The sequence below is a fragment of the Sphingopyxis sp. Geo25 genome (genome assembly GCF_949769135.1).
Classification (GTDB): domain Bacteria; phylum Pseudomonadota; class Alphaproteobacteria; order Sphingomonadales; family Sphingomonadaceae; genus Sphingopyxis.
On sequence record NZ_CATKOZ010000001.1, the window covers coordinates 1177542 to 1233774 of the forward strand.

Here is a 56233-nt window from a genome sequence, read left to right on the forward strand (position 1 = left end):
GGGCTTGATGGGCGGCTATTACGCCCGCGCCGAAGGCCTGCCCGATGCCGTCGCCGACGCGATCCGCGACCATTACAAGCCGGTCGGGCAGGGCGATGATGTGCCGACCGCGCCGGTGACGGTGGCCGTGGCGCTGGCTGATAGGATTGACACGCTAGTCGGTTTTTATTCGAACCGGTTGCGGCCCACCGGCTCAAAAGACCCGTTCGCACTACGTCGCGCGGCAATTTCCGCGATTCATATTATCATTTCGTCTGGAGTTCGGGCGAGCCTTGCTCGACTGTTTAGTTTGAGCTTCGATACCCATTACGCTCAATACGCCGAAGTTCTTTCTGCATATCAGACTGTTTTCGAAGGCGAAAAAGTAAAATTCGAGCCAGCTTGCGCTGATGGACGTCATGCCGATACATTCTTCATTTCAACGTTGATTTCGTCCGATGACGATGCGGAGAAGTACGCCGAGCGAACATTGCGATCGGGCATAGAAGTTGAGGAGCAGCTCCTCGAATTCTTCGCCGACCGCCTCAAGGTCCAGCAGCGCGAGGCCGGCGTCCGTCACGACCTGATCGACGCGGTGTTCGCGCTCGGCGGCGAGGACGATCTCGTTCGCCTGCTCGCCCGCGTGAAGGCGCTGCAGGCGTTCATGGCGACCGAGGACGGCGCCAACCTGCTCGCGGGCTACAAGCGCGCGGCGAATATCCTGAAGCAGGCGGATATCTCCGTCGCCCCCGCGCAGGCGGGGGCCGCTGGGGATCGTGCGCCTAACACGACGGCCCCCGCCTTCGCGGGGGCGACGGATGTGGATCGGGCATTGCTCGCCGCGCTGGACACCGCCGAACCCGCCGCTTCCGCCGCCGTCGCCGAAGAACGCTTCACCGACGCGATGGCGGCGCTCGCCTCGCTCCGCGCGCCGATCGACGCTTTCTTCGACGGCGTGATGGTCAACGATCCGGACGAAGCGGTCCGCGCCTATCGCCTCGGCCTGCTGTCGCGCTTTACCGGCGCGGTGCATGGCGTCGCGGATTTCTCGAAGATCGAGGGCTGACGGCGGGCTATGCGCCGCAGCTTATAACGAACGAAGTAAAACTGAATCGACGAAGTGCGATTGCATACCTACCCAGCCGCAACCTCCTCCCCGGGGCAGCAGGAGCAAGACATGACGAAGTTGGTGCATTTGTTCGGCGGCGACGCGACGACGCGCGAGCGGTCGAAGGAATTGCTGGGCGGCAAGGGGTCGAACCTCGCCGAAATGGCCTCGATCGGCCTGCCGGTGCCCCCGGGCTTTACGATCACCACCGACGTCTGCACCCAATATTATGCCAATGGCGAACAATTCCCGGCGGGTCTCGCCGCGGAAGTCGCCTCGGGCATCGCGCATATCGAGGGGATCACGGGCAAGAGGTTCGGCGACGCCGCCGATCCTCTGCTCGTCTCGGTGCGCTCGGGCGCGCGCGTGTCGATGCCGGGGATGATGGACACCGTCCTCAATCTCGGGCTCAACGACCGCACCGTCGTCGGCCTGTCGCAAGCGTCGGGCGATCCGCGCTTCGCATGGGACAGCTATCGCCGCTTCGTCCAGATGTACGCCGACGTCGTCATGGGCCTCGACCATGCCGAGTTCGAGGAAGCGCTGGAAATCGCCAAGGAAGACCGCGGCTTCTATCTCGACACCGAAATGGCGGCCGAGGACTGGCAGGCGCTGGTCAAGGACTATCAGGCGATCGTCGAGCGCGAGACCGGCGCGCCGTTCCCGCAGGAACCCAGCGACCAGCTGTGGGGCGCCGTCGGCGCCGTGTTCGCGAGCTGGGAAAGCGACCGCGCGAAAGTCTATCGCCGCCTGAACTCGATCCCCGGCGAATGGGGGACCGCGGTCAATGTGCAGGCGATGGTGTTCGGCAATATGGGCGACACTTCGGCGACCGGCGTTGCCTTCACCCGTGACCCCGCGACCGGCGAGCGCGCCTGGTACGGCGAATGGCTGATCAATGCCCAAGGCGAAGATGTCGTCGCCGGCATCCGCACGCCGCAATATCTGACCCTCGCCGCGCGCGAAAAGGCTGGCGCCAAACCGCTGTCGATGGAAGAGGCGATGCCCGAGACCTTCGCCGAGCTCGGCCGCGTCTTCGACACGCTCGAAACCCATTATCGCGACATGCAAGACATCGAGTTCACCGTCGAACGCGGGACGCTGTGGATGCTCCAGACGCGTTCGGGCAAGCGCACCGCGAAGGCCGCGCTTCGCATCGCGGTCGACATGGCGGCCGAGGGGCTGATCTCGGAAGAGGAGGCCGTCGGTCGCGTCGATCCCGGCGCGCTCGACCAGCTGCTCCACCCGACGCTCGACCCCAAGGCTCCGCGCGACGTGCTGACCAAGGGTCTCCCCGCGAGCCCCGGCGCCGCGTCGGGCAAGATCATGTTCGACGCCGACAGCGCGGAGAAAGCCGCGGCGATGGGCGAGGCCGTTATCCTCGTTCGGGTCGAAACCTCGCCCGAGGACATTCATGGGATGCACGCCGCGAAGGGCATATTGACCGCACGCGGCGGGATGACCAGCCACGCGGCGGTCGTTGCGCGCGGCATGGGACGCCCCTGCGTCTCGGGCGCGGGCGGACTTTCGATCGACGGCAACGCACGCGTGCTTCGCGTCGCGGGCCGAGAACTGCGCGAAGGCGATATCCTGACCCTCGACGGCTCGACCGGCGAAGTGATGGCGGGCGAGGTGCCGACGCTTTTGCCCGAACTGGTCGGCGATTTCGGTACTTTGATGGGATGGGCCGACAAGGTGCGCCGCATGAAGGTGCGCACCAACGCCGAAACGCCGCAGGATGCCCAGGTTGCGCGTGATTTCGGCGCCGAGGGCATCGGGCTTTGCCGCACCGAGCATATGTTCTTCGACGCCGCGCGCATCACCGCGGTGCGTGAGATGATCCTCGCCGACAGCGAGGATGGCCGCCGCGCCGCGCTCGCCAAGCTGCTTCCCGAACAGCGCGGCGACTTTGCCGCGATCTTCCGCGTCATGGCGGGACTGCCGGTCACCATCCGCCTGCTCGATCCGCCGCTGCATGAATTCCTGCCGACGCGCGAAGAGGATTTCGCCGACGTTGCCGAGGCCGCGGGCGTCGGGATCGAGGCGCTGAAGGCGCGCGCGAACGAGCTGCACGAATTCAACCCGATGCTCGGCCATCGCGGCTGCCGCCTCGGCGTGACTTATCCCGAAATCTACGAGATGCAGGCGCGCGCGATCTTCGAGGCGGCGTGCGACGTCGCCGCCGAAACCGGCGCCGCGCCGATCCCCGAGGTGATGATACCCTTGGTGGCGACGCGCCGCGAGTTCGACCTGATGAAGGCGGTGGTCGACTTGGCTGCGAAGGCGGTTTTCGACGAGAAGGGCCGCGAGATCGCCTATCTGGTCGGCACGATGATCGAGCTGCCGCGCGCCGCGCTGATGGCGGGCGAGATTGCCGAAACGGCCGAATTTTTCTCGTTCGGAACCAACGATCTCACCCAGACGACGATCGGCATCAGCCGTGACGATGCAGGGCGCTTCCTGACGCAATATGTCGACAAGGGCATCTTCGTCACCGACCCGTTCGTCAGCCTCGACGTCGAGGGCGTCGGCCAGCTGATCGAACTCGCCGCCGAACGCGGCCGCGCGACGCGCAACGGCATCAAGCTCGGCATCTGCGGTGAGCATGGCGGCGACGCGCCGAGCATCCATTTCTGTGAGAAAACCGGCCTCGATTATGTCAGCGCCTCGCCGTACCGTGTGCCGATCGCACGGCTGGCGGCAGCCCAGGCGGCGCTGAAGAGGGGGTAGGGCGCGATGAAGAGCTGGCACCGCTACGCGATCGCCTTGGTGGGCGGATTGGCGGTGGGGCTCGGCGCGGCGTGGGCACTCACCAGTGGCGGGCTCGGCGACGGCGGTATTCACAACGGGCCGTGGACGACCTCGCTCGGCTACGGTACCAAGGCGACCGATCCGCTGACGCGTGCGATGGTCGCGCGCGGCGGACTGCTTGCGCTTCCGGCAAAGGAAACCGTCTATTGGCTCGCGAAGGCCGATGCCAGTGGTGCGCCGCTCGACGGCAATTGCCGCTACAGCCTTTCGGGCAAGCCGCCCGACGCCCGCTGGTGGAGCGTCACCGTCTATGACGACAAGGGCTATCTGGTCGATAATCCGGCGCGTCTCTGGTCCGTCAATGGTGCCAATGTGGCGCTCGATGCGAAGGGCGATTGGCGCGTGACCATTTCGCCCGACAAGTCCCGGGATTCGGCATGGCTGCCGGGGATCAAGGGACAAAGGTTCCAGTTGACCTTGCGCATGTACAATCCCGGCAAGGCGTTCCGCGACGATCCGGCCAAGGCGACGCTGCCCCGCCTCGTGAAGGAGGGCTGCTGAGATGCGGAGCTGGTTCGGCCCGATCCTGTTCGGCCTGATCGTCGCCGCGGCAACCGCATGGGCGGCGATCCTCTACATCCCCTATGGCTTGATGTCGGTGGCGATCGACCGGTTGGGGCAGGGCGGGATTAATCAAATGTCCTATGGCAATCTCGCGACGCCCGAGCGCCAGCCGGTCGTGCGGCCCAGCCCCGATCTCGCCTATTCCAGCTGCCCCTACGACCTGTCGAAGGGGCCGTTGCAGATTGACGTGACCCCGGTGGCGGGGCGCTACAGTTCACTCAGCGTCTTTGACGCCGCGACCGATGTCATCTTCGTGCGCAACGATATCGAGGCGGGTGGCAGGCCTTATCGAATCATCGTCGCTCGCGCGGGGCAAAAGGTGCCTCGAGGAGCCGAAATCGTTCGCACCAATCATGACAAGGGCATTGCGCTGATCCGCCTCTTGCTGAAAGATCCTTTGGAAATCGGAGGCCTCGACGCAATCCGCCGGCAATCGTCCTGCAGGGTGGTCACAAATCCGAAATAGGGGGTTGCGCGCTTCCGCGACTGCTCCTAAAGGCTCCCCTCCACGCACCCGTAGCTCAGCTGGATAGAGCATCAGACTACGAATCTGAGGGTCGGACGTTCGAATCGTTCCGGGTGCGCCATTTTCCCGAACATCGCCCGCGTTGCCGCCGTTCGCCGGACGCTGCGCATAGCTATGCCCTGTTGCTTCGGCCCCGCCTATGCGACATTCGGGCCGTCGAACCGGCCCCCGCACGCCGGCAAGGGAGAGTCATGAGCGAACAGATCGTCACGGTCGATATCGGCGGCACGCACGCGCGATTTGCGATCGCCGAAGTGGCGGATGGCCGCGTCGTCGCGTTGGGCGCGGAAACGACGCTCCATACGAAGGATCATGCGAGCTTCCAGACGGCTTGGCAGGATTTCGAACGCCGGCAGGGCGGAACGCTGCCGCGCGCGGTCGCGATTGCGATCGCCGGCCCGACGCGCGGCGAGATCATCCGTTTTACCAACAATCCCTGGATCATCCGTCCGGCGCTGATCGGCGAGAAGCTGAACGTCGATCGCCATGTGCTGGTCAATGACTTCGAGGCGGTGGGCCATGCGGTCGCGCAGGCCGGGCCCGAATATTTCGCCCATCTGACGGGCCCCGACGCGCCGTTGCCGGATGACGGCACGATCAGCATTATCGGCCCCGGCACGGGGCTCGGTGTCGCCCACATCTGGCGTGGGAACGGCAGTTACCGGGTGCAGGCGACCGAGGGTGGGCATCTGGATTTCGCGCCGCTCGACAGCATCGAGGATGCGATCCTCGCGCGTCTGCGCAAGCGGCATCGCCGTGTGTCGACCGAGCGTATCGTGTCCGGCCCGGGCATTGTCGATATCTACGAAACGCTCGCGAGCCTGGAAGGGCGAGCGATCACACCGCTCGACGATCGCGAAATCTGGTCGCGCGGCATGGCTGGCGAAGACAGCCTCGCTGCGGCGGCGATCGACCGTTTCTGCCTGTCGCTCGGCAGCGTCGCGGGCGACCTCGCGCTGGCTCAGGGGGCGAGCGGGGTCGTGGTAGCAGGCGGGCTCGGTCTCCGCATACGCGACCAGCTTCTCCGTTCGGGCTTTCCCGAACGCTTCGTCGCCAAGGGACGGTTCGAGAATTTCATGGCGGCGATCCCGGTCAAGCTGATCACGCATCCGCAGCCGGGCCTGTTCGGTGCGGCAGCGGCGTTCGCGCGCCAGTATGCGTGAAATTTCGCTGGCGCACGGCGGCTAAAATCGGCAGCAAGGGGCATGTCCTCGCGCCCCGTCCTCGGCATCATTGCCTGCAACCGCACGGTCGGGACCGAGATCGCGCAGGCGGTGATGAACCGCTATGCGATCGCAGCGATGCGCCACGCCGATTGCGCCGCGCTGATCATTCCGTCGCTGCCCGAATATATGCGCGCGGACGAGATTGTCGGGCGGCTCGACGGGGTTCTGCTGACCGGTACGCCCTCGAACGTCGAACCGGCGCGCTATGGCGACGAACGCGAGGGGGAGGGGCCGTTCGATCCCGAACGCGACCGGATGATGCTCGACCTCGTCGACGCGGTGATTGCGGCGCAGCGGCCACTTTTCGGCATCTGCCGCGGCTTCCAGGAGATCAATGTCGCGCTCGGCGGGACGCTGCGGCGCGACACTTCGGCGAGCGAGGCGCTGCTCGCGCATCATGCGCCTGACGGGGCGGCGTTCGATGCGATGTTCGACCATCATCACAAGGTCGATCTGGTTGCGGGCGGCTTGCTCGCCGCCGCCTATGACACGCCGTCGCTCGACGTCAATTCGGTCCACTATCAGGGTATCGGCGAGCTCGCCGACGGCCTGACGGTCGAGGCGCGTGCGCCCGACGGGCTGGTCGAGGCCTATAGTGCGCGGCCGAACGGCGTGCCCTTACTCGCGGTGCAGTGGCACCCCGAATGGTCGACCGATGGAAACGCCCAGAGCCAGACCTATTTCCACCTTCTCGGACGCGCGCTAAGGGGCGAATTATGAACTGCCGCGTCACCCGATACGATCGCTATCTCGCGCGGATCAGCTTTTCGCCCTGATTTTCCGGAAGCCGGTTTCTTTCCGTTTCCCGACAATCAGGAGTTTTGACATGCCCCGCAATCACGACATCGCCGAACTGCGCCGCCTCGACGTCGCGCACCATCTCCCCGCACAGGCCGACTGGGCCGAAATCGAACGGCTGGGCGGCAGCCGGATCATCACCCATGCCGAGGGATGTTATATTACCGACGGCGACGGCCACCGCATTCTCGACGGCATGGCGGGCCTGTGGTGCGTCAACGTCGGCTATGGCCGCGAGGAGCTGGTCGAGGCGGCGGCGGCGCAAATGCGCGAGTTGCCCTTCTACAACACCTTCTTCAAGACCGCGACGCCGCCGACGGTGACGCTGGCGGCAAAGATCGCCAGCCTGACGCAGAACCGCCTGCCGCATGTCTTCTTCAACGCCTCGGGCAGCGAAGCGAACGACACCGTGTTTCGCATGGTGCGCCACTATTGGAAGCTCAAGGGCGAGCCCAAGCGCACCGTCTTCATTAGCCGCTGGAACGCTTATCATGGCTCGACCGTCGCGGGCGTCTCGCTCGGCGGCATGAAGGCGATGCATGCGCAGGGCGACCTGCCGATTCCCGGGGTCGCGCATGTTCGCCAACCCTATGCTTTCAATGAAGGCCAAGGGATGACCGAGGAAGAGTTCTGCGACGCCTGCGTGCAGGCGATCGAGGACAAGATCCTCGAGGTCGGCCCCGAAAATTGCGCCGCCTTCATCGGCGAGCCGGTGCAGGGCGCGGGCGGCGTGATCATCCCGCCCAAGGGCTATTGGCCGAAGGTCGAAGCCGTGGTGCGCAAATATGGCCTGTTGCTCGTCGCCGACGAAGTCATCTGCGGCTTCGGCCGCACGGGCAAGATGTGGGGGCATGAAACGATGGGTTTCTCGCCCGACCTGATGCCGATGGCAAAGGGGCTGTCGTCGGGTTACCTGCCGATCTCGGCGACCGCGGTCGCGAGCCATGTCGTCGATGTCCTTAAGACCGGCGGCGATTTCGTTCACGGCTTCACCTACTCGGGCCACCCGGTCGCAGCGGCGGTCGCGCTCAAGAATATCGAGATCATCGAGCGCGAAGGCCTCGTCGAACGCACGGGCAGCGTCACGGGGCCGCATCTGGCGAAGGCGCTCGCGACGCTGAACGACCACCCGCTTGTCGGCGAGACGCGCTCGGTCGGCCTGCTCGGCGCGGTCGAGATCGTTGCGGACAAGGAAACCCGTGGGCGCTTTGGTGGCGCGGAAGGGACGGCGGGACCGATGGCGCGCGACGCGTGCATCGCCAATGGCCTGATGGTGCGCGGCATCCGCGACAGCCTGGTCATGTGCCCGCCGCTGATCATCACCACCGAACAGATCGACGAGATGGTTGCCATCATCCGCAAATCACTCGATGAGGTGATGCTGAAGCTCCGCGCGCTTTAACAAAGGAAGAAATCTCTCCTATGCCTTCCGGCCTATTTGCCCTGCTCGACGACGTCGCCACCATCGCAAAGGTGGCGGCCGCGAGCATCGACGACGTTGGCGCCGCGGCGTCGAAGGCGGGGGTCAAGGCGGCGGGGGTCGTGGTCGACGATACCGCGGTGACGCCGCGTTATGTCACCGGTTTCACCCCCGACCGTGAACTGCCGATCATCTGGCGGATCACGAAAGGGTCGATCTTCAACAAGCTGGTGCTGATCCTGCCGGCGCTGTTGCTGCTGTCGACTTTCGTGCCGTGGGCGATCACGCCGCTGCTGATGATCGGCGGCGCCTATCTCTGCTTCGAGGGTGCCGAGAAGGTGCTCCACTCGTTGCAGGAGGACAAGACGAGCCTGGCCGAAGACGCCGAGATCGTCGCCGACAAGGATCATGAGGAGACGATGGTGAAGGGCGCGGTGCGCACCGATTTCATCCTCTCGGCCGAGATCATGGTGATCGCCTTGAACGAAGTGCTCGACGAGCATCTGGCGATGCGTGCCGCGACCTTGGCGTTGGTCGCGGTGGCGATCACCGTCGCGGTCTATGGCGTCGTCGGGCTGATCGTCAAGATGGACGACATCGGGCTGCACATGGCGAAGGAAGGCAACAAGGCGCGCCGCGCGATCGGGCGTGGTCTTGTCGACTTCATGCCGAGGCTGCTGTCGGCTCTGGCACTTGTCGGGACCGCTGCGATGCTGTGGGTCGGCGGGCAGATCGTCCTGCACGGGCTCGACGAATATCATATCGGCGGGATCGGCCATTGGCTGCACGATGCGGCGCATGCGATCGGCGGCGGTCTCCCGCTCGCGGGGCTGTGGGAGTGGCTGATCAACGCCGGCGGCGCGGGCGTGTTCGGGTTGTTGCTCGGCGGGCTGATCGTCGGCGGGCTGCACTTCATTCCAGGCAAGAAGGCGGCTCATTAATCTCGTCATCCCGGACTTGATCCGGGATCCACAGCAGCGCCGAAGTCATGGAACCCGGATCAAGTCCGGGATGACGAAGATTGGGAGGGGGCGGGAGGTCTAACCCAGCAGCACCACCGGGCTATCGGCCCGCCAGTGCATCGAGACCTTGTCGTCCCAGGTGAAATCCTCCTGATCATGGCGCGACAGGTTGGGCCGCGAGACACGCAGGCGCGCGCCCGATTCGAGCAATATGTCGTACAGGGTGATGTCGCCGAGATAGGACATGCCCTTGATGCAGCCGCGCGCGAAATTATGCTCGTCGGGGGCGTCTTCCGCAGCAGCGCGAACGGCTTTGCCTTCGCCGGGGACGTGAAGATAGATTTTCTCGGGGCGCAGCGCGACCCACACATCGGCGCCGTGCGGACCGGTGACGCCGTGGTTGAGGTAAACCTTGCCGAGCCCCGGGCAATCGACCGCTGCGCGGTCGGGCTCGTCCAATGTCAGCTTGCCCTCGAAGATGTTCACCGACCCGACGAAATCGGCGACGAAGCGGTTCGCGGGATATTCGTAAAGATCGGACGGTCCCGCAAGCTGCGACACCTCGCCCTTGTTGATCACTGCGATCCGGCTCGCCATCGACAGCGCCTCGTCCTGATCGTGCGTTACCGTGACGAAGGTGATGCCGACCTGGTCCTGCAGCTCCGCGAGCTCGAACTGCATCTGCGCGCGCAGCTTGGCGTCGAGCGCCGACAGCGGCTCGTCGAGCAGCAAGACTTTGGGCCGCATGATCAGACTGCGCGCGAGCGCGACGCGCTGGCGCTGGCCGCCCGACATCTGGTCGGGCATGCGATCCTCGAACCCGCCGAGTTTGACGAGGTCGAGCGCCTCGGCGACGCGGTCCCTGACCTCGCCGCCCTTCACGCCCGCAATCTTCAGGCCATAGGCGACATTATCCGAAACGCTCATGTGCGGAAACACGGCATAGCTCTGGAACACCATGTTTACCGGCCGCTTGTTCGGCGGGATGCCCGCCATGTCCTGCCCGTCGATCAGGATGGTGCCTTCGGTCGGCAGCTCGAACCCGGCGATCATGCGCAGCAGGGTCGTCTTGCCGCAGCCCGAGGGGCCGAGCAGGACGAAGAATTCGCCGGCCAGGATATCGAGACTGACATTATCGACCGCGGCGACCCGGCCGAAGCGCTTGGTGACATTCTGGATCTGGATGATCGGCTTTTTCGGCGCGTCGGTCATGGTCAGTGGGTTTCCGCGATGGCCTTTACGCCCTGAAGCTTCAGGGCGACGGCGGTCAGAACGATGGTGAGAAGAATGAGCAGGGTCGAGGCTGCGTTGACCTCGGGCGTTACCGAAAAGCGCACCATCGAATAAACCTTCACCGGGAAGGTGATCGTGTCGGGCCCGCTGGTGAAATAGGTGATGACGAAATCGTCGAGGCTCAGGGTGAAGGACAGCAGCGCCCCCGCGACGAGTGCCGGCTTCATGTGCGGGATCAGCACATCGCGGAACACCGCCCATTCGCCGGCACCGAGGTCTTTCGCTGCTTCTTCCTGCTCGCGGTTGAAGCTCGCGAGGCGCGAGCGCACGACCATCGTCACGAAGGGGAAGCAGAAGGTGATGTGCGCGATCGTGATCGCGCCGAGATTGAACGGCCAGATGAGGTCGGTCGGCCATTCGAGCCACTTCGCGAAGAAGATCAGGAAGGCGACCCCCATGCAGATTTCGGGAACGATGATCGGCAGCGAGATCGTTCCGTCGACCGCGCCTTTCAGCGGGAAGCGAAATCGCCAGAGCATGACCGCGGCCACCGCGCCCAGGATCAGGCTGGCGATCGTCGCGAGCGCTGCGATCGTCAGCGAATTGACCAGCGCCTCGACCAGCACGTCGTTGCCGAGTGCCTTCTCGTAATATTTGGTCGTGAAGCCGCGCCACACGACGTTGCGCTTGCTGTCGTTGAAGCTGAAGATCATCAGCACGATCAGCGGGGCATAGAGGAACAGCATCACCAGCCCGACCCAGGTGCGCATCCACAGGGTGCGGCTATATTCGAGCGGCGCGCGCGGCGTGCGGGCGAACAGGGCCATCAGCGAACCTCCGGCACTTTCCTGCGCATCGCCTGCAGCGCAATCAGGATGAACATGGCGTAGATGAGGATGAAGGAGAGCGCGGCGCCGAAGGGCCAGTCATTCGCCTTCTTGAACTGGCGCTCGATGACGTTGGCGATCATCTGGCTGTCGGTCCCGCCCATCAGGTCGGGGGTGAGGTAGGCGCCGAGCGCGGGGATCAGCGTGATCATGACGCCGGCGACGATCCCGGGCGCGGCGAGCGGCACGACGATGCGCATGATCGTGCGGAAATGTCCGGCGCCGAGGTCGAGGCTCGCCTCGATCAGGCTACGGTCCAGCCGGTCGAGCGCCGCGTAAAGCGGCAGGACCATGAAGGGCAGGTGGACATAGACGAGCCCGAAGACGACGGCGAAATTGTTGAAGAGAAGCTGCACCGGCTCCCACGTCGGCAGCGGCTGCAACCCGACGAGCGTCCTGAACCAGCTCGCGCCGCCCCAGAGCGTCTCGAGCCCCTTGTTCGCGAAGCCCTGGCTGCCGAGCAGCATCATCAACGCATAGGTGCGGATCAGCAAATTGGTCCAGAAGGGCAGCATGATGCCGAGGAGCAGCCACGGCCGCCATTTCTCGCTGGCGAAGGTGATCGCCATCGCGACCGGAAAGCCGATGATCAGGCAGATCAGCGTGACCAGTGCCGCGACCGCGAAGCTCTTCCCGAAGATGCTGAGATAGAGGAACTCGGTCGCGCGCTTGTAATTTTCGAGCGTTCCCGAAAATTCGATTTCGGTCAGTCCCTTGTTCTCGCCGAAGCTGTAGAACCAGACAATCGCCATCGGGACGACGAAGAAGATCAATGTCCAGAGCAGCGTCGGCAGAGAAACCGCCGCGAAGACCCGCTTGTTCGCTTTCCAGTCCTGCTCCGCCATCCCCCATGCCCCCCTTTCAGGATGTTACGACGCGCGAACCTTCGTGAACGCTTCCTCGTAGAGCGGCTGAAGCTTTTCGTTGAACTTCGCATATTCGCATTTCGCGAGGATATCTGCGGGCGGGAAGATGACCGGGTTGTTCTTGTACGTGTCGGGCATCAGCGCCTTCGCCGCGAGGTTCGGGGTCGGATAGAGGATCGTCTCGGTGATCTTCTTGCCCACCTCGGCATCGAGCATATAGTTGATGAAAGCGTGCGCATTCTTCGGATGCGGCGCGCCCTTGGGAATACAGAGCGTATCCGAATTGAGCTGGCTGCCCTCCTTGGGCACGACGAAGTCGATGTCGTCGTCCTCGACCATCGCCTGCGCAATATCGCCATTATATTCGAGCACGACGTCGACGTCGCCCTTGAGCAACAGGTCCTGTCCGTCGTCTTCGTGGAATTTTTTCACATTCGGCTTCTGCTTGATCATCATCGCCGAGATTGTTTCGATGTCGGCGGGGGTCAGCGCGTTGACCGACTTGCCGAGATATTTGCCGTAGAGGCGGAACATGTCGCCCGCTTCCGACAGCCAGGCGATGCGGCCGGCATATTCGGGGCTGTCGAACAGCACTTTCCAGCTGTCGGGCTTCGCCTTCACTTTCGATTTGCGATAGCCGATGCCGAGGACAAGCCAGGTATAGGGAAGCGAGAATTTGCGGCCCGGGTCGTAATCGACATTGATGAAGCTCGGGTCGACATTCTTGATGTTCGGAATCTGCGCGTGATCGAGCGGCTGCAGCATGTCGGCGCGGACCATGCGCTCGACGAAGTCGTTCGAAGGCACGATCACATCGTATCCGGGGTTGCCCGCCTTGAACTTCGCGAACAGCGTATCGTTGCTGTCGAAGAGGTCCATCGTGACCTCGACACCCGTCGATTTCTTGAAATCGTCGAGCGTCGTCTCGCCGATATAGGTGTCCCAGTTATAGAAGTTGAGCTTGGCTTCCTCGCCGTTCGAGAGCTTTTTGCCTTCGCCCTTGCTGCACGCCGCAAGGCCGCCAAAGCTGATCCCGATGGCGGCCACCCCCATGGCCTGAAGCAGCGAGCGACGGTTGCGGCCCTGCGCGAGCAGTTCGTTCAAATCCATTGACGGCCTCCCTGTTTGTGACGTCAAGCTGACTCAATAATGTCACCTTGGGAAGAGGCTTTTTTGCGCTGCACCAATAAATTCTGGAACATTCATGCGTTGCGCAGGTACCAGTCGTAATCGAGTGTCGGAACGACGCTGAAATAATTGTTCTGTTCGACGCGCTTCACGATGCTGAACATCTCGACGAACCGTGTCCCGAGATAATCGCGCATCAGGCTCGACGCCTCGAAGCGGTCGACCGCGGCGAACCAGTTCGAGGGCGGCTTGTCGTCGCCGCTGTTGTCGCGGTCGTAGCCGTTGCCGACCACCGCCGCGCCCGGATCGGTACGGGTCGTCATACCATGATGCATCCCGGCAAGGACAGCCGCGACCGCCAGATAAGGGTTGGCGTCGGCGCCGCACGCGCGATGCTCGACGTGGCGGCTGGGCGGCGGACCGGCAGGGATGCGGAACGAGACGGTGCGATTGTTGACGCCCCACGTTGGCGCGACCGGGGCATAGCTGTTCGCCTTGAACCGGCGATAGCTGTTCGCGTGCGGCGCGAAGAGCGCAAAGGCATCGCCGACGGTGCCGATCATCCCGCCGATCGCGTGGCGGAGCGCGGGGGTGCCTTCCGGCTCGTCGCTCGCGAAGATGTTGTTGCCCGCGTTGTCGTTGACCGAGACGTGGATGTGCATGCCGCTGCCCGCCTGCTCGGCGAAGGGTTTGGCCATGAAGGTCGCCTCGAGCCCGTGTTGCTGCGCGATCGCCTTGACGAGGCGTTTATACATGATCGCATCGTCGCAGGCGCGCAGCGCGTCGGGCTTGTGGCGCAATGTGAGCTCGAACTGGCCGGGCGCGAATTCGGAGATCGCGCTTTCGAGCGGCAGGCCCTGCACATCGGTCGCGGCGTAAAGCGCATCGAAGAAGGGACGGAAATCGTCGAGCTCGCGCAGGCCATAGACCTCGACATTGCGCGGCGTGTCGCGGCTGTAGGCGGGGCGGGCGGGGCGGACTTTGCCGTCGCGCGCGCGGCGCGGATCGAGCAGGTAGAATTCGAGCTCGACCGCCAGCACCGGCGTCAGACCATCGGCGGTGAATCGGTCGATGACGCGGCCGAGGACGTGGCGCGGGTCGAGGTCGTGCGGCGTGCCGTCGAGCTCGTAGAAATCGACGAGGAACTGTGCGGCCGTGTCACCGCCCCACGGGGTGCGGACGAGGGTGCCGGGGATCGGCTTCATCGAGCGGTCGGCGTCGCCGTCCTCCCATACCAGGCCCGTTTCGACCGTGTCCTGTCCGGTGATGTCGACGACGGTGATCGAGCCGGGGAACATGCGGCCGCTATCGTAAACCGCCATCACTTCATGCTGGCGCAGGCGCTTGCCGCGCGGAACGCCGCCGAAGTCGGTATAGATCATCTCGATCGAATCGACGTCGGGGTTCGCCTTGAAAAAGGCCTCGGCCTCCGACCGCGGCGCGATCACGCCCGATGACTTCGACATCGCCCCTCTACTCCTTCAATGCACGCACGCAGTCGGCGAAGGCGCCGACCAGCCGGTCGATCTGATCGTCGCCGGTAACCGGGCTCACCAACATCATATTGTGGAACGGCGCCAGCAAAATCCCGCGATTGGCGAGGAAGAGGTGGATCGCCGCCTCGAGTTCGGGGTGCATCGCCGCCTTGGCTTCGCCGCCATTTCGCGGCGGGGTAGGGCAGGTCAGGAATTCGACGCGGGCGCCAACCTGCGTGACGTGCCAGTCGAGCCCGGCGCCCGCGATTTCCTGCTCAAGCCCCGCGACGAGGCGCGCCGCGCCGCGCAGCATATGGTCATATGCGGCGGGCGTGACGACCTCGCCCAGCATCGTGTCCATCGCGGTGATCGCCAGCGCATTGGCCGAGAGCGTCGTCCCGATGCCGCTGTGGCCGGTCTGTCGCGTCCGGTTGAGTGCGGCCATGCGCCCGGCCACATCGGCCGAGAAACCATAGACGGCGCACGGCACCCCGCCGCCGATCGATTTGCCGATCACCATCAGGTCGGGCTTCGGGCCTTGCGTGAGGCTGTGGCCGCCATAGCCTGACGAAATCGTGTGCGTCTCGTCAAAGACCAGCAGCGTCCCGGTCTCGTCGCAAAGCGTGCGTAGCGTCTGCAGAAAACCCGGTGCATCGCGCACCATGCCGACGTTCGTCATTACCGGCTCGGCGAGGACGCAGGCAATGTCGCCGCCACGCAGCGCAGCCGCCAGCGCCGCTTCGTCGTTGAACTCGACCACCGCCGTGGTGCCGCGCAGATCGTGGACCTGTCCGACCAGGCTGGCGCGCATCGCCGGCGCACCGCCTTTCAGATCGACGAAGGCATCGTCGACCGCGCCGTGATAAGCGCCGTCGAAGATCAGGATCTTGCGCCGCCCGCTGATCCCGCGGCACCAGCGGATCACGGCACGATTGGCCTCGCTGGCGGTCGTCGTGACCTGCCATTGCGGCAGGCTGAACATCGCCGCGAGCCGTTCGGACAAAGCCGCGCCGCGGTCCGTCGGGAGCATATAGCTCAATCCTTCGCCTACCTGCCTCGCCAGTGCGGCGGCAAGAGCGGGCGGCGAATGGCCGAACAGGCTCGCGGTGTCGCCGAGGCAGAAGTCGTCGTAGGTCTGGCCGTCGATGCTGGTCAGCATCGCGTCCTTCGCCGAGGCGGCGACGATCGGCACCGGGCTAGGCCAGTCCTTCATCCAGTGAAAGGGCACCGACTGGAACCAGCCGGTTGCGGAAGCATGGTGGGCGAAAGCAAGCGGGTTGGCACGCCGAAACCGCTCGGCCTCGCGTTCGGCGATGCGCGCGATGGCGGCGTCGGCGATCACCCGAGCCTGTCCTTCAGCGCATAGTAGAGCAGGCCCAAGGTCGCGAGCGGCCGGCGCAACCATTTGCCGCCGGGGAAGGGCTTCGCGGGGAGGTTCGCGAGCACATCGAAGCGTTCGGCCGTGCCTGCCAGCGCCTCGGCGATCAGCTCGCCGGCAGTTGTAGTGACCAGCGCGCCGTGCCCCGAGAAGCCGTGCGCGAAAAACACATTCCCGCGCCGCCCGATGTGCGGCAGCCGGTTCATCGTCACCGCGACCGCACCGCCCCAGCCATAGTCGATCGTCGCGTCGGCGATTTGGGGGAAGACCTCGGCCATGAACGGTCGCACGAATGCGGCGATGTCGTGCGGCGGCGTCTGCGAATAGCGCTCGCCCCCGCCGAAGATCAGGCGTTTGTCGGCCGAGAGGCGGAAATAGTTGAGCACGAAGCGGCTGTCGGCGACCGCGGCGTCAGTCGGGAGTAGTTCGTCGGCGCTCGCGAGCGGCGCGGTCGCGATGTTGTAGTTCATGATCGCCACGGTGTAGCGGCCGAGGTCGGGCTCCACCTCGCCGATCCAGCCGTCGGTCGCATCGATGACGTAGCGCGCAGCGATATGCGCGCGGTCGGTCATCACGCCCGGCCCCTCTCTATTCTCGGTGATGCGATGGGCGCGCTCGCCCTCCCAGATCCGCACGCCGGCCGCTTCGGCCGCCTGCGCAAGCCCGATCGCATAGTTCAACGGGTGGAAATGCCCGCCCTGCGGGTCATGGACCCCGCCATGATAGAGCGGGCTCGCGATATGTGCGGACATATCGGCCTTCGCGACGATATCGGTCCGATAATCGAAGCGGTTTGCAAGATAGTCGGCCTCGCGCCGCATCGCATCGAAATCCTTCGGCGTCCACGCCGCTTCAAGATGGCCCGCTTTCAGGTCGCAGGAGATGCCATGCTTCTCGATCCGCGCCTTCGCGCGATTGTCGCGCCAGCAAAGATCGAACAGCGCGTCGGCGCGCTCGTGACCGAATTCCGCTTCCAGTTCGGAGGCCGTCCAGCGCAGGCCCGGAATCAGCTGCCCGCCGTTTCGCCCCGAGGCGCCGAAACCCACGCGCTCGGCCTCGATCAGGATGACCGAGAGGCCGCGCTCGGCGCAGGCGAGGGCGGCGCTGAGGCCCGTGAACCCGCCGCCGATCACCGCGACGTCGCAGCTGCAATCGTCGCCGTCGAAGGTCTGCGGCCGCCATGCGTGCGCGGTCGCGGTATAATAGCTGTGGTTCAGCCGATCGGTCATTCAGACACCAGCCCTAATTCCGTTCGTGTCGAGCGAAGTCGAGACACCCCTCATGCCAGCACGGCGTCTCGACTTCGCTCGACGCGAACGGGGAGCGGTGGGGGGTGTTCATGGTCAGACCCGCATCAGCAGATGTTCGCGCTCCCAGCTCGACACCACCGACTGATAGTTGAACAGCTCGTAATCCTTCACCGCGAAGAAGATTTCGAAGAAATCGTCGCCCAGCAGATTGCGGACCTTCTTGCACGAGCTGAACCGGTCGAGCGCCGCCTCCAGCGTACGCGGCAGGGTGCGCGCGCGGTTGTACGCGCTGCCGGTGATCGGCTTGGGTGGCACCATGCGGTCGACCATCCCGATATAGCCGCACACCAGCGACGAAGCGATCGCGAGATAGGGGTTGCTGTCGGCGCCCGGCAGGCGGTTTTCGACCCGGCGGTTGTTCTTGTCCGACACCGGCACGCGAAAGCCGCACGAGCGGTTGTCGACGCCCCATTGCACGTTGATGGGCGCCGCGCTGTCGGGTCGCATCCGCCGGAAACTGTTCACATTGGGCGCCCACATCGGCGAGATTTGCGGCATGAAGCGGATCAGGCCGGCGACATAGGAACGGAAAGCCGCGCTGTCGCGGCCGTTGGCGGTCGAGAACAGGTTGCGTCCGGTGTCGGCGTCGACGACCGACTGGTGGATGTGCATCGCGCTGCCCGGCTGGCCCGCCATCGGGTTCGCCATGAAGGTCGCATAGACATTATGCTGCTTCGCGACGTTGCGCACGGCGCGCTTGAACAGAAACACCTCGTCGGCGAGGCGCAGCGGGTCGCCGTGGATGAAGTTCACCTCGAGCTGCGCGGCGCCCATTTCGTGGATCATCGTGTCGATATCGAGCCCCATAAGCTCGCAATCGTCGTAGATGTGATCGATGATCTCCTCATATTCGTTCATCGCCTCCAGCCCATAAGGCTGGCTCGCGGTTTCGCTGCGGCCCGACTGGCCGACGGGTGGTGTCAGCGGGAAATCGGGGTCGGCGTTCTGCGAGACGAGATAGAATTCGACCTCGGGCGCGATGATCGGCTTCCAGCCCTTGTCCTCGTACAGGCCGAGAACCTTTTTCAGGATCGTGCGCGGCGCGATGTCGACTTCGGTCCCGTCGCCGTTGAAGGCGTCGGCGATCACAAAGGCGGTCGGCGAGGTGAAACCTGGCGCGACGCAGATCGTAGTCGGGTCGGCGATCAATATCTTGTCGGGGTCCTTGTCCCAGATATCGTCGATATCCTCAGGGTAGTGGCCGTCGATCGTGCAGATGAAGACACTGCCCGGAATACGGAGCGACTTGTCCTTGACCGAGGAGAGGAATTTCTTGGCCGGCAGAACCTTGCCGCGCTGGACCCCGTTGATGTCGGGGACGATACATTCGACTTCGTCGATATTATGGTCGCTGATCCATTGTTCCAGATTGACTGACATGTGCCCCCGATTGGGCCGAGGAGCCGGCCCGTTTGTGGAAGGCCAGCCTATCGCGAAGTTCGGCGAAGCGCCAGAGGGGCCGGTATCGGCCATTTTTCTCCGGCCATGCAGTGGGCGACTGTCTGGAGACGACCGGAGCACGACATTTCTAGTATCGTCATCCTGAACTTGTTTCAGGATCCATGGTCCGCCATTTCCTTAGGCGCCGCGCCGGACGAACGCTCAGTCCATGGATGCTGAAACAAGTTCAGCATGACGAGGTTTAAGGACGGCTCCCCACCCCAGAGCCGCCATCCTGCCGCGCGATTTTTCACTGTCCTACATCGTTGGCGCGCGATAGCTTCCCCCAATGTCGGTGTCCTGCCCTTGCGCCGTGATCGCGCTGTCTGCCGCACCTCTTGTTTCGCGGCGAGAGCGGACGGCAAAAGTTGGTCGCACAAGGCTGAACTTTGGTGAACTTTGGGGCGGACAAGCCAATGTCCTGCCACCGCATGGAGACGATCGATGAGGGGTGACAATGACCAGCTGGCGTCTTTCTGGATGCCGTTCACCGCCAACCGCGCTTATAAGGCGAACCCGCGCCAGCTCGTCTCCGCGAGCGGCATGTATTACCGGTCGAGCGACGGGCGCGAAATTCTCGACGGCACCGCGGGCCTCTGGTGCAGCAACGCAGGTCATTGCCGGCCCGAGATTGCCGAGGCGATCGCGAAGGCCGCATCGACGCTCGATTTCGCGCCGACCTTTCAGCTCGGCCATCCATTGCCGTTCGAACTCGCCCAGCGTGTCGCGGCGCTGATGCCCGACGGTCTCGACCGCATCTTCTTCACCAACAGCGGGTCGGAGTCGGTCGACACCGCGCTCAAGATCGCGCTCGCGATCCAGCGCGCGAAGGGGCAGGGGACGCGCACCCGGCTGATCGGGCGCGAGCGCGGCTATCACGGCACCGGATTTGGCGGGGTCACGGTGGGCGGGCTCGTCAACAACCGGCGCGTCTTTTCGACGCTGCCCGGCGCCGACCATCTGCGTCATACGCACGATATCGGACGCAACGCCTTCACGCGCGGCTTCCCCCAACATGGCGCCGAGCTGGCTGACGATCTGCAGCGCCTCGTCGACCTGCACGGCGCAGAGACGATCGCGGCGGTAATCGTCGAGCCGATGGCGGGCTCGACCGGGGTGCTCATCCCGCCGGTCGGCTATCTCCAGCGGCTGCGCGAGATTTGCGACCGCACCGGCATCATCCTGATCTTCGACGAGGTCATCACCGCTTTCGGCCGCGTCGGCGCACCGACGGCGTCGGAGGCATGGGGCGTCACGCCCGATATCATCACGATGGCGAAGGGGCTGACCAACGCGGCGGTTCCGATGGGCGCGGTCGCGGTGAAGCGCGAGTTGCACGACGCGGTGCTGGACAGCGTCGCGGGCGGCATCGAGCTGTTCCACGGCTACACCTATTCGGGCCATCCGCTCGCCAGCGCAGCGGGTCTTGCGACGCTCGACCTCTATGCGCGCGACGGCCTGTTCGACCGCGCGAACGACCTCGCCGCCTATTGGGAAGATGCGGCGCACGGCCTGAAGGGGCGCCGCCATGTCATCGACATCCGCACCATCGGTCTTGTCGCAGGGATCGAACTCGAACCGCGCCCCGGCGCCCCGACCGCGCGCGCGATGGAGCTGTTCCACGCCGCCTTCGACGATGGCCTGCTTGTCCGCGCGACCGGCGACATCATCGCGCTGTCGCCGCCGCTGATCGTCGAGAAGGTGCAGATCGACGAGATGTTCGGCCGTATTGCCGACCTGCTCGATACGATCGACTAGGTGCTTGCCAGCGGGAAGGTCACCGAAACCTTTGTGCCCTTTCCGAGCTCGCTTTCGATGTCGAGCTGCCCCTGGTGGCGCTCGCTGATATGTTTGACGATCGCAAGGCCAAGCCCGGTGCCGCCGACCGAGCGGCTGCGCGCTTCGTCGACGCGGTAGAAGCGTTCGGTCAGGCGCGGCAGATGATCGGGGGCGATGCCTTCGCCCTCGTCGCTGACGGAGAAGCGGACGCGCTGTCCCTCGCGCGCCAGTTCGACCGTCACCGGCGTTCCGGGGCGGCCATATTTCATCGCGTTGGAAATGATGTTGTGGGCCAGTTGTCCGAGCTGCGCCTCGTCGCCGAGGACGGGCTGCGCGCCGCGGCCGAGCCGCGCGATGATGTCCTTCGGACGCGAGGCCTCGCTGTCCTGCAGTTGGGCGATCGTCGTCTTGACGATCGCGGCCAGATTGACCGGACGGGTGGGGCGGCGGAAGCGGTCCGCCTCGACGCGCGAGATCGAGAGGAGGTCGATCACCAGTTGCTGCATCCGCCGCGCCTCGCGCTCGATGATCGACAGGAAACGGTGGCGTATCGGTGCGTCACCTTCGCCGTTCATGTCCTGCAGCGTTTCGACATAGCCGAGGATCGCCGCAAGCGGCGTGCGCAGCTCGTGACTGGCGTTGGCGACGAAATCGGATCGCATCCGGTCCGCCGCGTCGATCGCCGAGCGGTCGGAGAGGAAGATGATCCGCTCGCTTCCCGACAGCGTGGCGATGCGCATCGTCCAGCGCTGGCCGGGGCGGGGGAAGTCGACGAGATTGAGCGTTTCCAGCGGTGCGTCGCCCCCGATGCGCGCCAGCCATTCGGTTGCGGCAGGATGGCGAATCGCGGTGCGGATGTCGGCGCCGACGATGTGGCGGCCGAGCAGGCGCACCGCGGCGTCGTTGACGATCGTGACGACGTTGTCGGCGACGCCGATCAACGGTTCGTCCTCCTGGTCGACCCACAGCGCAAAATCGGGATGGCGGAGCAGCGAAACCGGCGGCTCTTCGATCGTGGCGGGCCCTTGCGGGTCGGGAAGCGGTGAGGGCAGGGCGCCGTAGACGATCGCGACGCCGGCGACTCCGGCCACGGCGATAATCGCGATCGAAAGCGCGTCGCCGCCCGCCAACGCCGCGAAGATGGCCGCGATGGCGACCAGGGTGAGGGCAGCAACCAGGCTCGAGAGGCGGTCGAACATCGCTCGCGCGCCCTCGCACGAAGCCGGGCGTGCCGCAAGGATGTTCACGGTAATTAACCCCCGCCGCGCGAATGTCCCAAAGAGGGAAGCGGACGGGGCGAGGCGGTCTTTTGCTTTTCCGCGGCGCTTCATTGGTTTATGCGCTGCGCGATGGAAGACAGCTCGATCCCCGCCGAAAATGCCGCCGATCCAGCCGATGCCGCCCCGTCGCGGCGCAGGATGCTGGCGCTCGGTGCCGTCGGCGTCTCGGCGGCGCTGACGATCCGTCCCGCCTTTGCCCAGACCGCCGTGTCGGTGATGAACTGCCAGATTCCGGTTCCCGGCCCGACCGCGGCGGGGAAATATATCGACGCGCAAGGCAAGCTCGTGCCGCCGGGCACCAAGGGCGCCTTCCCGGGCTCGCCGCGCCCGTTCACCGGCGAGGAAGTGAAGCGCGCCTTTCGCGGCCAGACGCTGCCGGGCACAAGCTACAATCAGTCGCAGGCCTATCTGCAATATATCCGGCGCTTGCAGGCGGGGCAGAGCGGCTTTACCTGTTTCGCATCCATCCAGATGCCGCGCTGATCATCGCTCCCCCGATCATGCGATGCGTGGCGTCGCAGACAAAGGGACAGATGTGAAACTCGCTTCGCTCAAGCACGGCCGCGACGGCCGGCTCGTTGTCGTCTCCGACGACCTCGCCTGGTACGCCGACGCCGGCGCGATCGCCCCGACGCTGCAGGCCGCGCTCGACGATTGGGAGGATGCGGCACCGCGGCTCGCGGCGCTGGCGGTGGACGTCAACCACGAAGCCATCCCGCGCGAACGCTTCCACGAACGCGACGCCGCTTCGCCGCTGCCGCGCGCATATCAGTGGGCCGACGGCAGTGCCTATGTGAACCACGTCGCGCTCGTCCGGCAGGCGCGCAATGCGGAGATGCCCGAAAGCTTCTGGCACGATCCGCTGATGTACCAGGGCGGCAGCGATGCCTTCCTTGGCCCGCGCGATCCCATTCCGCTGGGCGATCCGGCGTGGGGATGCGATATGGAGGCGGAGGTCGTGGTGGTGACGGGCGATGTTCCTGCCGGGATCGATGCGGTCGCGGCGCGCGGCAGGATCCTGCTCGTCGGCCTCACCAACGACGTGTCGCTGCGCGGCCTGATCCCGGCCGAACTCGCCAAGGGTTTCGGTTTCTTCCAGTCGAAGCCGTCGAGCGCGATGTCGCCGGTTTTCGTCACCCCCGACGCGTTGGGCGCGCGGTGGAAGGACGGCAAGCTGCACGGCGTGCTGTCGGTCGATCTCAACGGCAAGCCGCTCGGCCGCGCCGACGCGGGCGTCGATATGACGTTCGATTTCGGCGCGCTGATCGCCCATGCAGCCAAGACGCGCAACCTCGGCGCCGGCACGATCATCGGGTCGGGTACCGTTTCCAATCGCGACGTCGACGGCGGTCCCGGCAGGCCGATCGCGGAGGGCGGGCTCGGCTATAGCTGCCTCGCGGAAGTCCGCACGGTCGAGACGATCCTGCAGGGCGAACCGAAGACGCCGTTCATGCAAAAGGGCGACACCGTCCGCATCTGGATGGACGACGACCATCATCACAGCATTTTCGGGGCGATCGAGCAGACCGTCGCCTGATACGAAAAGGGGCGGGATTGCTCCCGCCCCTCGATCATTCGTGCTGGCGAACAGGGGTCAGCCGCCCCCGCGACCGAAGCCGCCGCCCGACATCGCATCGCTGAGCGCGCAGGCCGCGGGCCCCAGGATGACGATGAACAGCACCGGCAGGATGAACAGGATCAGCGGCACCGTCATGATCGCCGGCAGGCGCGCGGCCTTTTCTTCGGCGCGCATCATGCGTTCGTTGCGGAATTCGGCCGACAGGACGCGCAGCGCACTGGCCAGCGGCGTACCATATTTTTCGGTCTGGATCATGGTCGTCACGACGCCCTTCACCGAATCGAGATTGACGCGATAGGCGAGGTTCTCGAACGCCTGACGGCGCTCGGTCAGGAAGCCGAGCTCGATCGAAGTGAGCGCGAACTCCTCACCCAGCTCGGGATAGGCGCGGCCGAGTTCCTTCGACACGCGCGAGAAGGCGGCGTCGACGGTAAGGCCGGCTTCGGCGCAGATGACGAGCAGGTCGAGCGCGTCGGGGAGTCCCTTGCGGATCGCATCGGTACGCTTCTGACGCTTGTTGTCGACGAACAGATCGGGCGCCTTGTAGCCGAGGATCAGCGCGCCCATCGTGAAGCCCGCGCGCTTGACCGTCGTCAGGTCGGGCCACATGTCCATGCCATAGATCAGCGTCGCGGCGATGCCGCCGAACAGGATCGGCAGCACGAGGCGACCGAAGATGACGGCAACGGCCAGGTCTTTCGACCGGATGCCCGCCTGCGCCAGCTTCTGCTGAACGTCCTTGATCTGCTCTTCCTGGAGCACCTGCAGCTTGCCGAGGAAGGTACGCATCCGGTCGGCGGTCTGGTTTTTGCGGACCAGCTTGGCGCGGCGCTTTGTGGTCGACGCCGTGATGCCCGCCTTGAGCTGCTCGCGGCGCTCGTTGAGCGCCTTGACGCGCTTGGTCATCGGATTGCGCACGGTCAGCGCGCCATAAATGGCGAAGAGCACCGCGCCGACACCGACCGCGGCCAACATCGTCGCAGCCCAGACGACATCGACCCCCATCAGCTTGGGGCCGCTCTGGGCTCCGGAGAAGGCGGCGGTAAGAAGGAAATTGCTGTTCATCGGTCCGCGCCCCTCAGATCTCGAAGCTGATCATTTTTTTCATGATGAGGGCACCGATGCTCATCCAGACGAGCCCGCCGACGCCCGCGATGATCAGCCGTTGCTCGGTAAAGAAGCCGGCGAGATATTGGGGGTTCATCGACCAGACGATGCCAAAGACGAAAAAGGGCAGCGCGCCGACGATGTAGGCCGAGGCTTTGGCTTCCGAAGACATCGCGCGGATCTTCAGCTTCATCTGCGCGCGCTTGCGCAGAACGTCGGACAGATTCGCGAGCGTTTCTGCAAGGTTGCCACCCGTCTCGCGCTGGATCTGGATGGTGATGCAGAAAAACTGGAACTCGGGCGTGCCAAGCATTTCGGCCGATTCCTGCAGCGCTGCTTCCATCGTGTTGCCGATGCGGATGCGTTCGACGACGCCCTTGAATTCGTCGCCGACAGGGCCGGGCAGTTCCTGGCTCACAACCTGGAAGGTTTCGGTCACGGGAAGACCCGATTTCAGGCCGCGGACGAGCAGGTCGATCGCGTCGGGAAAGCGGGTATTGAAGGCGTTGACGCGCTTCTTGATCAGGTGCCCCACGACCATGTGCGGCAGGCCGACGCCGCCCATCAGCCCGACGAGCGCGGCGAGCAGGAACGGGGTCCGCAACACGAGCAGCGCGCCCGTCACGACAACGAACAGCCCCATGCACCAGAACATATACTGGCTGAGATTCCAGCCCTTGCCAGTACGGCGCAGACGTTTTTCCATCAGCTCGCGCCGCGGCATCAGGTTGGAGATGCTCGCGGCGCCGCCGCTCCGGGCCTGGATCGTCTTGCGCATCTGCGCGGCGACGACGGCTTCGGTCGAGGCGGCGTGACGGTCGCGCACCGACGACAGTCGGCGCTTCTTCACGCCGCTGACCGACGGACCGGCAAGCGCCATGACCAGCATTCCGACCGCGACGAGGGCGGCAACAACGACGAGGATCAATTGCAGGTTCATGTTTGCCCTTTGCCCGCCTTATCCCTGGGTGGCCGGAGCAACCTGCCACCCGGCAAGCCGCTCTGGCCGGTTCACTTGGCCTTTTTCGTCACCAGCGTGCCGAGCCCGCCGATCTTGTCGAACAGCGAGCCACCCGACTTGGCCTTTGCCTTTGCCGGCGCAACCGGCGCCTCTTCGGCGCTTTCGTCGGCACCGTCGATGACGAGGCGCATCAGGCTGGTCCAGACCTGACCGGCCTTTGTGCCCTTGCAGATTTCGGCATAGGATTTGCCGAGTTTCGCAGACTGGCTGACCAGCTTGGGATCGAACGGAATGGTGAAGTCGATCGGACGTTCGATCGACGATTCGAATTCCTTGCGCGACAGCTCGCCAACGGCATTCTGGAACTTGTTGGCGACCAGGATCACCCGCGCACCCGGAACATTCTGCTTGAACCAGGACAGCAGACGGATCGTGTCGCGCGCCGAGGCGAGCGTCACGTCGCTGACCAGCAGGATCGTTCCGACTTCCTGCACCAGGTGCGGAAAGGGGATCAGAACGTGCCGGGGGATGTCGACGATCGTCATCTCGAACGCGTTGCGCAGCTCTTCCTCCAGCTGGAAGAAGGCCGAGCCGTCGGTCATCACCGGCTGGTGGATCGGCGCTTCGGCCGAGAGCAGGCTGAGCTTGTCCGACGCGCGCACCATGGCGCGCTCGATGAACAGGCCGTCGATCCGGCTGGGATTGTCGATCGCGTCGATCAGGCCGCGGCCGGGCTCGAGGTCGAGCGTCAGCGCGCCGGTGCCGAAATGCACATCGAGATCGAGCAGCGCGGTCTGGCGGTCGGCCTGTTCGCTGATCGCCCATGCGAGCGAGGTCGAAACGAGCGACGCGCCCACGCCGCCGCGCACGCCGACCACCGCCATCATGTGATGCGGCTTGTCGTCGTGCATGTCGGCATGTTTCGGCGCGGACAGCATCGCCTGCGCCATCGTCAGCGATTCCCGCACCTGATCGAGCGACAACGGTTTCAGCAGATAGTCCTGGATACCGCTCGACAGAAGGTCGCGGTACAGGCGGACGTCGTTCACCTGACCCGCCGCGATCACGACGGTGCCGGGTTCGCAAACCTCGGCCAGCGCGTTGATGTCGTTGATCGGGTCACCCGATTCGGACATGTCGACGAACAGGATGTTCGGGCTCGCCGAGACCGACAGCGACTGGACGGCGTTGCGCAGCCCGCCCTTGTTGCACTTCTCGGTCGGCCAGCCCATGTCGGCGGCCGCGACGCGGATCAGCTCCAGCGTATCGTCGTCGCAGACGAACGCGTTGAAGGGGTCACGCAGCCCTGCTGCTTTGAAAGGAGCGTTCACTGGCTGCCTCCGCTTGAGTTGGTGGTCGACTGACCCTTGAGATCGCCGGCGCCCGTCGGGGGCTTCTCGCGATAGGTCTTGATAGCGCGCGTGGCGGTACTCGGGTCGGTACTGTTGGCGGCCGAACCCTTGATCAGATCATTGGGGTCGGCGACCATCGAGGCGAGGTTGCCGTTCGTCGCGCAGCCATAGTTCGACGAGGTCGCATTGGTGAAGTTGATCGCCGACTTGCTCGACCAGTCGGGGCATCCTGGGACATGCGCAGTCGCGCGCGTCACGACGACGCGGATCGATCCAGGGGGAACGGCACCGGTGGTCACGGGCACGTCGTTGCTGAGTAGCAGCCCGCGGCGCTCCACCATCGCGCGGACGGTCGCCTGCGCCTCGCTGGCGCCATAGACCGACGGATCCTCGATGGCGATGCGGTCGCCGTAGCGCACGCCCAGAGCGTCGAGCCAGCCCTGGAGCCGGCCCTGCTCGCTCGGCGCGATGTCGCCCGATCCGGCAGCAACATCGAACTGATAGATGGTGTTCCGGACCACCGGCTGGTGGACCGATTCAAGGCCGCGATTGCCATTTGCCGCGCCCGTACATCCGGCGAGCGTGGTTGCCAGTGCCAGGGCGGTCCATGTTGCGATCTTCTTCATCACTTTGCTCCTGAAAACCGGCGTGTCACTTGCCGACGCTGAAACCCGGCGCGGCCGTGCCGGCAGCGCGCGGACGGTCGGCATCGCCCACCGTTGTATCGAGCTTCGGTTTCGGCCGGTCGCCGCCCGTCACGCCGTCGCTCGTCTGGTTGAGGAGCAGGCGCTGCAGGTCGTTCGAGTCCTGATAGGCATCGGTCGGCAGCTTGATCTCGTTCGCCGTGACCGGCTGGACGAGATAGGGCGTCACCACGATTACCAGCTCGGTCTCGCCACGGCGGAAGCTGTCCGATTTGAACAGCGTACCGAGAAGCGGAACGTCGCCGAGGCCGGGAACCTTGTCGATCGCGCCGATCGAACGGTTGTTCATCAGGCCCGCGATCATGAAGCTTTCGCCCGAACCGAGTTCGACCGTCGTCTCGGCGCGGCGGATAGTCAGCGCCGGGACCTGGAAGCCGTCCATTTCGATGGCGCCTTCGGTCGACAGTTCCGACACTTCCGGGCGCACGCGCAGGCTGATGCGGCCGTTCGAAAGAACGGTCGGCGTATAGGCCAGGCTGACGCCATATTTGCGATACTCGATCGTGGTGCTTGCGAAATTGCCCGGGATCGGAACCGGGAATTCACCGCCCGCGAGGAAGTCGGCGGTTTCGCCCGAAATCGCGGTCAGGTTCGGCTGCGCGAGCGTGACGACCATGCCCGACCGTTCGCCGATGTCGAGCGAGGCCATGACATCGAGGCCGAAGAGGCGGCCGGCGGCGCCGAAGCTGTTGACGCCGGCAGGCGTAGTGAACTGATAGGTGGTCCCGGTCGCGCCCGAGGAACCCTCGCCCGGGTACGTGATCGTACCCGCCGTGCGGCCCCGTACCACGCTGCCGAGGAAGCCGTTGCCGAACTGGCCGTCGCGGTCGCGGGTCAGCAGGTTTCCGCTGATTTCCTTGAGAAGCGTGCGGTTCACTTCGGCGATGCGGACCTGCAGGTTGACCTGCAGCGGGGTTGCGGTGCGAAGGCGCGACAGCACCTTGGTCTGGTCGCCTACGAACGCTTGGACGAGGCGCTCGGCCTCCGCCGCATCGTCGGGCGACGGCACGGTGCCGGTCAGCAGGATGAAGCCGTTCATCGTGTTCGACGCGATCTTTGCATCGGGCATTGCGAGCGACAGCATCTGGTCGATCGTCTCGATGTTGTTGCCGACACGGGCGACGGTCGAATAGACGACCCGGCCGCTGGCATCGGTCGCATAGATGCTCGTTTCGCCGGGCGCTTTGCCGAAGACATAGAGCTGGCGGCTGGAGCGGACCTGGACGTCGGCGACCTTGTCGTCGGCGACGAACACGTCGGTCATCGGCGCGCTCAGGCTGATCAGGCGGCCGCGACCGACCGACAGGTCGACACTGCTGCTGGCGTTCTGCGTCGCCTGCGCCGCCGCCTGCTGCACCGGGGCCGAGACCAGGGTCGCTGCGACCAGGCCGATGGCCAGGGTGCGGGCGAGCGCCGCGACCTTGAAAGTGGCTTTGCTGTTCATCTTACTTACCCCCAACCGTAATTTCGGTCACCTTGTCACCGCGGGTCACGCGAACGACCGGACCCTGGGGCGCCGCGGGGCCCATCGAAACGGGCGCGCCGCTGTACGACTGCTGTTGTTGCGGCTGGCGCGGAGCCGACACGCGGCCACGAACCGGAACCCAGAAGCGCGAAACGTCGCCACCGGTCGTCGCCGACGACTTGGCCGAGGTCGGACGCGCGGCGGCTTCGGCCAGCATCTTCTTTTCGGCGGCGGTACCACCGCCGGCGGGCACGTTCACTTCGCCCGAAGCAATGGCCGCCTCAAGGTCGCCGCTGTTTTCGGCGAGCGGGCGGAGCGCCAGCGAGAGCTGGCCCATATTCTGGGCGACGGCAATCTTCTCGGCGATTTCCGGCGTCGCTTCGAGCGTCACCGAGCCGAAAGTGCGGACGGGCGTCTTGCCGGTTTCATCTTCGGCGTCGTAGCGCTGGTCGGTCGCAAGGACGCGGACGTTACGCACGATCGTTTCGGCGGTGTAAAGCTCATCGTCGGGATAGGCGCTGCCTTCCTTGACCGAGAGCTTCTGCGCGAGGACGACGTCGACGCGGTCACCGGGGAAGACGAAGCCCGCGACACCTTGTTCCTGGCTGACCTTCACCGTCACGGCGCGCATCCCCGGGCCAAGCGCCGCGGCGAGGAAGCCGCGATCGTCGGGGTGGACGAGCGCGCCCTGCGTCAACGGCTGCCCTGCGGTGATCGGATAGCGAACGACCGTGCCGACCAGATTCTGGACTTCGGTCTCTTCCTTCAGGAAATAGGCCTTCTCGACCAGCTCCTTCGGCCAGGGCTGGAAACGGAAGCTGTCCGGACCGATAATCGTGCCCGCCGGCAGCTGCCGCGTTGCGACGAGGATCATGGGGCCATTGATTTCCGGCGCGGCCGCGGCGCGTGCCTGCGGCGCTGTTGCGCCCCGCATCATCTGGTTGACCCCGAACGCCGCGCCGATGGCAATCACCAGCGCGCCGACGATCAGCATAATCTTTCGCGTATCCATGACGATTTTTCGCCTCCTGCGCCAACCAGAGGTGGTGGCGCTTGCCCTCAACTCACAGCGATAAACTGAAACTGGTTAAGATAGTGTTGGTGAAGCGCCCAAAGTCCGGCTGCGGCGATAGCGACCCCATAGGGAACCTCTATCATCTTGTCCGAAGGGCGAATTTTCGAGTGGATCAGCATCACGGCCGACAGGATCCCGCCGCCGATTGCCATGAGCGTCAACATCGGAATGAACAGCGGGAGCGGAATCCACAGCATAACGCCGCCGATCATCTTCACGTCGCCGCCGCCCATCGCGCCCAGCGCAAACAGACCGGCGAAGATCAGAAACACCGCAAAGGCGGCGCCGAACTGGAGCGGGATTTCGGGCCAAAGTGCCAGACCGCTGGTGATCCAGAAGGGGATGGCGAGCAGCGCGATCGCGGCATTCAGGCGGTTCGATATCGTGCGGGTGCGCAGGTCGCTCACCGCCGCGACGATCATCAGCACCGCGAGAAGTGCCATCAGACCAAGCGTGATCGGACCGTTTTGCATCGGTCTTCTCCTAGTGATCATGGCTTACCAAAAAGTAACCATGATCGGGCCGCGCGCGGCTTGCATTCCGCTAGCCAGCCGATATGCGGCGGCTATGATCGGTTCGCTCCCTTCCTCCATCGACGTCCTGATCGTGGGCGCGGGCATTGGCGGGGCCAGCCTCGCGGCGTCGCTGGCCCCGCACCGGCGGGTGCTGCTGATCGAGGCCGAAGCCATGCCGGGCTATCATGCGACCGGCCGGTCGGCGGCCTTCTGGCACGAAACCTATGGCGGCCCGGCCATCCAGCCGCTGTCGAAGGCATCGTTCGACCTGCTGCGCGATCCTCCGGCTGATTTTTCCGAGCGCGGCTTCCTGTCGCCGCGGGCGGCGTTCAATCTGGGACGGCGCGACGAGGCCGCGGTTGTGGACGAATTTACCGCGGGCTTCGCGGCGAAGGGCGTCGATATCCAGCGCATGAGCGGGGTTGAGGTGGCGCGTATCGTGCCCGGCATCCGGCCCGACTGGAGCGAGGCGGCCTATGAGGGCGCCTGCAGCGATATCGATGTCGGCGCTTTGCACGCGGCCTTTCTGCGCACGGCGAAGCGTGCGGGCGCGCAGCTTGCGACCAGCGCCACGCTGACGTCCGCCCGGCGGACGGCCTCCGGCTGGGAGGTACAGGTCGGGACGGACATGTTGCACGCCAATGTCATCGTCAACGCGGCGGGGGCGTGGGCCGATACGGTCGCGGTGCGATGCGGCGCCCGTCCGCTCGGCATCCAGCCCTATCGGCGGACGGTCGTGCAGTTGCGGCTGGGCGTCCCGGTTCCCGCGTCGTTGCCGCTCGTGATTCACGTCGGCGGCAGCTTCTACTTCAAGGGCGAGAGCGAGGGACGGGTGTGGCTCAGCCCGCATGACGAGACGCCGTCCGCGCCCTGCGACGCCGCGCCGGAGGAACTCGATGTCGCGATCGCGATCGACCGGCTGCAAGAGGTCGTCGACTGGCCCATCGCCGCCGTCGAACGCAAATGGGCGGGCCTTCGCAGTTTCGCCCCCGACCGGCTGCCCGTCTTCGGTGCCGATCCGCACGTCCCCGGCTTCGTCTGGTGTGCAGGGCAGGGCGGGTTCGGCATTCAGACATCGCCGGCGATCGGCGGGCTGCTTGCGGCGAAGCTTGGCGCGCCGCGGCCGGGTGGCGCCATCGGTGAAGTCGATCCTGCGCCTTTTGCGCCCGCGCGCTTTGCCTGACCAATCTACCGGCTTGCGCGGAGAAAAAGGCGCATTAGCATGGGGTTGGCTGCGTCGCCCCCGGCACGGCCCGACCTGTGGAGGATGGTATGGCCCATTATTTCGAGATCAAGAAGAACAAGGCCGGCGAATTTGTCGCCTATTTCAAGTATAATAGCGAAGCGATCTTCTGGACCGAAGGCTATAGCAGCAAGGCATCCGCGAAGAATGCCATCGAGTCGATTTTGAAGAATGGCCCCGGCGCGGAAGTGCGCGAGACCGAATAATCGACGGTGCGCGGGCGTTCAGCGCGCCCGCGCCGCTTCCAAGGCCGCATCGCTCGCCAGTTTGTCGGCCAGTTCATTGTCGCCATGCCCCGCATGGCCCTTGACCCAGATCCATTCGATCTTGTGCCGTTTCGCCTCGGCGACCAGCCGCTGCCACAGGTCGGCATTGGCGACCGGTTTTTTTGCGGCGGTCTTCCAACCGTTCTTCTGCCAGCCGAAAACCCATTTGGTGATGCCGTCGCGGACATAGACGCTGTCGGTCGACAATTCGACGTTGCATGGCCGCCTGAGTGCCGCGAGCGCCTCGATCGCTCCCATCAATTCCATGCGATTGTTGGTCGTGTCAACTTCGCCGCCCGAAAGCGTCTTCACGACATCGCCCCAGCGCAGCACCGCGCCCCAGCCGCCGGGCCCCGGATTGCCCTTGCACGCGCCATCGGTGGCGACGATCACCGTCCGGCCCTCGGTCATGCGGCGAACAGGCTGGCGGCGTCGGCGGCCTGATAGCGGCGCAGGCGGTTCAGGAAGGGCGCGGGATCCTTGCGCGTGACCAGCGCGTCGGCGGGCGTATGGACCCAGTCGTGCGCGCGCGTCAGCAGGAAGCGCAGCGATGCGCCGCGCGCGAGCAGGGGCAGGGCTGCCGTCTCGGCCTCGGACAGCGCGACCGCCTTTGCATAACCCCGCATCAGCGCGCTTGCTCGCCCGGTGTCGCAGGTCGCGCCGTCGTCCGAAAAGGTCCAGGAGGCATGCGTGACCGCGACGTCATAGGCACGAAAGTCGCTGGCCGCGAAATAGAAGTCGATGAGCCCCGTGACCGTGTCGCCGAGCATCAGCACATTGTCGGGAAACAGGTCGGCATGGATCACATGGGCCGGCAGCCCCGACGGCCAGTGGGCGTCGAGATAGGCGAGTTCGTCGTCCACGACCGCTTGCAGCCCCGGAATTACCGTATCGAGATCGCCCGTCGCTGCTGCGATACCGCGCCAGTGGCGGTGCCCCATGCTGTTTTCGCGCCCCCCCGCGAAATCGGCGACCGCGCGATGCATTGTGCCCAGCGCCTCGCCCGCCGCCTCGCATTGGCGCGGCGAGGGGTGGGTCAGCGAAATGCCCGGCAGGAACTGGATGATGCAGGCGGCGCGTCCGGAGACGCGTTGGATCGTGCGGCCTTCGCGATCCTCGATCATCGCGGGCACGGGGCTGCCGCGACGCGCGAGATGATTCAGCAAGTCGACGAAGAAGGGTAGGTCGCCTTCGCTCACCCGCTTTTCGTAGAGCGTCAAGATGAAGCGGCCACCGGTCGTTTCCAGCAGGAAGTTGCTGTTCTCGACGCCCTCGGCGATCCCTTTGCACGACAGGACGGTGCCGATGTCGTAGCGCGCGACGAGCGCCGCGAGGTCGTCGGGGTCGACGTGCGTATAGACCGCCATCAGTTCGCCGCCGGTTCGAGCCCGCGCGGCAGCTTGAAGACCATATTTTCTTCGGCCGTCACAACGACCTCCTCGCGGATCGGCCGATGCGCCGCGACGGCGTCGATCACTTCGCGGACCAGCATCTCGGGGGCGCTCGCGCCTGCGGTGATGCCGAGCGTCGCGATATCGCGCAGCCAGTCTGAATCGACGTCGGTTCCGCGCTGGACCAGATGCGCCGGGGTGCCCAGCCGCTCGGCGACTTCGACGAGGCGCAGGCTGTTCGAGCTGTTCGGCGCGCCGATCACGATCATGCGGTCGCACCGTCCGGCGATCGCTTTCACGGCGTCCTGCCGGTTCGATGTCGCGTAACAGATATCTTCGCCGCGCGGGCCACTGATCGACGGGAAACGATGTTGTAGCGCGGCAATGATGTCGCGCGTGTCGTCGACCGACAGCGTGGTCTGCGTCAGGAAGGACAGATTTTCCGGATCGGGCGGCGATAGCGCCGCGACGTCGTCGACCGATTCGACCAGCGTCATCGCTCCTTGTGGCAACTGGCCGAGCGTGCCGATGACCTCGGGATGGCCCGAATGGCCGACAAAGACGATGTGGCGTCCGGCCTCATGCGCACGCTCGGCCTGACGATGCACTTTTGACACCAGCGGGCAGGTCGCGTCGATATAGTCGAGCCCGCGCGCTTCGGCCTTGGCGGGCACTGCCTTGGGCACGCCGTGCGCGCTGAACACTACCGGGACGCCGTCGGGGACCTGGTCTAGCGATTCGACGAAAATCGCTCCCTCGGCCTTCAGCGATTCAACGACGTAGCGGTTGTGCACGATTTCGTGACGGACATAGACCGGCGCTCCAAAGCGCAGCAGCGCCAGTTCGACGATGCGGATCGCGCGGTCGACGCCCGCGCAAAAGCCGCGCGGCGCCGCGATTAATACATTGAGGATCGCGCTTTCGCTGCCTTGCGGGCGCACTATATTGTCGGGAGCGTTCATGGTCCGCGCGCTCTAGCGCAGCACAACTATCGCGGTAAAGCGGCTTCGTCCGTGTTGCGCCTCGTTCATCGCACCGATAAGAAGCGGCGCGCATGGAAGGGCGAGCAGCCCTTCGATGCCTCCGCGCGAGTTTGGAAAGTCCGGTTTTTATGATGTCATCTTCGTTGTCCTTCCGTAAATTTGTTGCCCTGCTCGGCGGAGCCGCTGCGCTGGCGACGGTGGCGGGCTGCGCAAAGGACAATGATATCGACGTTTCGTCGGGGGTCGGCATCACCTCGACGCGCAGCGCGTGCCCTGCGATCGCCGTCCCGACCTATACCGGCGACATCACCCTCTTCGATCCCGCGACGAGCCGCGATGCGAGCGCGATCGACGTCGTCGCGACGATCACCAACCTGACGCCGCAGTGCAATGAAGAAGGCGAGAAAGTCTATCAGCTCGCCAATTTCGACGTTATCGCAACGCGCCGCGATGCCGGCCCGGCGCGGACGGTGACCTTGCCCTATTTCTCGACCGTCGTGCAGGGCGGCACCGCCGTCGTGTCGAAGCGGATCGGCCAGGTGACGGTCAGCTTTGCCGACGGCCAGGTGCGCGGGACGGGCCATGGTCAGGCGGCCGCCTATGTCGACCGCGCGGCCGCGACGCTGCCTGCCGACATCCAGGAACGCATCACGCGCAAGCGTAAGGCAGGCGAGGAAGACGCAGCGGTCGACCCCCTGAGCATCCCCGAAGTGCGTACCGCGGTGCAACGCGCCAGTTTCGAACTGCTCGTCGGCTTCCAGCTGACCCAGGACCAGCTCGAATATAACGTCCGACGATAAGCCGCGCGGCGGCGCCCGTTCGCGCCCTGCGCTTCGTTCGTCCCTGCGACGCCTTTTTGGCGGCGCAGGGCTTTTCGCGTTGCCCCGCCTAGGCTAGGGCGCCCCGACGATATTTGACCCAAAGCTAGGATCCGCCGTGACCCTGTTCAGCCGTTTCTCCGACCATATCGGCACCGCCCTCGATGCGCTTGTCGCCCGCGATGCCTTGCCTGCCGGCCTCGACCGCAGCGCGATCAGCGTCGAGCCGCCGCGCGACCCTTCGCACGGCGACGTCGCCACCAACGCCGCGATGGTGCTTGCCAAACCCGCGGGCACCAACCCGCGCACGCTTGCCGAACTGCTGGTCGCCGAACTCGGCGCGCTCGATGAAGTGACCGAGGCGAGCGTCGCCGGCCCGGGTTTCATCAACCTGCGCCTCGCCGATGACAGCTGGCGCGACGAACTCGCGCTTATTCATGCCGAAGCAGGGGATTATGGCCGCTCGAAAATGGGTGAAGGTCGCTCGGTAAATGTCGAATATGTATCGGCGAACCCTACGGGACCGATGCACGTCGGCCATTGTCGCGGCGCGGTCGTCGGCGACGCGCTGGCCGCGTTGCTCGAATATGCCGGGTACGAGGTCATCCGCGAATATTATGTCAACGACGCGGGCGCGCAGGTCGATGTGCTCGCGCGGTCGGTGCACATCCGGTACCGCGAAGCGCTTGGCGAAGAGATCGGCGCGATCCCGGAAGGGCTCTATCCCGGTAACTATCTGAAACCCGTCGCGGCGAAGCTGGCGGCCGAATATGGCGAGCGGTTCGTCGGCGCGCCCGAGAGCGAATGGCTCGTTCCGTTCCGCACCGCCGCGGTCGCGGCGATGATGGACATGATCCGCGCCGACCTCGCAAAGCTCGGCATCCACCACAATCTCTTCTCGTCCGAGGCCGAATTGCAGGCCGAAGGCAAGCCCGCGGCTGCTGAAAAGTGGCTGCGCGATCATGATCTCGTCTATGATGGCGTGCTGGAAGCTCCCAAGGGCGAGACACCCGAGGATTGGGAGCCGGTCGAGCTGCCGCTGTTCCGCTCGACGCAGTTCGGCGACGACCAGGATCGGCCGATCAAGAAATCGGACGGCAGCTGGACCTACTTTGGCGCCGACCTCGCCTATCATTTCCAGAAAAGCCAGAACGCCGATGAATTGATCGACATCTGGGGCGCCGACCATGCGGGAACGGTCAAGCGGATCAAGGCCGCGGTCGCGGCGCTGACCGGCGGAAAGACCCGTTTCGACGTCAAGCTGGTGCAGATGGTCCGGCTGCTCAAGAATGGCGAGCCGTTCAAGATGTCGAAACGGGCGGGCAATTTCGTGACCCTCGCCGACATCGTCGACGAGGTCGGCAAGGATGCGGTGCGCTTCACCATGCTGACGCGCAAGGCCGACGCGCAGATGGACTTCGACTTCGCGAAAGTGGTCGAGGCGTCGCGGGACAATCCGGTCTTTTATGTCCAGTACGCCCACGCCCGGATCGCCTCGCTGAAGCGCAGGCTCGCGGACGCAGGCGTCGCGCCGGCCACGCCGAACACGGCGCGGCTCGATGATTACGAGCTGGGGCTTGTCAAGCTGCTCGCGCAATTCCCGCGGATCGTCGAATCGGCCGCCTCGGCGCGCGAACCGCACCGGATCGCCTTCTTCCTCGGCGAGATCGCGGCCGCGTTCCATGCCTGGTGGAACATGGGTAACGATCGTCCCGACGCCCGTATCATTTTGGTAAATGACCCCGAATTGACCGCGACCCGCCTTTATCTCGCCGATGGAATCGGGCAGGTTATCCGAAACGGGCTCCACCTGATGGGGGTAGAGGCGCTCGAGGAGATGAGCTGATGGCGGAGGACAAGGACGCGGGACTGGGCCTGGAGGACGAAGATCGGCTTCCCTGGCTCGAAGCGGCCGACGATCTGGGCGACGATGGCGAGGTATCGCCGGTTCGCCTGCTCGTCATGGTGCTCGGCGGTCTGATCCTGATCGGCGCGGTGCTTGGCGGCCTCTGGTGGCTGCAGAATGGCGGCGCGCGCGGCGATGGCGAACTGATCGTCGCGCAAAAGGGCGCTTACAAGGTCGCGCCGAAAACCGATGGCGCCAAGATGTTCGAAGGCGAGGGCGATGCCAGCTTTGCCGCAACCGAAGGCGCCGAACCGTCGGGCAAGGTCGACGCGAGCCGGATGCCCGAAGAGCCGGCGGTGACCCCGGCCGAGCGCGAAGCCGCCGCAAAGGCCGAAAAGACCAGATCCGAGGCCGACAAGGCGGCTGCCGCCAAGGACGAGGCCGCGCGCATCGCCGCCGCCGACAAGGGCAAGCCCAAGCCCGCAGCCATGTCGGTCAAGACGCCGGGCGCCAAGGAAGCCGACAAGGCGGCGACGGGCGGATCGGCGATGATCCAGCTCGGCGCATTCAGCAGCGAAGCCGCGGCGGGCAAGGCGTGGACGAACCTGTCAAAGCGTTTTCCCTATTTGGCCGATCTCGGCAAATCGGTTTCGCCCGTGAAGCTCGGCGATAACACCGTCTATCGTCTGCGCGCTTCGGCCGGTTCGGCCGGCAATGCCTCGGCCGTGTGCGGAAAATTGCGCGTGGCGGGCGAAAATTGCGTCGTCGTCCGCTAAATTTGCGCATTTTACCGCAGAAAGCGTTGGTTCGATAGGAATGCCGTGTCATCATGCATGCATTGGCCGGGCTGCGCGGGAAGTACCGGCCAGTGGAGTTTGACGCATGATACCGGCGATTTTCGGCCTTTCGGGCCTGACCCTGACCGACGACGAGCGCGCTTTCTTCCGCGACAGCAACCCTGCGGGCTACATCCTGTTCGGGCGCAATATCGAAAACCGCGAGCAATTGCGGCGCCTGACCGACGAACTGCGCAGCCTCGCCGGCCGCGCCAACCTGCCGATCCTGATCGACCAGGAGGGCGGCCGGGTCGCGCGGATGAAGGCGCCCGAATGGCCCGATTTCCCGAGCGGCGCCGCGTTCGATGCGCTGTATGAGCGTGCGCCCGCCAGCGCGATCGAAGCCGCAAGGCTCAATGCGATGGCGCTCGCGTCGATGCTGGCCGAGGTCGGCATCACGGTCGACTGCCTGCCGCTGCTCGACGTGCGCCAGCCGGGGGCGAGCGACGTCATCGGCGACCGCGCGCTTGGTAGCGAGCCGATGCGCGTCGCCGCGCTCGGGCGGGCGATCCTGTCGGGATTGCAGGACGGCGGGGTCGTCGGGGTGGTGAAACATATCCCGGGCCATGGCCGCGCGCTGCTCGACACGCACGAGGCGCTGCCGACCGTCACCGCCCCGGACCGCGACCTGCAGACCGATCTCGCCCCCTTCGCGGCGCTGCGCGATGCGGCGATGGCGATGACCTGCCATGTGATTTTCGAGGCGTGGGACCCCCACCGCCCCGCGACGCTCTCGCCGCTCGTCATCGACAGCATCATCCGCCAGCGCGTCGGCTTCCACGGCCTGCTGATGACCGACGATCTCGACATGAAGGCGCTGTCGGGCGATGTTCCCTCACGCGCCGCCGACGCGATCGCCGCCGGGTGCGATATCGCGCTCAATTGCTGGGCGAAGATGGACGATATGATCGGGATCGCGAAGGCGCTCGATCCGATCAGCACCGTGTCGCTCGCGCGGCTCGAAGGGGCGATGGACCGGATCGTTGGCGCCCACGATTCGCGGGCGTTCGACGTGCTCGTCGACCAGCGCGACGCGCTGCTGGCGCTGGCCTGAGGGCGTCGATGGACGAACTGCCGCTCGATTTCGAACTGGCCCCGTCGGCGGCAACGGAACGCGAGGATGCGCTGCAACTCAGCCTCGACAGCTGGGAAGGTCCGCTCGACCTGTTGCTGACGCTGGCGCGCGGGCAGAAGGTCGATCTCCGGCAGATTTCGATTCTCCAGCTCGTCGAGCAATACCTGGCCTTCATAGCCGAAATGCGCGCGAAGCTGGAGGTGGCGGCCGACTACCTGGTGATGGCGGCGTGGCTCGCCTATCTCAAATCGGCGCTGCTGCTGCCCAAGGATCCGCTCGAGGAGCCGTCGCCCGACGAACTGGCGCTCCGCCTGCAATTACGTCTTCAGCGTCTTGCCGCAATGCGCGAGGCGGCGGCGCGGCTGCTTGCGCGCGACCGCATCGGCCGTGACGTTTTCCTGCGCGCGAAGCCCGAGGGACTGCGCGATGTAAAGTTGCGGCGCTGGGACGCCAGCCTTTATGACCTGCTTTCGGCCTATGGGCAGGTCAAGCTGCGCACCGAACCGGTCGTTCACATGGTTTCGCGGCGGCCGGTGGTGACGCTCGATGCGGCGCTGCACCACCTCGAACGACTGATCGGCGTGCAGCTCGACTGGGCCGACCTTTCCGACTTCCTGCCGTCCGACTATCGGGGGCCGCTCCGCCGCTCGGCGATCGCGTCTAGTTTCCTCGCCGCGCTCGAACTCGCGCGGCAGGGGCGCATCGACCTCAAACAGGAAGCCGCCTTCGAACCGCTCTATCTGAAAGCCGCAAAAGCATGATCGACGATCTGGAACGCGCGATCGAGGCGATGTTGTTCGCGAGCGACGAGCCGCTCGACGCGCGGCAGGTTGCGGGGCGGCTCGGGGATGACATGACGCCGGGCGAGGTGCGCGCGATCATCCTCCGCATCGCCGAGCGCCATGACGGCAGCGGGGTCGAACTTGTCGAGCGCGGCGGCCATTGGCATTTCCAGACCCCCGCCGATCTTGCACACCTGCTCCGCCGCGAGCGTGACGATCCGCGCAAGCTGTCGCGCGCCGCAGCCGAAGTGCTGGCGATCGTTGCATATCACGAGCCCGTCAGCCGCGCCGAGATCGAGGCCATCCGGGGCGTTCAGACCTCGAAGGGAACGCTCGATGTCCTGATGGAAGCCGAATGGGTCGCTCCCGCCGGGCGACGCGAGGTTCCGGGGCGGCCGCTGATCTACAAGACGACCGACGCCTTCCTGCAACATTTCGGCCTCACCAGCCGCAAGGACCTGCCGGGAATCGAGGATTTGCGCGCAGCCGGCCTGCTCGACCCTGTTGACCTTGCTTTCGAGGAGGCAATGGGCGAACTGGACCTAGTAAAAGACGGTGAAGAGGCCTAGATGAGCCCTTCAAGGAGATTTTGAGATGGGTAGCTTCAGCATCTGGCACTGGCTCGTGGTCGGTATTCTTGTCCTTCTGCTGTTCGGCAAGGGCCGCTTCTCCGACATGATGGGCGACGTCGCCAAGGGCATCAAAAGCTTCAAGAAGGGCATGGCCGACGACGATGTCCCGCCCGCTCCGAAGCAGATCGAGGGGCAGCGGACGCCCGACGCCGCCACTCCGACGCCGACCGCGGAAACCGAAATCCGCTGATCGCGCCGCGCCGCCTGCGGGGGAAGCTTTAGTTCATGTTTGACGTCGCGCCCACCGAGTTGCTGCTCGTCGTGGTGGTGGCCCTGGTGGTCATCGGGCCCAAGGATCTGCCCAAGGCGATGCGCTTTGTCGGCAAATGGGTCGGTAAGGCGCGCGGCATGGCGCGCCATTTCCGGTCGGGCCTCGACACGATGATGCGCGAGGCCGAACTGGAAGAGCTTGAAAAGCAGTGGCGCGAGCAGAATGACGCGATCATGCGCGAATTTCCGCGGATCGATGACGCTGCGGCAGGGACGCCGCCGATTCTTGCCGCGACCGACAGCGGCGAGGCACCGCCCGAAAATCCCGATCATGCGGCCGCGGCCACCAAGCCCGAGACGCACGAAGTGCCGCCTCGTGATGGGCCGCTGCCATGACTGCCGAAACCCCCGTAACGGCCGACGAGGATGGCGCCGGCGGCAAGATGCCATTGCTCGACCATCTGATCGAACTGCGCTCGCGGCTCTTGAAATCGCTGCTCGCGGTCGGGCTGGCTTTCGGCGTCTGTCTCTATTTCGCGCGGCCGATCTTCGGCATTCTCGTGCATCCTCTGGTCGTCGCGGGGCAGGGGAAGCTGATCTACACCCAGCTGTTCGAGGCCTTCTTCGTCGAGATCAAGGTCGCGCTGTTCTCGGCCATGATGATCGCGTTCCCGGTGATCGCCAACCAGCTCTGGAAATTCGTCGCTCCCGGCCTGTACCGCAAGGAAAAGCGAGCGCTGCTGCCCTTCCTGTTCGCGACGCCGGTGCTCTTCACGGTCGGCGCGTGCTTCGCTTATTTCATTACGATCCCGATCGCCCTTAAATTCCTGCTCGGATACCAGGGCGAAGTCGGCGGGGTGACGCAGGAGGCGCTGCCCTCGGTCGGCAATTATCTGAGCTTCGTGATGCAGTTCATCATGGCGTTCGGCATCGCCTTCTTGTTGCCGATCCTGTTGATGCTGATCGAACGCGCAGGCCTCGTGACGCGCGAGCAGCTCATTTCTGCGCGGCGCTATATGATCGTTGCGGCGTTTGCGATCGCTGCGGTGTTCACGCCGCCCGATATCCTCAGCCAGCTGCTGCTCGCGATTCCGCTCGTCTTTCTCTACGAGCTGTCGATCTTTGCGATCTGGTTTACGGGCCGCAAACGCAAGACAGGCGCCGAAGCGGCGCCTGTCGAGCCTCTCGAAGAGGCTTAGGGTAAGCTTCCCGCCGATCAGTGAATGGCGTCGCTACCCGCCTGGCCGACCGACTCGATGTCGCGGCCAACGCCCTTCACCGTGTTGCAGCCAGCGACCAGAAAGCTAGCAAGCAGGGTGAGGAGGATTACACGGATACTCGTCATTTGATTCACCTCTCACGGGTCTTCTTGGACGCAAAATGGCCCGGCACGCTTCGAGGGGGGGGGGAGGGAATGCGGGCCGGGCCAATGTTGCTGAGCAGCGCTGCGGGGGGGCGATGACCGCTGCTCGAAGGGGAAACGGACGGTACCCGTCAAAAGTTCCCGAAAAAAATCACACAGGTGAAATTTTTTCGCGGCCCATTTGAATCGCTTGGATTTCAGAGCGTTGACCTAGAGCGACGTCAGTCCGCTGGCCACCGCGAGCCCCAGAAAGGCGAGAAATCCCATCGAATCCGTCGTCATCGTGACGAAAATCGAGCTCGCAACGGCAGGGTCCTGATCGAGCCGGTCCAGTAGCAGCGGGATCGCTACCCCGGCTACGCCAGCGACGAATATGTTCACGATCATCGCCGCGGCGATGACCGCGCCCAATTGCGGATTGCCGAACCAGAGCGCGGTAGCGGTCCCGGCGATCATTGCGATCGTACCGCCATTGAGCAGCGCGATCTTTATTTCGCGCCACACGGCGCGATAGCTGTTCGAATCGGTGAGCTGGTTCATCGCGAGCGCGCGCACGGTGACCGCCAGCGTCTGCGTTCCCGCATTGCCGCCGACGCCGGCGACGATTGGCATCAGCGCCGCGAGCGCGACCATATGCTCGATCGCGCCGCCGAAGATGCCGACGATGCTCGACGCGACCAGCGCGGTGCCAAGGTTGGCGATCAGCCAGCGGACGCGAGCCGCATAGGTTTCGCGGATCGGCTCGTTGATGTCGCCGTCGCCGGCGCCCGAGAGGCGGAGGATGTCTTCGCCTGCCTCTTCCTGGATGATATGGACGACGTCATCGACCGTGATCATTCCGACGAGACGCCCCGCCTTGTCGACGACCGCAGCCGAGATCAGCGCATATTTCTGAAAGCGGAGCGCGACCTCTTCCTGATCCATGTCGACGGGGATCAGCGTCTGCTCGCGCTTCATCACGTCGCTGACCGCAATGTCGCGCGGCGTGCGGAGAATCCAGCTCAGCTGGCAGGTTCCGACCGGGCGATGCAGCGGATCGACGACGAAGATTTCCCAGAAATCGGTCGCGAGGTCGACATCCTCGCGCAGCCGGTCGATGACGTCGCCGACGGTCACATGCTCGGGCACCGCGACATATTCGCGCTGCATGAGGCGTCCGGCGGATTCCTCCGGGTAGGAAAGCGCGTCCTCGATCGCGGCGCGATCCTCGGGCTCCATCGCCTCGAGAACGGCCTGCTGATCGTCCTCCTCCATATCCTCGATGATCGCGACGGCATCGTCGGTATCGAGTTCGGAGGCGAGTTCGGCGACCTGCTCTGGCGCGAGGAGGTCGATCAGCTCCTCGCGCACATAATCGTTCATTTCCGCCAGCACGTCGGCGGAGAGCATGTCGCCCAGCACGGCGGCAAGGACCGGGCGCTCGTCGGAGCTTGCGAGTTCAAAAAGGTCGGCGATGTCGGCCGGATGGAGACGGCCTATGCGCTCGCGCGCGGCCTCGCCTTCGCCTTCCTCGGCAAGGTCGATGACCTCGCGGACGAAGCGAGGACGCAGGCGATCATCCTCGTCGAGTTCGGTTTCGGTTTCGCGCGCAGGCTGGTCACGGCCGGCATCGCGATCGTCGGTGAGGATGGCGCCTTCGTCCGGCAGGGGTTCTTCGCGTTTGTCCATCGCGGTCCTCCCTGGATCATGCGGCGTCCGAGCCTCCCCTAGTCCCGCGGGCACACGATGGCAACGCCGCGCCGTCCATTTGCGTATTTAGTGCGTGCATTGCCGCGCGGCCCCGCTATGGCACCGCCAAATCCCCAATGAAGGAGCAAATCATGTCCGACCAGACGCTCACCCTTTCGCTGTCGACCGGCGATGTCGTCATCCGCCTGCGCCCCGACCTTGCGCCGCAACACGTCGAGCGCATCACGTCGCTCGCCAAGGAAGGCTTTTACGACGGCGTCGTCTTCCACCGCGTGATCCCGGGCTTCATGGCGCAGGGCGGCGACCCGACGGGCACCGGCATGGGCGGCAGCAAGCTTCCCGACCTGCCGCAGGAATTCAGCGCCGAGCCGCATGTCCGCGGCGTCTGCTCGATGGCGCGCGCGCAGAACCCGAACAGCGCGAACAGCCAGTTCTTCATCTGCTTCGACGACGCGCGCTTTCTCGACAAGCAGTACACCGTCTGGGGCGAAGTGATCGAAGGCATGGACAATGTCGACGCCCTCCCCACGGGCGAGCCGCCGCGCGAACCCGGCAAGATCGTCAAGGCGACCGTCAGCGAATAGCCTTCGGCATTATGTTCGTCATGCCGGGCTTGACCCGGCATCCACGCGTCCTTTTGGGGGATGCGATGGGCCCCGGATCAAGTCTGGGGTGACGAATGATGCGGTCAGTCCTCGATAAAGCCGTTCAATCGCTCGCAGGCAGCGATCCAGTCGGCCTTGAATTCCTGCACGACCTGTCCGGCACCCATCGCTTTGTTCATCAGGCCTACCCCCTGGCCGACCCAATAGGTCGCGAGCGCTTTCGCACCTTCGTGACCGCCCTCCGAGAGCTTATCGACCTTGCGCAACGCCGGTTCGCTGACCAGCGACTGGAGCGGCATCGGTAGCGGCTTCGGCGCGCCCTCGGCCTCCCAGGCGTCGGTCCAGGGCGAGCGAAGTTGGCGCGACGGCTTGCCGGTACGGCTCTTCGAGCGCACGGTGTCGCGCGACGAGGCGGCGAGCATCTTTTCCTTCACCACGGGGTTGGTCTCGGCCTCCGCGGTCGTCAGCCAGACCGATCCGCACCAGGCGCCATGCGCGCCCATCGCCATCGCGGCGGCCATCTGGCGCCCGGTGACGATACCGCCGGCGGCAAGGATCGGCGTCGTCGCGCCGACGGCTTCGACGGCAGCCGCGACCTCGGGAACGAGCACCATCGTCGCAACTTCGCCGCAGTGGCCGCCGGCTTCGCCGCCCGCGACGACAAGGATGTCAACGCCCGCGCGAACCTGCGCCAGCGCATGGTCGCGGGTGCCGACCAGCGCGGCCACCGGTACGCCATGCCGCTTGCCGAGTTCGAGCATCAGCGGCGGCGGAACGCCAAGCGCATTGGCAATCAGCTTGATCGGATGACGGAAGGCGACTTCGAGCAGTTTCGCGGCACCATCGTCGGTCATATTTTCGCCGAGACCGCCGCCGATGCTGGGCAGCGCCAGATTTCCGTCGTCGACGCCGTGCTTGACGAGCAGGTCGGCGACGAAGGCCTTATGCTCGGCGGGGATCGGCGGCAGTTCGCTCCGGGCTTCGCCTTTGCCTGCGAAGCTGTTCGGGACGATCAGGTCGACGCCATAGGGCAGGCCGCCGATATGCGCGTCGATCCACGCCAGTTCTTCCTCGAGCCGCTCGGGCGGCAGCGACGCGGCGCCAAAGACGCCCATGCCGCCGGCCTTCGACACTGCGACGATGACGTCGCGGCAGTGCGAGAAGGCGAGCAGGGGAAATTCGATGCCGAGCATCGCGCAGATCGGGGATTGCATGGGGCCTCTCTCCATTTCTCTATTTGCAGCCATGTCAGCGGTAGTTGACGTAAACGTCAAGTTGATTTGCGCGGGTGCCCCTCTATCGCTCGTCGCATGAGCGATTTTTCCCTTTCCGGTTTCGACCTTGGCGCCTTTGTGCGCAGCACCTTGGCCGAGGATATGGCGTCGGGGGGCGATATCACGTCGATGGCGACGATCCCGGCCGGCGCGCGCTTTTCGGGAGTGATGGACAGCCGCGACGCGATCACCGTCGCCGGTCTGCCGATCGCCGCGATGTTCTTCCGCGCGCTCGATCCGGCGATGGAGATCGAGATACTGGCGGCCGAAGGCGAACAGGTCGCGGCGGGCAGCGACCTGATGCGGCTGACGGGCAACGCGCGCGCGATGCTCACCGCCGAGCGCTCGGCGCTGAATACCGTGCAACATCTGTCGGGGATCGCGACGATGACGCGGCAGTATGTCGATGCGCTGGCGGGGACGGGGGCGACTTTGCTCGACACGCGCAAGACGATTCCTGGCCTGCGTGTGCTCGAGAAATATGCGACGCGGACCGGCGGAGCGACGAACCATCGCATGGGTCTGTGGGACGCGGCGATGATCAAGGACAATCATGTCGCGGTCGCGGGATCGGTCGAGGAAGCCGTCCGCCGCGCGGTCGATGCCGGGATCGAACGGATCATCGTCGAGGTCGACCGGATCGCGCAAGTCAGGCCCGCGCTGGCGGCGGGCGCGACGCATCTGTTGCTCGACAATATGAGTCTCGATGAACTGCGCCAGTGTGTCGTGCTGGTCGACGGCAAGGTGCCGACCGAAGCATCGGGCGGCGTCCGGCTCGACACGATCCACGCGATCGGCGCGACCGGCGTGACCTATGTGTCGGTCGGACGGCTCACCCAGTCGGCGCCCGCAGCCGATATCGGGCTCGACTTTGCGCTGGCTTAGCGCTGTCGCGCTGGCGCTGATGCCGGTCACGGCGCAGGCGCAGGCGCTCTCCTGTTCGGTGCCTGACCGCGTTTCCGTGCCGCGACTCGAACGCCCGGCGCGCGACGAGCCGGTGCGCAAGCCGCCGACGACAGGCTATTTGCTCAGCATGAGTTGGTCGCCGCAGCATTGCGCCGACGTCCGGAACCCGAAGGATGTCCGCGACCGTTTCCAATGTTCTGGCGAAAAGGGCCGCTTCGGCTGGGTGCTGCACGGTTTGTGGCCCGAGACCGACACGAGGGACTATCCGCAATGGTGCCGCCCGGCGAAGATCGTGCCGCAGCCGGTGCTGAAGAAACATATGTGCATGACACCCTCGGCGCAGCTGCTGCAGCATGAGTGGGCGAAGCACGGCACCTGCATGAGCCCGCATCCGGCCGCCTATTTCGCCGCGGCGTCGAAGCTGTTCCGGGCGGTCCACTTTCCCGACATGAAGGCACTCGCCGCCGAGCCGCAGACGGCGGGGAGCATCCGCCGCGCCTTCGCGGCACGCAACAAGGGCGTGACCGCCGCGATGGTCGCAGTGTCGACCAATCGTGACGGGTGGCTGGACGAAGTGCGGCTGTGCCTCGGTCCGCGAATGCGCCCGCGGGCATGCAAGCCGTTCCAGGTCGGCGCTCCCGACGGTAAGCCGGTGCGCATCACGCCGATGCCCGGCAGTTAACGATCAGGCGCAATGGCGTCCCGGGCTGGGACGGCCGGGCCGTTAACTCTTTTTTAACCTTACCGACTCGTTAACGCGGGCGTAGCTTCGCGTGCATGGACTCGGACGAACAGATCGACATCCGCGATCGCCTGCGCGGCTATGCGGCCCGGCAGCTTGTCATTGCGCGAATGAGCGCGCCGGCGAACTGGCAGGACGAGCTTCGCGAAACGCTGGCGGCGCAGCGGGCAATCCCGTCGCCGTGGGCGCGAGGAAGCGATGCGCGGCTGTTTCTTGAGAGTTTTGCGATCTTCTTCGTCGCGACGATGGTGTTCTTGATCTAGTCGCAGGCGCGGTGAAGCTTGACCGCCAGCCAGGCGGAGATCAGGCACATCGCGGCGCTCATCAAAAGCTGGTCGACGACGCCGATACCAGCAAAGCCCAATCCCATCGCGAGCAGTGAACCAGCGACCATCGCCCCCGAATTGACGATGTTGTTCGCGGCGACGGTGCGTGCGGTCTGATCCTTCGGCACGGTGGTGGTCAGGAAGGCGTAGAGCGGAACGACGAACATGCCGCCGCTGATCGCGATGCCGAGCAGGCTGGCGAGCAGGGGAAGGACGTCGGCATGGCCCAGGAAGCCGTCGATCCCGTACATGACACCCGAGGGATCGTGCTCCCAATTGCGGCACACCCAGTAAAAGGCGACGACGAACGCGCCCATGACGATGACGCTGGCCGGGCTGTAGCGCGCCGAAACCTGCCCCTTGAGCAGCCGATTCACGGCGACCGAACCGATCGCGATGCCGATCGAGAAGATCGCGAGGAACAGGCTGGCGACGCTTTTGTCGGCGTGGAGGATATTCTTCACCAGCGGCGGGAACTGGATGAACAGGACCGCGCCGATCGTCCAGAAGAAGCTGATCGAGAGGATCGCGAGATAGAGGCGCGGGATGTGCATCGTGCCGCGCACGAGCGTCACCGACGAGCGGACAATATGCCAGTCGATTCCCGTTTCCTCATGCTCGGGCGGGGCGGGCGGGACCTTGCGACCGGTCCAGTAGCCGATCATCGCGACGAGGACGACGCCGAGGGCGGCCCATTCGACCTCGATCACGCCGGCGAGGATCGTGCCCGCGAGAATTGCGATATAGGTGCCGGCCTCGACGAGCCCGGTACCGCCCAGCACCTCGTCGCTGTTCAGGTGCTGCGGCAGGATCGCATATTTGATCGGCCCGAAGAAGGTCGAGTGAATGCCCATCGCGAAGAGCGCGAGCATCATCAGCGGTATCGCGACGAGATGCACCGCCCAACCCATCCACGCGAGCACTAGGCCTGCGCCGCCGACAAGCATGATCAGGATCTCGCAGAATTTGACGATGCGGATGATCCGCGCCTTGTCACGCGTGTCGGCGAGTTGGCCGGCGAGCGCGGAGAGGAGGAAGAAGGGGATGATAAACAGGGCGGTCGCGACCGCGCTGAACAAAGTCTCGGATGCTTCGTCGTTGAAAACGCCGTAAACGACGAACAGCACCATCGCATTCTTGAACAGATTGTCGTTGAAGGCGCCGAGGAGCTGGGTGACGAAAAGTGGCAGGAACCTGCGTTGTTTCAGCAGCGCAAAGGATCCGGTCATTGAAAATCCAGTTTGACAGCCCGACATTGCGACAGCGCCAACCCGCGATGGTCTCTTTTGGGGCAATGCTGTTGTCGCACGGGGGGCTTATCGGTTAGGGCAGGCGGGGTCAAAGCCCAATTGGGCCGCAAAGCTAGAACGGACGCGCCGACAGGGATCATGCTAAGCCTTCCCAACATCCTGACACTGTCGCGCATTCTGGCGGTTCCCATCCTGCTTTTTCTCCTGTGGCCGGGCGTGGCCGAGGGGTCGTTGCAGCCGAAGCCGATCGACTATGCGCTGGCATTCGGGCTCTATTGCCTGATGGGCATTACCGATTATTTTGACGGCTATGTTGCGCGCTCGCGCGGGATCGTCTCGCGACTGGGCGCATTCCTCGATCCGATCGCCGACAAGATCATGATCGCGGCGGTTATCCTGCTGCTGGTCTTTACGCGCGACATCGACGGTTATCACGTCATCGCGGCGCTGATGATCCTGCTGCGCGAGATCATCGTGTCTGGATTGCGTGAATTTCTCGCGACGCTGCAGGTGTCGATGCCAGTCACCCAGTTGGCGAAATGGAAGACGACCTTCCAGCTCGTTGCCTTCGGTGCGCTGATTCTGGCCGGAGCGCTACCCGCGATGGCGTGGATCAAGATCGTCGGACTCGCCTCGCTATGGGGTGCGGCGGTGCTGACGCTGATCACCGGCTGGGATTATCTGCGCGTCGGCCTGAAGCATATGGACTAGGCACGTGACGCTGACGATCAGCTATTTCGCATGGGTGCGCGAGCGGATGGGGGTTGCCGGGGAAGTGATCGACCCTCCCGCCGATGTTACGACCATCGCCGATCTGGTCGGCTGGCTCGCCGCGCGCGACGATCGCGGCGCGCTGGCCTTTGCCGAGCCAGGGCGTATTCGTGCCGCGGTTGGCGGTACAATGGTCGGCCCGGATGCGGCGATCAGCGACGAGATCGCGTTATTTCCGCCGGTGACCGGAGGATGATCCGCGTAGCGGTCCAAACCGACGCGATCAATGTCGCGGCCGAGCTCGATATTCACGATGCGGGGGGACATGGGGCAAGCGCGATCTTCGTTGGACGCGTGCGCGGCGACGACGGGCTTGCCGAACTTTTCCTCGAACATCATCCCGCGCTCACAGAAGGCGGGCTGGCTGAGCTCGCGCATGTCGCGGCCGATCGCTGGTCGCTATCCGCGCTGACGCTGGTCCACCGCGTCGGCGGAATGGCAACGGGCGAGACGATCGTGCTGGTGCTGGCGAGCAGCGCGCATCGTGCAGAGGCGCTGGCCGCCACCGAGTTTCTGATCGACCGGCTGAAGACTGATGTGATGCTGTGGAAGCGCGAGACGTTTGCCGACGGGCGCGTTGCGTGGGTCGAGCCGCGCGATGGCGATCATGGCCGCGCGGAACGGTGGGATTAGCGCCACGGTAGGCTAAAGCCTGCTTTTGGGTAGGGAGCTGATCTCATGATCCTCCCCATCGACTGCGATCGGGGCTGCAAGCCCGCTGCGCTGACGGAGAGGCCGAGCGCTTAGCGCCCGATGAGAGCTCAACCCATGGATGCTGGAACAGCGAGGCCGTCGCCGCAGCCAGCATGACGGCTTTTTGATGTCCGCTCTCTATCCCAAAGCGGACATCCAAAACCAGCCTCGTCGCGACGGGCGCGCGACCAGCGGCGGAATCTAGTCCCGCCTCTGCAGGCTCACGACCGCGTGGATCGGCAGTTCGGCGTAGATGTGCGGGAACAGGTCGCCGCCGCGCGCCGGTTCCCAGCGAACGGCGTCGCCGAGGAGGAGGAGGTCCACCTCGGCGATCATGAGGCCGCTTTGGCCGGCGAAATATTTCTCGATCGTCGCCTCGAGCTGCTCCGCAGTCGACAGATGGATATAGCCGTCGGCGATATCCACTGGCGCGCCGCGAAATACCCGCTCGCGCTCGAAATCGGTCCATTGCTGCGCGGTGAGCACTTTGAAGGCCGTCGCGGGCGTCGTCATTCTGAGGGGGCTTCGCTGGCCGGGGCTTCGGCGGCGGTTTCCACGCCTTCGCCTTCTTCCTCGTCGCTGTCCTCGATCAGCGCGGCCGAGACGACATGTTCGTCGGCCGCGACGTCGAACAGCCGCACGCCGGCGCTGCCGCGGCCGATGACGCGCAGGCTGTCGAGGCCCATGCGGATGAGCTTCGCCTGGTCGGTCACGAGCATCAGCTGGTGCGCCTGCGTCGCGGGGAAGCTGGCGACGACCGGGCCGTTGCGGCCGATATTGTCGATGTTGGTGATCCCCTGGCCACCGCGGCCGGTGCGACGATATTCATAGGCCGACGACAGCTTGCCATAGCCGTTGGCGCAAACGGTGAGGATGAATTCCTCGCGGCTGGCGAGTTCGGCCATCCGTTCGCCATCGAGCGTCGGTTCGTTCTCATTGTCCTTCCACGGCGCGGCGCGGAGATAGGCTTCGCGTTCCTCGCTGGTCGTCCCGACCTTGTGCAGGATCGAGAGCGAGATGACTTCGTCGCCATCGGCGAGACGCATACCGCGCACGCCGGTCGAATTGCGGCTCTGGAATTCGCGCACATCGTCACCGGCGAACCGGATCGCCTTGCCCTGGCGCGTCGCGAGCAACACGTCGTCGCTCTCGTCGAGCAGCGCGACACCGATCAGCCGGTCGTCTTCGTCCTCGCCCTCGAACTTCATCGCGATCTTGCCGTTCGATGGCACGTTGGTGAAGGCGTCCATGCTGTTACGACGCACATTGCCCTTCGCGGTTGCGAACATGACGTGCAGCTTGCCCCATTCGCCCTCATCCTCGGGCAGCGGGAGCACGGTCGAGATCGTCTCGCCCTGCGCGAGCGGCAGCAGGTTGATCATCGGGCGGCCACGCGTTGCGGGTCCGCCCTCGGGCAGGCGCCACACCTTCATGCGGTAGACCTTGCCCGCAGTCGAGAAGAAGAGCACCGGCGTGTGCGTCGAGGTGACGAACAGGTTGGTAACGACATCCTCGTCCTTTGTCGCCATGCCGGCGCGGCCCTTGCCGCCGCGGCGCTGGGCGCGGAAGGTTTCAAGCGGGGTGCGCTTGATATAGCCGTCGAGGGTGACGGTCACGACCATCTCCTCGCGCTCGATCAGATCTTCATCGTCGATGCCGTCGGCCGCGGGGGCGACCAGCGTCTTGCGCGGCGTCGCGAATTCGTCGCGCACCGCGACGAGTTCTTCGCGCATCACCGCATAGAGCTTTTCGCGGTCCGCGAGGATCGAAAGAAGTTCCTCAATCTCGGTCGCCAACTCGCCGAGTTCCTTGCCGATTTCGTCGCGTCCGAGCGCGGTCAGACGATGGAGGCGGAGGTCGAGGATCGCCTTCACCTGCGTCTCCGACAGTCGATAGGTGGCGCTCTCCTCCATCTCGCCCTCGATCGCTTCGACGAGACGGATGTAGGGCGCGATCTCGCCGATCGGCCATTCGCGCGCCAACAACGCCTCGCGGGCGGCAGCGGGCGAGGGCGAGCCGCGGATTATGCGGACGACTTCGTCGAGATTGCTGACCGCGACGACGAGCCCCAGCAAGATATGTGCACGGTCGCGCGCCTTGGCGAGTTCGAACTTGCAGCGGCGCGTGATCACTTCCTCGCGGAAGGTGATGAAGGCCGAGAGAATGTCCTTCAGCCCGAGCATTTCGGGACGGCCGCCACGGATCGCGAGCATGTTCGCGGGGAAGCTCGACTGTGCCGGGGTGTGTCGCCAAAGCTGGTTGAGCACGACGTCGGCGGTGGCATCGCGCTTCAGTTCGATGACGACGCGGACGCCCTCGCGGTTCGATTCGTCGCGAATATCGGCGACGCCCTCGATCCGCTTGTCGCGCGCGGCTTCGGCAATTTTCTCGACGAGACCCGACTTGCCGACCTGGTACGGAATCGAAGTCAATACAATCGATTGGCGATCGTTCTTGCTTTCCTCAATGATGTGCGTCGAGCGCATCATGATCGAGCCGCGACCGGTCAAATAGGCGTTGCGGGCGCCGCCCTGGCCGAGCATCAGCGCGCCGGTCGGAAAGTCGGGGCCGGGAACGATCGCCATCAGATCCTCGAGCGAGATTGAGGGGTTGTCGATCGTTGCAAGCGTCGCGTCGATGACTTCGCCGAGATTGTGCGGCGGAATATTCGTCGCCATACCGACCGCGATGCCGCCCGCGCCATTGACGAGCAGGTTCGGGAAGCGCGCGGGAAGTACCGTCGGCTCTTCGCGGCTTGCGTCATAGTTGGGCTGGAAGTCGACCGTGTCCTTATCGAGGTCGTTCAGCAGCACCATAGCGGTCTTGGCCAGCCGTGCTTCCGTATAACGCATCGACGCCGGCGGATCGGGGTCCATCGAACCGAAATTGCCCTGACCGTCGATCAACGGCACGCGCAGCGACCAGTCCTGCGTCATGCGCGCGAGCGCGTCGTAAATCGCGCTGTCACCGTGCGGGTGGTAGTTACCCATGACGTCGCCGACGATCTTCGCCGATTTCTTGTACGGGCGGCCGGGAACAAAGCCGCCTTCCTGCGCCGCGTAGAGGATACGGCGATGGACCGGCTTCAGGCCGTCGCGTACATCGGGAAGCGCGCGGCTGACGATCACGCTCATCGCGTAATCGAGGTAGGAAGTCTTCATTTCGTCGACGATGTTGATCGGCGAAACACCGTCGTCCGACGGTTGCATAGGCGTATTTTCTTCGGTCAAAGCCCGGCCTTTTTTCTGCTTATCGGGAGATAAAATCGGACTAGCCGATGGGGGCAGGAAAGGCCAGCGATTCGGTCATTTTTCGGGATATTTTTTGCTCGGCTTCGGGCGTGGACGGGAACCGGGAAAGTGGAGCGTTTTCTTTATTCTAGAATGACGTCATGCCATCCGATCTCCGGTTATGCCGGCGACGGCCGGGATATCGCCTCTCCGTCCGGCATCGCCGCCCAGAACCGGGCCTTCTGAAGGATGGGCGAGCAGAGGAATCGGCCTCGCTGCAGGCTTGCCAATCGCGCGTCCTCCCCTAAAGCTGCGGGCCGATGACCATGAGACTGCCAGGGGGGTGTCGGTGGCCCTGATCGCGCTGGTCGGCGCGAGCGAAATGCTGCCCGACGGCGGCTTGCGGGCGCTCGTCACCGTGGCTGGCGAGACGCTGATCGAGCGGCAGGCGGCGCGGCTCGCCGATGTCGGGGTGACGCATATCGCTGTCGTGGTCGCGGCGGTGCCTGCGGACCTTATCGCGACGTGCGACCGCATCCAGCGGCGCGGAATCAAGGTGACGCCTGTGCGCGCAGCTGCGGATCTGGTCGCGATCGTCGAGAGCGACGACCGGATCATCCTCGTCGCCGACGGACTCCGCGCGAGCGGGACCCATTATGCCGCGATCGCCAAGCCCGGTTCGCCGGCGATCCTCGTGACCGGCGACACGGTGCTGACGCAGGCGTTCGAGCGGATCGACGCGACGCGGCGCTGGGGCGGGCTGGCCGCCATCTCGCAGCCGATGGTTGCCGAACTCGCGGCGATGCCGGGCGAGTGGGACATGATGCTGACGCTGCTGCGGCTCGCAGTGCAGGCGGGATCGCGGCGGCTCTACTGCGAGCCCGCGCTGTTCGAGCAGGGCGAGATCGCGGTCGTTATTGACCGCCCGACCGCGGCGCTGATCGAGCAATCGAGCCTGCAGCAGGTCGAATATGGCGGGATGGGGCTGGGGCGATCGGCGATCATGATGCCGATCGTGCGGCTGGCCGGGCCGCTACTCGTGCGATCCGCGAAAGTCGCACGCTACATGCCTTATATCACGGCGCTTTTGTGGGTCTCCGTCGGGCTGCTCGCGGCGAATGGTCTCGCGGCCGCGGGCGCGCTGGTCGCGCTGTTCGGCGGGCTTGGCCTCGCCACGATGCGGTTCCTCGCCGCCTTTCGCGCGCAGAGCGTGACGCAGGACCGCGTGCGCAATGCCATCCGCACCTTTGCGCTCGTCCTGCTGGGGCTGTTTCCCTGGCTGCTCGCCTTGGCAGGCCCGGAGCATCGGATGCCGCCCTTTTCGCAAGCCGCGCTCGCACCCTGCCTCGCCGCGATCATCATGCTCGCGCGGACCTTGTATGAGGATTCGGGCGAAAAACGCCGCTTCCACTGGCTGCTCCCCGACGCCGACCAAGCGTGGATCATGCTGCTGCCCGCGCTGATCTTCGGTTTCGCGCCGCTGATGTTCGCAATCCTGCCCTTGCTCGGCCTGTTCCAGATCATGCTGTGGATGCGGCTCGCACGGCGGCCGGAAGCGCGGTAAAGCCAAGCTCGCCAAGGTTTAAGGCCTATTAACGACATGCTGCTATCGCGAGCGTGCATGGCTGACTTTTTTCCCTCGCCCGGCATCGACCCGCCGTCGCCGACGCTGTCGGCGCGCCTGCGCGAGCTGGCCGATTTCCTGGCGGCGCCCGCCGCGGGGCGGCTGACCGAGGAGCAGCGAGCGCTGTCCCTCGGCATCGCGCGTCGGCTGGTCGAGGATGCGGCGCGCGAACTGTCGGCGGACATCGACGTCAGCGCGCTGTGGCGCGACTGGCTGGAAAGCGGCTTGCCGACTGCCCCGCGACTCGCCGCTGCCTGTTTCGCACGCGCCGAGGAACATCGCTGGCGCGAGCATTCGGCGCGGCGGATCGCTGCCCCCGTCGTGGTTCCGGTGGACGGTGACGAGCCGCCCGCGCCCGAGACGATCGACACGACGCCCGAGGCCGACCGCGCCTATCTGGCGCTGCGGATTGCCGACCGCCGGCGTGCCGACGGCCGTGGAAGTCCCCGGATTGCGCTTGAAGATGTCGAGCCCGAACTCCTGCGTGCGCTGCTGCTCGACATCGCTGCCTGGCGCATGGTGCAGGCAGGGAAAGATGGCCAATTGGCGGCTGGCCTGGGTGAAGCGGTGCGCAAGGTCGTCGAATATCGTGCGGCGATCCCGGGGATCGACGTAGCGGCGCGGCAATATCTGGCCGCGCTGGGCGAGGGGGCAGCGATCGAAGGGGCCGCGGCGAGTGCGATCGATCGCCACGACTGGCTGGCGCTCGTCGCGCTGGCGGCGGCCGCGAGCCGCCGATCCTTTGCCGAC

General features: G+C 65.1%; 56 protein-coding genes and 1 tRNA gene (2 of these 57 only partly in view). 32 read left to right on the forward strand and 25 right to left on the reverse strand.

Annotated features, from left to right (window positions below):
• The 9 genes from glyS to QOL68_RS05870 form a co-directional block, all read left to right on the forward strand.
• On the forward strand, positions 1-1045 hold the 3' portion of the coding sequence (gene glyS, locus QOL68_RS05830; RefSeq protein ID WP_282947748.1) for a glycine--tRNA ligase subunit beta. It extends 1280 nt beyond the left edge of the window; only the last 1045 of its 2325 coding nucleotides appear in the window; the start codon falls outside the window, past its left edge; the stop codon is at positions 1043-1045.
• Positions 1046-1156: 111 nt separating this feature from the next.
• Positions 1157-3817 carry a pyruvate, phosphate dikinase gene (ppdK, locus tag QOL68_RS05835; RefSeq protein WP_282947750.1) on the forward strand — a complete coding sequence of 887 codons (2661 nt, stop codon included), beginning with the start codon at positions 1157-1159 and terminating at the stop codon, positions 3815-3817.
• Positions 3818-3823: 6 nt separating this feature from the next.
• Positions 3824-4399 (forward strand): DUF1214 domain-containing protein, encoded by a 576-nt coding sequence (locus QOL68_RS05840; protein WP_282947752.1) that lies wholly within the window; start codon positions 3824-3826, stop codon positions 4397-4399.
• Between the two features lies 1 nt (position 4400).
• Positions 4401-4928 carry a DUF1254 domain-containing protein gene (locus QOL68_RS05845; RefSeq protein ID WP_282947754.1) on the forward strand — a complete coding sequence of 176 codons (528 nt, stop codon included), beginning with the start codon at positions 4401-4403 and terminating at the stop codon, positions 4926-4928.
• 44 nt (positions 4929-4972) lie between these two features.
• Positions 4973-5049 (forward strand) — tRNA-Arg (locus QOL68_RS05850).
• A gap of 130 nt (positions 5050-5179) precedes the next feature.
• Positions 5180-6151: a glucokinase gene (gene glk / locus QOL68_RS05855; protein ID WP_282947756.1), complete on the forward strand. Its 972-nt coding sequence runs from the start codon at positions 5180-5182 to the stop codon at positions 6149-6151.
• A gap of 42 nt (positions 6152-6193) precedes the next feature.
• Positions 6194-6934 carry a gamma-glutamyl-gamma-aminobutyrate hydrolase family protein gene (locus QOL68_RS05860; protein WP_282947758.1) on the forward strand — a complete coding sequence of 247 codons (741 nt, stop codon included), beginning with the start codon at positions 6194-6196 and terminating at the stop codon, positions 6932-6934.
• Positions 6935-7040: 106 nt separating this feature from the next.
• Positions 7041-8414 (forward strand): aspartate aminotransferase family protein, encoded by a 1374-nt coding sequence (locus tag QOL68_RS05865; protein ID WP_282947760.1) that lies wholly within the window; start codon positions 7041-7043, stop codon positions 8412-8414.
• Between the two features lie 20 nt (positions 8415-8434).
• The gene (locus QOL68_RS05870) at positions 8435-9373 is read left to right on the forward strand and encodes a DUF808 domain-containing protein (RefSeq protein ID WP_282947761.1); all 939 of its coding nucleotides are present in this window, start codon (positions 8435-8437) and stop codon (positions 9371-9373) included.
• Positions 9374-9472: 99 nt separating this feature from the next.
• Here QOL68_RS05870 and QOL68_RS05875 read toward each other — a convergent pair whose 3' ends face one another.
• The 8 genes from QOL68_RS05875 to QOL68_RS05910 form a co-directional block, all read right to left on the reverse strand.
• The gene (locus QOL68_RS05875) at positions 9473-10606 is read right to left on the reverse strand and encodes an ABC transporter ATP-binding protein (RefSeq protein ID WP_282947763.1); all 1134 of its coding nucleotides are present in this window, start codon (positions 10604-10606) and stop codon (positions 9473-9475) included.
• Between the two features lie 2 nt (positions 10607-10608).
• Positions 10609-11454 carry an ABC transporter permease gene (locus QOL68_RS05880; protein ID WP_282947765.1) on the reverse strand — a complete coding sequence of 282 codons (846 nt, stop codon included), beginning with the start codon at positions 11452-11454 and terminating at the stop codon, positions 10609-10611.
• Positions 11454-12359, reverse strand: a complete 906-nt coding sequence (locus QOL68_RS05885) for an ABC transporter permease (protein WP_204993021.1) — start codon at positions 12357-12359, stop codon at positions 11454-11456. Before QOL68_RS05885 ends, QOL68_RS05880 begins: the two co-directional genes overlap by 1 nt.
• Positions 12360-12383: 24 nt before the next feature.
• Positions 12384-13490 carry an ABC transporter substrate-binding protein gene (locus tag QOL68_RS05890; protein ID WP_282947769.1) on the reverse strand — a complete coding sequence of 369 codons (1107 nt, stop codon included), beginning with the start codon at positions 13488-13490 and terminating at the stop codon, positions 12384-12386.
• A gap of 92 nt (positions 13491-13582) precedes the next feature.
• Complete coding sequence (locus tag QOL68_RS05895) at positions 13583-14974, reverse strand: glutamine synthetase family protein (protein WP_282947772.1); 1392 nt, start codon at positions 14972-14974, stop codon at positions 13583-13585.
• A 7-nt stretch (positions 14975-14981) separates the two neighbouring features.
• Positions 14982-16325, reverse strand: a complete 1344-nt coding sequence (locus QOL68_RS05900) for an aspartate aminotransferase family protein (RefSeq protein WP_282947774.1) — start codon at positions 16323-16325, stop codon at positions 14982-14984.
• Positions 16322-17590 (reverse strand): NAD(P)/FAD-dependent oxidoreductase, encoded by a 1269-nt coding sequence (locus QOL68_RS05905; RefSeq protein WP_282947776.1) that lies wholly within the window; start codon positions 17588-17590, stop codon positions 16322-16324. The genes QOL68_RS05900 and QOL68_RS05905 overlap by 4 nt, the downstream gene beginning before the upstream one ends.
• A gap of 114 nt (positions 17591-17704) precedes the next feature.
• Positions 17705-19051 (reverse strand): glutamine synthetase family protein, encoded by a 1347-nt coding sequence (locus QOL68_RS05910; RefSeq protein WP_204993016.1) that lies wholly within the window; start codon positions 19049-19051, stop codon positions 17705-17707.
• Between the two features lie 504 nt (positions 19052-19555).
• Here QOL68_RS05910 and aptA point away from each other — a divergent pair.
• Entirely contained in the window at positions 19556-20869 is a 1314-nt protein-coding gene (gene aptA / locus QOL68_RS05915; RefSeq protein ID WP_282947778.1) for an omega-aminotransferase AptA, read from the forward strand.
• Here aptA and QOL68_RS05920 read toward each other — a convergent pair.
• The gene (locus QOL68_RS05920; protein WP_282947780.1) at positions 20866-22089 is read right to left on the reverse strand and encodes an ATP-binding protein; all 1224 of its coding nucleotides are present in this window, start codon (positions 22087-22089) and stop codon (positions 20866-20868) included. The genes aptA and QOL68_RS05920 overlap by 4 nt on opposite strands.
• Before the next feature lie 150 nt (positions 22090-22239).
• Here QOL68_RS05920 and QOL68_RS05925 point away from each other — a divergent pair, with 150 nt between their 5' ends.
• Together QOL68_RS05925 and QOL68_RS05930 are read left to right on the forward strand one after the other, a co-directional pair.
• On the forward strand, positions 22240-22653 hold the full coding sequence (locus tag QOL68_RS05925) for a hypothetical protein (RefSeq protein WP_282947783.1): 414 nt from the start codon (positions 22240-22242) through the stop codon (positions 22651-22653).
• Between the two features lie 52 nt (positions 22654-22705).
• On the forward strand, positions 22706-23707 hold the full coding sequence (locus QOL68_RS05930) for a fumarylacetoacetate hydrolase family protein (protein ID WP_204993012.1): 1002 nt from the start codon (positions 22706-22708) through the stop codon (positions 23705-23707).
• Positions 23708-23764: 57 nt separating this feature from the next.
• Here the strand turns inward: QOL68_RS05930 and QOL68_RS05935 are convergent, their stop codons facing one another.
• The 7 genes from QOL68_RS05935 to QOL68_RS05965 form a co-directional block, all read right to left on the reverse strand.
• Positions 23765-24814, reverse strand: a complete 1050-nt coding sequence (locus tag QOL68_RS05935) for a type II secretion system F family protein (RefSeq protein ID WP_204993011.1) — start codon at positions 24812-24814, stop codon at positions 23765-23767.
• A 13-nt stretch (positions 24815-24827) separates the two neighbouring features.
• Complete coding sequence (locus QOL68_RS05940) at positions 24828-25796, reverse strand: type II secretion system F family protein (protein ID WP_204993010.1); 969 nt, start codon at positions 25794-25796, stop codon at positions 24828-24830.
• Between the two features lie 71 nt (positions 25797-25867).
• A complete protein-coding gene (locus tag QOL68_RS05945) occupies positions 25868-27148 on the reverse strand; it encodes a pilus assembly protein CpaE (protein ID WP_282947787.1) in 1281 nt (426 codons plus the stop codon).
• Positions 27145-27795, reverse strand: a complete 651-nt coding sequence (locus QOL68_RS05950; RefSeq protein ID WP_282947789.1) for a CpaD family pilus assembly protein — start codon at positions 27793-27795, stop codon at positions 27145-27147. Before QOL68_RS05950 ends, QOL68_RS05945 begins: the two co-directional genes overlap by 4 nt.
• A gap of 25 nt (positions 27796-27820) precedes the next feature.
• Positions 27821-29317 (reverse strand): type II and III secretion system protein family protein, encoded by a 1497-nt coding sequence (locus QOL68_RS05955; protein WP_058456640.1) that lies wholly within the window; start codon positions 29315-29317, stop codon positions 27821-27823.
• 1 nt (position 29318) lies between these two features.
• The gene (gene cpaB, locus QOL68_RS05960) at positions 29319-30350 is read right to left on the reverse strand and encodes a Flp pilus assembly protein CpaB (protein WP_204993008.1); all 1032 of its coding nucleotides are present in this window, start codon (positions 30348-30350) and stop codon (positions 29319-29321) included.
• Between the two features lie 47 nt (positions 30351-30397).
• On the reverse strand, positions 30398-30886 hold the full coding sequence (locus QOL68_RS05965) for an A24 family peptidase (RefSeq protein WP_282947793.1): 489 nt from the start codon (positions 30884-30886) through the stop codon (positions 30398-30400).
• A 94-nt stretch (positions 30887-30980) separates the two neighbouring features.
• Here QOL68_RS05965 and QOL68_RS05970 point away from each other — a divergent pair, with 94 nt between their 5' ends.
• Together QOL68_RS05970 and QOL68_RS05975 are read left to right on the forward strand one after the other, a co-directional pair.
• A complete protein-coding gene (locus tag QOL68_RS05970; protein WP_282947795.1) occupies positions 30981-32111 on the forward strand; it encodes an NAD(P)/FAD-dependent oxidoreductase in 1131 nt (376 codons plus the stop codon).
• 89 nt (positions 32112-32200) lie between these two features.
• Positions 32201-32377, forward strand: coding sequence for a YegP family protein (locus QOL68_RS05975; protein ID WP_082657774.1), 177 nt, complete (start codon positions 32201-32203; stop codon positions 32375-32377).
• A gap of 18 nt (positions 32378-32395) precedes the next feature.
• Here the strand turns inward: QOL68_RS05975 and rnhA are convergent, their stop codons facing one another.
• Genes rnhA through ispH form a run of 3 tightly spaced genes read right to left on the reverse strand, consistent with a single transcriptional unit; the run spans position 32396 to position 34790 of the window.
• Complete coding sequence (gene rnhA / locus QOL68_RS05980; protein WP_282947796.1) at positions 32396-32848, reverse strand: ribonuclease HI; 453 nt, start codon at positions 32846-32848, stop codon at positions 32396-32398.
• Positions 32845-33804, reverse strand: coding sequence for a homoserine kinase (thrB, locus tag QOL68_RS05985; protein ID WP_282947798.1), 960 nt, complete (start codon positions 33802-33804; stop codon positions 32845-32847). Before thrB ends, rnhA begins: the two co-directional genes overlap by 4 nt.
• A complete protein-coding gene (gene ispH / locus QOL68_RS05990) occupies positions 33804-34790 on the reverse strand; it encodes a 4-hydroxy-3-methylbut-2-enyl diphosphate reductase (RefSeq protein WP_282947800.1) in 987 nt (328 codons plus the stop codon). Before ispH ends, thrB begins: the two co-directional genes overlap by 1 nt.
• 149 nt (positions 34791-34939) lie before the next feature.
• Here ispH and QOL68_RS05995 point away from each other — a divergent pair, with 149 nt between their 5' ends.
• The 9 genes from QOL68_RS05995 to tatC all read left to right on the forward strand — a co-directional run bounded on the left by QOL68_RS05995 (position 34940) and on the right by tatC (position 42209).
• Positions 34940-35611, forward strand: a complete 672-nt coding sequence (locus QOL68_RS05995) for a hypothetical protein (protein ID WP_282947801.1) — start codon at positions 34940-34942, stop codon at positions 35609-35611.
• Positions 35612-35747: 136 nt separating this feature from the next.
• On the forward strand, positions 35748-37475 hold the full coding sequence (gene argS, locus QOL68_RS06000; protein ID WP_282947803.1) for an arginine--tRNA ligase: 1728 nt from the start codon (positions 35748-35750) through the stop codon (positions 37473-37475).
• Complete coding sequence (locus QOL68_RS06005) at positions 37475-38251, forward strand: SPOR domain-containing protein (protein WP_058456649.1); 777 nt, start codon at positions 37475-37477, stop codon at positions 38249-38251. Before argS ends, QOL68_RS06005 begins: the two co-directional genes overlap by 1 nt.
• 106 nt (positions 38252-38357) lie before the next feature.
• The gene (nagZ, locus tag QOL68_RS06010; protein WP_282947807.1) at positions 38358-39365 is read left to right on the forward strand and encodes a beta-N-acetylhexosaminidase; all 1008 of its coding nucleotides are present in this window, start codon (positions 38358-38360) and stop codon (positions 39363-39365) included.
• An 8-nt stretch (positions 39366-39373) separates the two neighbouring features.
• The gene (locus tag QOL68_RS06015; RefSeq protein ID WP_282947809.1) at positions 39374-40147 is read left to right on the forward strand and encodes a segregation and condensation protein A; all 774 of its coding nucleotides are present in this window, start codon (positions 39374-39376) and stop codon (positions 40145-40147) included.
• A complete protein-coding gene (gene scpB, locus QOL68_RS06020; RefSeq protein ID WP_282947811.1) occupies positions 40144-40737 on the forward strand; it encodes an SMC-Scp complex subunit ScpB in 594 nt (197 codons plus the stop codon). The genes QOL68_RS06015 and scpB overlap by 4 nt, the downstream gene beginning before the upstream one ends.
• Positions 40738-40762: 25 nt before the next feature.
• Positions 40763-40990 carry a twin-arginine translocase TatA/TatE family subunit gene (locus tag QOL68_RS06025; RefSeq protein ID WP_058456653.1) on the forward strand — a complete coding sequence of 76 codons (228 nt, stop codon included), beginning with the start codon at positions 40763-40765 and terminating at the stop codon, positions 40988-40990.
• A 35-nt stretch (positions 40991-41025) separates the two neighbouring features.
• Complete coding sequence (gene tatB, locus QOL68_RS06030) at positions 41026-41406, forward strand: Sec-independent protein translocase protein TatB (protein WP_204992996.1); 381 nt, start codon at positions 41026-41028, stop codon at positions 41404-41406.
• A complete protein-coding gene (gene tatC, locus QOL68_RS06035; protein ID WP_204992995.1) occupies positions 41403-42209 on the forward strand; it encodes a twin-arginine translocase subunit TatC in 807 nt (268 codons plus the stop codon). The genes tatB and tatC overlap by 4 nt, the downstream gene beginning before the upstream one ends.
• Before the next feature lie 17 nt (positions 42210-42226).
• On the opposite strand, the gene QOL68_RS06040 is transcribed toward tatC, so the two are convergent.
• Positions 42227-42355 (reverse strand): entericidin A/B family lipoprotein, encoded by a 129-nt coding sequence (locus tag QOL68_RS06040; protein WP_058456656.1) that lies wholly within the window; start codon positions 42353-42355, stop codon positions 42227-42229.
• A 228-nt stretch (positions 42356-42583) separates the two neighbouring features.
• On the reverse strand, positions 42584-44041 hold the full coding sequence (mgtE, locus tag QOL68_RS06045) for a magnesium transporter (protein WP_282947817.1): 1458 nt from the start codon (positions 44039-44041) through the stop codon (positions 42584-42586).
• 152 nt (positions 44042-44193) lie between these two features.
• Here mgtE and QOL68_RS06050 point away from each other — a divergent pair, with 152 nt between their 5' ends.
• The gene (locus QOL68_RS06050; RefSeq protein WP_282947819.1) at positions 44194-44646 is read left to right on the forward strand and encodes a peptidylprolyl isomerase; all 453 of its coding nucleotides are present in this window, start codon (positions 44194-44196) and stop codon (positions 44644-44646) included.
• A gap of 104 nt (positions 44647-44750) precedes the next feature.
• Here QOL68_RS06050 and QOL68_RS06055 read toward each other — a convergent pair whose 3' ends face one another.
• Positions 44751-45881: an NAD(P)H-dependent flavin oxidoreductase gene (locus QOL68_RS06055; RefSeq protein WP_282947821.1), complete on the reverse strand. Its 1131-nt coding sequence runs from the start codon at positions 45879-45881 to the stop codon at positions 44751-44753.
• 96 nt (positions 45882-45977) lie between these two features.
• Here QOL68_RS06055 and nadC point away from each other — a divergent pair, with 96 nt between their 5' ends.
• The 3 genes from nadC to QOL68_RS06070 all read left to right on the forward strand — a co-directional run bounded on the left by nadC (position 45978) and on the right by QOL68_RS06070 (position 47852).
• Complete coding sequence (gene nadC, locus QOL68_RS06060; protein ID WP_282947823.1) at positions 45978-46826, forward strand: carboxylating nicotinate-nucleotide diphosphorylase; 849 nt, start codon at positions 45978-45980, stop codon at positions 46824-46826.
• A complete protein-coding gene (locus QOL68_RS06065; RefSeq protein WP_282947825.1) occupies positions 46813-47529 on the forward strand; it encodes a ribonuclease T2 family protein in 717 nt (238 codons plus the stop codon). The genes nadC and QOL68_RS06065 overlap by 14 nt, the downstream gene beginning before the upstream one ends.
• A 95-nt stretch (positions 47530-47624) precedes the next feature.
• Entirely contained in the window at positions 47625-47852 is a 228-nt protein-coding gene (locus tag QOL68_RS06070; protein ID WP_282947827.1) for a hypothetical protein, read from the forward strand.
• On the opposite strand, the gene QOL68_RS06075 is transcribed toward QOL68_RS06070, so the two are convergent.
• Positions 47849-49144 (reverse strand): MFS transporter, encoded by a 1296-nt coding sequence (locus QOL68_RS06075; RefSeq protein WP_282947829.1) that lies wholly within the window; start codon positions 49142-49144, stop codon positions 47849-47851. The two genes, QOL68_RS06070 and QOL68_RS06075, sit on opposite strands and share 4 nt — an antisense overlap.
• A gap of 159 nt (positions 49145-49303) precedes the next feature.
• Here QOL68_RS06075 and pgsA point away from each other — a divergent pair, with 159 nt between their 5' ends.
• From pgsA to QOL68_RS06090, 3 genes are read left to right on the forward strand one after another with little or no spacing between them, the layout of a single operon-like run.
• Positions 49304-49876: a CDP-diacylglycerol--glycerol-3-phosphate 3-phosphatidyltransferase gene (gene pgsA, locus QOL68_RS06080; RefSeq protein ID WP_058456055.1), complete on the forward strand. Its 573-nt coding sequence runs from the start codon at positions 49304-49306 to the stop codon at positions 49874-49876.
• A gap of 4 nt (positions 49877-49880) precedes the next feature.
• Positions 49881-50132 carry a MoaD/ThiS family protein gene (locus tag QOL68_RS06085; protein ID WP_204992987.1) on the forward strand — a complete coding sequence of 84 codons (252 nt, stop codon included), beginning with the start codon at positions 49881-49883 and terminating at the stop codon, positions 50130-50132.
• Complete coding sequence (locus tag QOL68_RS06090) at positions 50129-50569, forward strand: molybdenum cofactor biosynthesis protein MoaE (RefSeq protein ID WP_282947833.1); 441 nt, start codon at positions 50129-50131, stop codon at positions 50567-50569. The genes QOL68_RS06085 and QOL68_RS06090 overlap by 4 nt, the downstream gene beginning before the upstream one ends.
• 261 nt (positions 50570-50830) lie before the next feature.
• Here QOL68_RS06090 and QOL68_RS06095 read toward each other — a convergent pair whose 3' ends face one another.
• On the reverse strand, positions 50831-51142 hold the full coding sequence (locus QOL68_RS06095; RefSeq protein WP_058456057.1) for a DUF952 domain-containing protein: 312 nt from the start codon (positions 51140-51142) through the stop codon (positions 50831-50833).
• Positions 51139-53838, reverse strand: a complete 2700-nt coding sequence (gene gyrA, locus QOL68_RS06100; protein WP_282947836.1) for a DNA gyrase subunit A — start codon at positions 53836-53838, stop codon at positions 51139-51141. Before gyrA ends, QOL68_RS06095 begins: the two co-directional genes overlap by 4 nt.
• A 370-nt stretch (positions 53839-54208) precedes the next feature.
• On the opposite strand from gyrA, the gene QOL68_RS06105 reads away from it, so the two are divergent.
• On the forward strand, positions 54209-55423 hold the full coding sequence (locus QOL68_RS06105; RefSeq protein WP_058456196.1) for a hypothetical protein: 1215 nt from the start codon (positions 54209-54211) through the stop codon (positions 55421-55423).
• A 57-nt stretch (positions 55424-55480) separates the two neighbouring features.
• Positions 55481-56233 carry the 5' portion of a hypothetical protein gene (locus QOL68_RS06110; RefSeq protein ID WP_058456059.1) on the forward strand. 141 nt of this gene lie beyond the right edge of the window, so only the first 753 of its 894 coding nucleotides appear in the window; it begins with the start codon at positions 55481-55483; its stop codon lies off the right edge, out of view.

Bases quoted from the DNA above. Each gene is read 5' to 3' on its own strand.
- ppdK (WP_282947750.1), top strand. From the start codon at position 1,157: ATGACGAAGTTGGTGCATTTGTTCGGCGGCGACGCGACGACGCGCGAG.
- QOL68_RS05840 (WP_282947752.1), top strand. From the start codon at position 3,824: ATGAAGAGCTGGCACCGCTACGCGATCGCCTTGGTGGGCGGATTGGCG.
- QOL68_RS05845 (WP_282947754.1), top strand. From the start codon at position 4,401: ATGCGGAGCTGGTTCGGCCCGATCCTGTTCGGCCTGATCGTCGCCGCG.
- glk (WP_282947756.1), top strand. From the start codon at position 5,180: ATGAGCGAACAGATCGTCACGGTCGATATCGGCGGCACGCACGCGCGA.
- QOL68_RS05860 (WP_282947758.1), top strand. From the start codon at position 6,194: ATGTCCTCGCGCCCCGTCCTCGGCATCATTGCCTGCAACCGCACGGTC.
- QOL68_RS05865 (WP_282947760.1), top strand. From the start codon at position 7,041: ATGCCCCGCAATCACGACATCGCCGAACTGCGCCGCCTCGACGTCGCG.
- QOL68_RS05870 (WP_282947761.1), top strand. From the start codon at position 8,435: ATGCCTTCCGGCCTATTTGCCCTGCTCGACGACGTCGCCACCATCGCA.
- QOL68_RS05875 (WP_282947763.1), bottom strand. From the start codon at position 10,606: ATGACCGACGCGCCGAAAAAGCCGATCATCCAGATCCAGAATGTCACC.
- QOL68_RS05880 (WP_282947765.1), bottom strand. From the start codon at position 11,454: ATGGCCCTGTTCGCCCGCACGCCGCGCGCGCCGCTCGAATATAGCCGC.
- QOL68_RS05885 (WP_204993021.1), bottom strand. From the start codon at position 12,359: ATGGCGGAGCAGGACTGGAAAGCGAACAAGCGGGTCTTCGCGGCGGTT.
- QOL68_RS05890 (WP_282947769.1), bottom strand. From the start codon at position 13,490: ATGGATTTGAACGAACTGCTCGCGCAGGGCCGCAACCGTCGCTCGCTG.
- QOL68_RS05895 (WP_282947772.1), bottom strand. From the start codon at position 14,974: ATGTCGAAGTCATCGGGCGTGATCGCGCCGCGGTCGGAGGCCGAGGCC.
- QOL68_RS05905 (WP_282947776.1), bottom strand. From the start codon at position 17,590: ATGACCGATCGGCTGAACCACAGCTATTATACCGCGACCGCGCACGCA.
- QOL68_RS05910 (WP_204993016.1), bottom strand. From the start codon at position 19,051: ATGTCAGTCAATCTGGAACAATGGATCAGCGACCATAATATCGACGAA.
- aptA (WP_282947778.1), top strand. From the start codon at position 19,556: ATGAGGGGTGACAATGACCAGCTGGCGTCTTTCTGGATGCCGTTCACC.
- QOL68_RS05920 (WP_282947780.1), bottom strand. From the start codon at position 22,089: ATGTTCGACCGCCTCTCGAGCCTGGTTGCTGCCCTCACCCTGGTCGCC.
- QOL68_RS05925 (WP_282947783.1), top strand. From the start codon at position 22,240: ATGGAAGACAGCTCGATCCCCGCCGAAAATGCCGCCGATCCAGCCGAT.
- QOL68_RS05935 (WP_204993011.1), bottom strand. From the start codon at position 24,814: ATGAACAGCAATTTCCTTCTTACCGCCGCCTTCTCCGGAGCCCAGAGC.
- QOL68_RS05940 (WP_204993010.1), bottom strand. From the start codon at position 25,796: ATGAACCTGCAATTGATCCTCGTCGTTGTTGCCGCCCTCGTCGCGGTC.
- QOL68_RS05950 (WP_282947789.1), bottom strand. From the start codon at position 27,795: ATGAAGAAGATCGCAACATGGACCGCCCTGGCACTGGCAACCACGCTC.
- QOL68_RS05955 (WP_058456640.1), bottom strand. From the start codon at position 29,317: ATGAACAGCAAAGCCACTTTCAAGGTCGCGGCGCTCGCCCGCACCCTG.
- cpaB (WP_204993008.1), bottom strand. From the start codon at position 30,350: ATGGATACGCGAAAGATTATGCTGATCGTCGGCGCGCTGGTGATTGCC.
- QOL68_RS05965 (WP_282947793.1), bottom strand. From the start codon at position 30,886: ATGCAAAACGGTCCGATCACGCTTGGTCTGATGGCACTTCTCGCGGTG.
- QOL68_RS05970 (WP_282947795.1), top strand. From the start codon at position 30,981: ATGATCGGTTCGCTCCCTTCCTCCATCGACGTCCTGATCGTGGGCGCG.
- QOL68_RS05975 (WP_082657774.1), top strand. From the start codon at position 32,201: ATGGCCCATTATTTCGAGATCAAGAAGAACAAGGCCGGCGAATTTGTC.
- rnhA (WP_282947796.1), bottom strand. From the start codon at position 32,848: ATGACCGAGGGCCGGACGGTGATCGTCGCCACCGATGGCGCGTGCAAG.
- thrB (WP_282947798.1), bottom strand. From the start codon at position 33,804: ATGGCGGTCTATACGCACGTCGACCCCGACGACCTCGCGGCGCTCGTC.
- ispH (WP_282947800.1), bottom strand. From the start codon at position 34,790: ATGAACGCTCCCGACAATATAGTGCGCCCGCAAGGCAGCGAAAGCGCG.
- QOL68_RS05995 (WP_282947801.1), top strand. From the start codon at position 34,940: ATGATGTCATCTTCGTTGTCCTTCCGTAAATTTGTTGCCCTGCTCGGC.
- QOL68_RS06005 (WP_058456649.1), top strand. From the start codon at position 37,475: ATGGCGGAGGACAAGGACGCGGGACTGGGCCTGGAGGACGAAGATCGG.
- nagZ (WP_282947807.1), top strand. From the start codon at position 38,358: ATGATACCGGCGATTTTCGGCCTTTCGGGCCTGACCCTGACCGACGAC.
- QOL68_RS06015 (WP_282947809.1), top strand. From the start codon at position 39,374: ATGGACGAACTGCCGCTCGATTTCGAACTGGCCCCGTCGGCGGCAACG.
- scpB (WP_282947811.1), top strand. From the start codon at position 40,144: ATGATCGACGATCTGGAACGCGCGATCGAGGCGATGTTGTTCGCGAGC.
- QOL68_RS06025 (WP_058456653.1), top strand. From the start codon at position 40,763: ATGGGTAGCTTCAGCATCTGGCACTGGCTCGTGGTCGGTATTCTTGTC.
- tatB (WP_204992996.1), top strand. From the start codon at position 41,026: ATGTTTGACGTCGCGCCCACCGAGTTGCTGCTCGTCGTGGTGGTGGCC.
- tatC (WP_204992995.1), top strand. From the start codon at position 41,403: ATGACTGCCGAAACCCCCGTAACGGCCGACGAGGATGGCGCCGGCGGC.
- QOL68_RS06040 (WP_058456656.1), bottom strand. From the start codon at position 42,355: ATGACGAGTATCCGTGTAATCCTCCTCACCCTGCTTGCTAGCTTTCTG.
- mgtE (WP_282947817.1), bottom strand. From the start codon at position 44,041: ATGGACAAACGCGAAGAACCCCTGCCGGACGAAGGCGCCATCCTCACC.
- QOL68_RS06050 (WP_282947819.1), top strand. From the start codon at position 44,194: ATGTCCGACCAGACGCTCACCCTTTCGCTGTCGACCGGCGATGTCGTC.
- QOL68_RS06055 (WP_282947821.1), bottom strand. From the start codon at position 45,881: ATGCAATCCCCGATCTGCGCGATGCTCGGCATCGAATTTCCCCTGCTC.
- nadC (WP_282947823.1), top strand. From the start codon at position 45,978: ATGAGCGATTTTTCCCTTTCCGGTTTCGACCTTGGCGCCTTTGTGCGC.
- QOL68_RS06070 (WP_282947827.1), top strand. From the start codon at position 47,625: ATGGACTCGGACGAACAGATCGACATCCGCGATCGCCTGCGCGGCTAT.
- QOL68_RS06075 (WP_282947829.1), bottom strand. From the start codon at position 49,144: ATGACCGGATCCTTTGCGCTGCTGAAACAACGCAGGTTCCTGCCACTT.
- pgsA (WP_058456055.1), top strand. From the start codon at position 49,304: ATGCTAAGCCTTCCCAACATCCTGACACTGTCGCGCATTCTGGCGGTT.
- QOL68_RS06090 (WP_282947833.1), top strand. From the start codon at position 50,129: ATGATCCGCGTAGCGGTCCAAACCGACGCGATCAATGTCGCGGCCGAG.
- QOL68_RS06095 (WP_058456057.1), bottom strand. From the start codon at position 51,142: ATGACGACGCCCGCGACGGCCTTCAAAGTGCTCACCGCGCAGCAATGG.
- gyrA (WP_282947836.1), bottom strand. From the start codon at position 53,838: ATGCAACCGTCGGACGACGGTGTTTCGCCGATCAACATCGTCGACGAA.